The sequence below is a fragment of the Enterococcus sp. DIV0712 genome (assembly GCF_050554855.1).
GTDB lineage: Bacteria > Bacillota > Bacilli > Lactobacillales > Enterococcaceae > Enterococcus > Enterococcus faecalis.
Genome location: NZ_CP187333.1, coordinates 2,441,866 through 2,499,536 on the forward strand (window position 1 = coordinate 2,441,866; position 57,671 = coordinate 2,499,536).

The 57,671-nt window shown below is 38.2% G+C and carries 56 protein-coding genes (1 of these 56 running past the window's edge); 11 read left to right on the forward strand and 45 right to left on the reverse strand.

The window, feature by feature from the left end; translation table 11 throughout:
• The 4 genes from IGL42_RS11690 to gst all read right to left on the reverse strand — a co-directional run.
• Positions 1-1,108, reverse strand: the 5' portion of a protein-coding gene (locus IGL42_RS11690) for a hypothetical protein (protein ID WP_010710902.1). The gene continues 674 nt to the left of window position 1, outside the view; 1,108 of the gene's 1,782 nt are visible here — the first part of the coding sequence; the start codon lies at positions 1,106-1,108; its stop codon lies beyond the left edge, outside the window.
• A 151-nt stretch (positions 1,109-1,259) separates the two neighbouring features.
• Positions 1,260-2,186 (reverse strand): anti-sigma factor, encoded by a 927-nt coding sequence (locus IGL42_RS11695; protein ID WP_010710901.1) that lies wholly within the window; start codon positions 2,184-2,186, stop codon positions 1,260-1,262.
• A gap of 2 nt (positions 2,187-2,188) precedes the next feature.
• On the reverse strand, positions 2,189-2,653 hold the full coding sequence (locus tag IGL42_RS11700) for an RNA polymerase sigma factor (RefSeq protein WP_002355030.1): 465 nt from the start codon (positions 2,651-2,653) through the stop codon (positions 2,189-2,191).
• 139 nt (positions 2,654-2,792) lie between these two features.
• Positions 2,793-3,302: a DinB family glutathione transferase gene (gst, locus tag IGL42_RS11705; protein WP_002361063.1), complete on the reverse strand. Its 510-nt coding sequence runs from the start codon at positions 3,300-3,302 to the stop codon at positions 2,793-2,795.
• Between the two features lie 333 nt (positions 3,303-3,635).
• Between gst and IGL42_RS11710 the strand changes: the two genes are divergently transcribed.
• Positions 3,636-5,039 carry a dicarboxylate/amino acid:cation symporter gene (locus tag IGL42_RS11710; protein ID WP_002387350.1) on the forward strand — a complete coding sequence of 468 codons (1,404 nt, stop codon included), beginning with the start codon at positions 3,636-3,638 and terminating at the stop codon, positions 5,037-5,039.
• A gap of 70 nt (positions 5,040-5,109) precedes the next feature.
• Here the strand turns inward: IGL42_RS11710 and IGL42_RS11715 are convergent, their stop codons facing one another.
• Both IGL42_RS11715 and rlmH read right to left on the reverse strand, forming a co-directional pair.
• Positions 5,110-9,654 (reverse strand): polysaccharide lyase family 8 super-sandwich domain-containing protein, encoded by a 4,545-nt coding sequence (locus IGL42_RS11715; RefSeq protein ID WP_231599782.1) that lies wholly within the window; start codon positions 9,652-9,654, stop codon positions 5,110-5,112.
• A gap of 582 nt (positions 9,655-10,236) precedes the next feature.
• On the reverse strand, positions 10,237-10,716 hold the full coding sequence (rlmH, locus tag IGL42_RS11720; RefSeq protein WP_002355021.1) for a 23S rRNA (pseudouridine(1915)-N(3))-methyltransferase RlmH: 480 nt from the start codon (positions 10,714-10,716) through the stop codon (positions 10,237-10,239).
• 400 nt (positions 10,717-11,116) lie between these two features.
• Between rlmH and IGL42_RS11725 the strand changes: the two genes are divergently transcribed.
• On the forward strand, positions 11,117-12,415 hold the full coding sequence (locus IGL42_RS11725; RefSeq protein WP_002368406.1) for a S1C family serine protease: 1,299 nt from the start codon (positions 11,117-11,119) through the stop codon (positions 12,413-12,415).
• Positions 12,416-12,461: 46 nt separating this feature from the next.
• Here IGL42_RS11725 and ytpR read toward each other — a convergent pair whose 3' ends face one another.
• From ytpR to pepA, 10 genes are all read right to left on the reverse strand, one after another.
• Complete coding sequence (gene ytpR / locus IGL42_RS11730; protein WP_002361057.1) at positions 12,462-13,082, reverse strand: YtpR family tRNA-binding protein; 621 nt, start codon at positions 13,080-13,082, stop codon at positions 12,462-12,464.
• A gap of 103 nt (positions 13,083-13,185) precedes the next feature.
• Positions 13,186-14,010: a PTS system mannose/fructose/sorbose family transporter subunit IID gene (locus tag IGL42_RS11735; RefSeq protein WP_002385250.1), complete on the reverse strand. Its 825-nt coding sequence runs from the start codon at positions 14,008-14,010 to the stop codon at positions 13,186-13,188.
• Positions 13,994-14,764 carry a PTS mannose/fructose/sorbose/N-acetylgalactosamine transporter subunit IIC gene (locus IGL42_RS11740; protein WP_002365320.1) on the reverse strand — a complete coding sequence of 257 codons (771 nt, stop codon included), beginning with the start codon at positions 14,762-14,764 and terminating at the stop codon, positions 13,994-13,996. The genes IGL42_RS11735 and IGL42_RS11740 overlap by 17 nt, the downstream gene beginning before the upstream one ends.
• Positions 14,765-14,785: 21 nt before the next feature.
• The gene (locus IGL42_RS11745) at positions 14,786-15,259 is read right to left on the reverse strand and encodes a PTS sugar transporter subunit IIB (RefSeq protein WP_002359087.1); all 474 of its coding nucleotides are present in this window, start codon (positions 15,257-15,259) and stop codon (positions 14,786-14,788) included.
• A gap of 2 nt (positions 15,260-15,261) precedes the next feature.
• A complete protein-coding gene (locus IGL42_RS11750) occupies positions 15,262-16,005 on the reverse strand; it encodes a BtpA/SgcQ family protein (RefSeq protein ID WP_010710898.1) in 744 nt (247 codons plus the stop codon).
• Between the two features lie 11 nt (positions 16,006-16,016).
• Positions 16,017-16,427 carry a PTS sugar transporter subunit IIA gene (locus tag IGL42_RS11755; RefSeq protein ID WP_002359084.1) on the reverse strand — a complete coding sequence of 137 codons (411 nt, stop codon included), beginning with the start codon at positions 16,425-16,427 and terminating at the stop codon, positions 16,017-16,019.
• Positions 16,428-16,441: 14 nt separating this feature from the next.
• Entirely contained in the window at positions 16,442-17,173 is a 732-nt protein-coding gene (locus IGL42_RS11760; protein WP_002365323.1) for a GntR family transcriptional regulator, read from the reverse strand.
• A gap of 103 nt (positions 17,174-17,276) precedes the next feature.
• On the reverse strand, positions 17,277-17,732 hold the full coding sequence (locus tag IGL42_RS11765) for a universal stress protein (RefSeq protein WP_002385249.1): 456 nt from the start codon (positions 17,730-17,732) through the stop codon (positions 17,277-17,279).
• A gap of 147 nt (positions 17,733-17,879) precedes the next feature.
• Positions 17,880-18,194 (reverse strand): thioredoxin family protein, encoded by a 315-nt coding sequence (locus tag IGL42_RS11770; RefSeq protein ID WP_010710897.1) that lies wholly within the window; start codon positions 18,192-18,194, stop codon positions 17,880-17,882.
• Between the two features lie 11 nt (positions 18,195-18,205).
• Positions 18,206-19,282, reverse strand: a complete 1,077-nt coding sequence (gene pepA, locus IGL42_RS11775; RefSeq protein ID WP_002355013.1) for a glutamyl aminopeptidase — start codon at positions 19,280-19,282, stop codon at positions 18,206-18,208.
• Between the two features lie 306 nt (positions 19,283-19,588).
• Here pepA and IGL42_RS11780 point away from each other — a divergent pair, with 306 nt between their 5' ends.
• Positions 19,589-19,930, forward strand: a complete 342-nt coding sequence (locus tag IGL42_RS11780) for a PepSY domain-containing protein (protein WP_002355012.1) — start codon at positions 19,589-19,591, stop codon at positions 19,928-19,930.
• 318 nt (positions 19,931-20,248) lie between these two features.
• On the forward strand, positions 20,249-21,904 hold the full coding sequence (locus IGL42_RS11785; protein WP_002355011.1) for a peptide ABC transporter substrate-binding protein: 1,656 nt from the start codon (positions 20,249-20,251) through the stop codon (positions 21,902-21,904).
• 66 nt (positions 21,905-21,970) lie between these two features.
• Here the strand turns inward: IGL42_RS11785 and IGL42_RS11790 are convergent, their stop codons facing one another.
• The 8 genes from IGL42_RS11790 to IGL42_RS11825 all read right to left on the reverse strand — a co-directional run bounded on the left by IGL42_RS11790 (position 21,971) and on the right by IGL42_RS11825 (position 27,856).
• Positions 21,971-22,807, reverse strand: a complete 837-nt coding sequence (locus IGL42_RS11790; protein WP_002396861.1) for a PTS system mannose/fructose/sorbose family transporter subunit IID — start codon at positions 22,805-22,807, stop codon at positions 21,971-21,973.
• Positions 22,779-23,552 (reverse strand): PTS N-acetylgalactosamine transporter subunit IIC, encoded by a 774-nt coding sequence (agaW, locus tag IGL42_RS11795; protein ID WP_002365326.1) that lies wholly within the window; start codon positions 23,550-23,552, stop codon positions 22,779-22,781. Before agaW ends, IGL42_RS11790 begins: the two co-directional genes overlap by 29 nt.
• Positions 23,553-23,576: 24 nt before the next feature.
• Positions 23,577-24,728 carry an N-acetylglucosamine-6-phosphate deacetylase gene (gene nagA, locus IGL42_RS11800; RefSeq protein ID WP_002386286.1) on the reverse strand — a complete coding sequence of 384 codons (1,152 nt, stop codon included), beginning with the start codon at positions 24,726-24,728 and terminating at the stop codon, positions 23,577-23,579.
• 45 nt (positions 24,729-24,773) lie between these two features.
• A complete protein-coding gene (gene agaV / locus IGL42_RS11805; RefSeq protein WP_002355007.1) occupies positions 24,774-25,250 on the reverse strand; it encodes a PTS N-acetylgalactosamine transporter subunit IIB in 477 nt (158 codons plus the stop codon).
• Positions 25,251-25,276: 26 nt separating this feature from the next.
• On the reverse strand, positions 25,277-25,483 hold the full coding sequence (locus tag IGL42_RS11810; protein ID WP_243155942.1) for a hypothetical protein: 207 nt from the start codon (positions 25,481-25,483) through the stop codon (positions 25,277-25,279).
• The gene (locus IGL42_RS11815; protein ID WP_243155943.1) at positions 25,480-25,713 is read right to left on the reverse strand and encodes a hypothetical protein; all 234 of its coding nucleotides are present in this window, start codon (positions 25,711-25,713) and stop codon (positions 25,480-25,482) included. The genes IGL42_RS11810 and IGL42_RS11815 overlap by 4 nt, the downstream gene beginning before the upstream one ends.
• Before the next feature lie 146 nt (positions 25,714-25,859).
• Positions 25,860-26,954 (reverse strand): acyltransferase family protein, encoded by a 1,095-nt coding sequence (locus tag IGL42_RS11820; RefSeq protein WP_010710896.1) that lies wholly within the window; start codon positions 26,952-26,954, stop codon positions 25,860-25,862.
• 86 nt (positions 26,955-27,040) lie between these two features.
• Positions 27,041-27,856: a carbohydrate deacetylase gene (locus IGL42_RS11825; RefSeq protein ID WP_002386284.1), complete on the reverse strand. Its 816-nt coding sequence runs from the start codon at positions 27,854-27,856 to the stop codon at positions 27,041-27,043.
• 144 nt (positions 27,857-28,000) lie between these two features.
• Between IGL42_RS11825 and IGL42_RS11830 the strand changes: the two genes are divergently transcribed.
• On the forward strand, positions 28,001-28,753 hold the full coding sequence (locus tag IGL42_RS11830; protein WP_002365331.1) for a MurR/RpiR family transcriptional regulator: 753 nt from the start codon (positions 28,001-28,003) through the stop codon (positions 28,751-28,753).
• 68 nt (positions 28,754-28,821) lie between these two features.
• On the opposite strand, the gene IGL42_RS11835 is transcribed toward IGL42_RS11830, so the two are convergent.
• Both IGL42_RS11835 and IGL42_RS11840 read right to left on the reverse strand, forming a co-directional pair.
• The gene (locus IGL42_RS11835; protein ID WP_010710894.1) at positions 28,822-29,373 is read right to left on the reverse strand and encodes a DNA-3-methyladenine glycosylase I; all 552 of its coding nucleotides are present in this window, start codon (positions 29,371-29,373) and stop codon (positions 28,822-28,824) included.
• 76 nt (positions 29,374-29,449) lie between these two features.
• On the reverse strand, positions 29,450-30,226 hold the full coding sequence (locus IGL42_RS11840) for a peptidase C39 family protein (protein ID WP_002355000.1): 777 nt from the start codon (positions 30,224-30,226) through the stop codon (positions 29,450-29,452).
• A 216-nt stretch (positions 30,227-30,442) separates the two neighbouring features.
• On the opposite strand from IGL42_RS11840, the gene IGL42_RS11845 reads away from it, so the two are divergent.
• Positions 30,443-30,805 (forward strand): hypothetical protein, encoded by a 363-nt coding sequence (locus IGL42_RS11845; RefSeq protein WP_002354999.1) that lies wholly within the window; start codon positions 30,443-30,445, stop codon positions 30,803-30,805.
• 119 nt (positions 30,806-30,924) lie between these two features.
• Here IGL42_RS11845 and thiT read toward each other — a convergent pair whose 3' ends face one another.
• The 3 genes from thiT to IGL42_RS11860 all read right to left on the reverse strand — a co-directional run bounded on the left by thiT (position 30,925) and on the right by IGL42_RS11860 (position 33,178).
• Positions 30,925-31,500 carry an energy-coupled thiamine transporter ThiT gene (gene thiT, locus IGL42_RS11850; protein WP_002354998.1) on the reverse strand — a complete coding sequence of 192 codons (576 nt, stop codon included), beginning with the start codon at positions 31,498-31,500 and terminating at the stop codon, positions 30,925-30,927.
• Positions 31,501-31,662: 162 nt separating this feature from the next.
• Positions 31,663-32,316: a PepSY domain-containing protein gene (locus tag IGL42_RS11855; RefSeq protein ID WP_002385242.1), complete on the reverse strand. Its 654-nt coding sequence runs from the start codon at positions 32,314-32,316 to the stop codon at positions 31,663-31,665.
• A 76-nt stretch (positions 32,317-32,392) separates the two neighbouring features.
• Entirely contained in the window at positions 32,393-33,178 is a 786-nt protein-coding gene (locus IGL42_RS11860; RefSeq protein ID WP_002354996.1) for a hypothetical protein, read from the reverse strand.
• 233 nt (positions 33,179-33,411) lie between these two features.
• On the opposite strand from IGL42_RS11860, the gene IGL42_RS11865 reads away from it, so the two are divergent.
• Positions 33,412-34,146, forward strand: coding sequence for a class A sortase (locus IGL42_RS11865; protein WP_002354994.1), 735 nt, complete (start codon positions 33,412-33,414; stop codon positions 34,144-34,146).
• A gap of 47 nt (positions 34,147-34,193) precedes the next feature.
• Here IGL42_RS11865 and IGL42_RS11870 read toward each other — a convergent pair whose 3' ends face one another.
• From IGL42_RS11870 to rpsO, 8 genes are all read right to left on the reverse strand, one after another.
• Positions 34,194-34,424 carry a hypothetical protein gene (locus IGL42_RS11870; protein ID WP_002383277.1) on the reverse strand — a complete coding sequence of 77 codons (231 nt, stop codon included), beginning with the start codon at positions 34,422-34,424 and terminating at the stop codon, positions 34,194-34,196.
• Between the two features lie 88 nt (positions 34,425-34,512).
• Entirely contained in the window at positions 34,513-34,983 is a 471-nt protein-coding gene (locus IGL42_RS11875) for a low molecular weight protein-tyrosine-phosphatase (RefSeq protein ID WP_002365336.1), read from the reverse strand.
• Positions 34,984-35,023: 40 nt separating this feature from the next.
• Positions 35,024-35,593: a TetR/AcrR family transcriptional regulator gene (locus tag IGL42_RS11880; protein ID WP_002354991.1), complete on the reverse strand. Its 570-nt coding sequence runs from the start codon at positions 35,591-35,593 to the stop codon at positions 35,024-35,026.
• Positions 35,594-35,770: 177 nt separating this feature from the next.
• Complete coding sequence (locus tag IGL42_RS11885; RefSeq protein ID WP_002394023.1) at positions 35,771-37,192, reverse strand: CHAP domain-containing protein; 1,422 nt, start codon at positions 37,190-37,192, stop codon at positions 35,771-35,773.
• A 331-nt stretch (positions 37,193-37,523) separates the two neighbouring features.
• Positions 37,524-38,033 carry a rod shape-determining protein MreD gene (gene mreD, locus IGL42_RS11890; RefSeq protein ID WP_002354987.1) on the reverse strand — a complete coding sequence of 170 codons (510 nt, stop codon included), beginning with the start codon at positions 38,031-38,033 and terminating at the stop codon, positions 37,524-37,526.
• The gene (gene mreC / locus IGL42_RS11895) at positions 38,030-38,890 is read right to left on the reverse strand and encodes a rod shape-determining protein MreC (protein WP_010710893.1); all 861 of its coding nucleotides are present in this window, start codon (positions 38,888-38,890) and stop codon (positions 38,030-38,032) included. The genes mreD and mreC overlap by 4 nt, the downstream gene beginning before the upstream one ends.
• A 181-nt stretch (positions 38,891-39,071) precedes the next feature.
• Positions 39,072-41,186, reverse strand: coding sequence for a polyribonucleotide nucleotidyltransferase (gene pnp, locus IGL42_RS11900; RefSeq protein WP_002354984.1), 2,115 nt, complete (start codon positions 41,184-41,186; stop codon positions 39,072-39,074).
• 186 nt (positions 41,187-41,372) lie between these two features.
• Positions 41,373-41,642, reverse strand: coding sequence for a 30S ribosomal protein S15 (rpsO, locus tag IGL42_RS11905; RefSeq protein WP_002354983.1), 270 nt, complete (start codon positions 41,640-41,642; stop codon positions 41,373-41,375).
• A 279-nt stretch (positions 41,643-41,921) separates the two neighbouring features.
• On the opposite strand from rpsO, the gene def reads away from it, so the two are divergent.
• Positions 41,922-42,485, forward strand: a complete 564-nt coding sequence (gene def / locus IGL42_RS11910; RefSeq protein WP_002354981.1) for a peptide deformylase — start codon at positions 41,922-41,924, stop codon at positions 42,483-42,485.
• Positions 42,486-42,529: 44 nt separating this feature from the next.
• Here the strand turns inward: def and IGL42_RS11915 are convergent, their stop codons facing one another.
• The 3 genes from IGL42_RS11915 to IGL42_RS11925 all read right to left on the reverse strand — a co-directional run bounded on the left by IGL42_RS11915 (position 42,530) and on the right by IGL42_RS11925 (position 44,844).
• The gene (locus IGL42_RS11915) at positions 42,530-43,306 is read right to left on the reverse strand and encodes a Cof-type HAD-IIB family hydrolase (RefSeq protein ID WP_010710892.1); all 777 of its coding nucleotides are present in this window, start codon (positions 43,304-43,306) and stop codon (positions 42,530-42,532) included.
• A 9-nt stretch (positions 43,307-43,315) separates the two neighbouring features.
• A complete protein-coding gene (locus tag IGL42_RS11920) occupies positions 43,316-43,969 on the reverse strand; it encodes a DNA alkylation repair protein (RefSeq protein WP_010710891.1) in 654 nt (217 codons plus the stop codon).
• A 71-nt stretch (positions 43,970-44,040) separates the two neighbouring features.
• Positions 44,041-44,844: a formate/nitrite transporter family protein gene (locus IGL42_RS11925; protein WP_002365340.1), complete on the reverse strand. Its 804-nt coding sequence runs from the start codon at positions 44,842-44,844 to the stop codon at positions 44,041-44,043.
• Between the two features lie 323 nt (positions 44,845-45,167).
• Between IGL42_RS11925 and rpsD the strand changes: the two genes are divergently transcribed.
• From rpsD to lepB, 3 genes are all read left to right on the forward strand, one after another.
• Positions 45,168-45,779, forward strand: coding sequence for a 30S ribosomal protein S4 (rpsD, locus tag IGL42_RS11930; protein WP_002365342.1), 612 nt, complete (start codon positions 45,168-45,170; stop codon positions 45,777-45,779).
• Between the two features lie 159 nt (positions 45,780-45,938).
• Positions 45,939-46,487 carry a biotin transporter BioY gene (locus IGL42_RS11935; protein ID WP_002354975.1) on the forward strand — a complete coding sequence of 183 codons (549 nt, stop codon included), beginning with the start codon at positions 45,939-45,941 and terminating at the stop codon, positions 46,485-46,487.
• A 61-nt stretch (positions 46,488-46,548) separates the two neighbouring features.
• Positions 46,549-47,085, forward strand: a complete 537-nt coding sequence (lepB, locus tag IGL42_RS11940) for a signal peptidase I (RefSeq protein ID WP_002385230.1) — start codon at positions 46,549-46,551, stop codon at positions 47,083-47,085.
• Between the two features lie 54 nt (positions 47,086-47,139).
• Here the strand turns inward: lepB and IGL42_RS11945 are convergent, their stop codons facing one another.
• The 5 genes from IGL42_RS11945 to IGL42_RS11965 all read right to left on the reverse strand — a co-directional run bounded on the left by IGL42_RS11945 (position 47,140) and on the right by IGL42_RS11965 (position 57,660).
• Positions 47,140-50,979, reverse strand: a complete 3,840-nt coding sequence (locus IGL42_RS11945; protein WP_104680766.1) for a WxL domain-containing protein — start codon at positions 50,977-50,979, stop codon at positions 47,140-47,142.
• Between the two features lie 494 nt (positions 50,980-51,473).
• Positions 51,474-55,742 (reverse strand): WxL domain-containing protein, encoded by a 4,269-nt coding sequence (locus IGL42_RS11950; protein WP_010710889.1) that lies wholly within the window; start codon positions 55,740-55,742, stop codon positions 51,474-51,476.
• Complete coding sequence (locus IGL42_RS11955) at positions 55,729-56,091, reverse strand: LPXTG cell wall anchor domain-containing protein (RefSeq protein WP_002354971.1); 363 nt, start codon at positions 56,089-56,091, stop codon at positions 55,729-55,731. The genes IGL42_RS11950 and IGL42_RS11955 overlap by 14 nt, the downstream gene beginning before the upstream one ends.
• A gap of 365 nt (positions 56,092-56,456) precedes the next feature.
• Positions 56,457-57,068 carry a YktB family protein gene (locus tag IGL42_RS11960; RefSeq protein WP_002354970.1) on the reverse strand — a complete coding sequence of 204 codons (612 nt, stop codon included), beginning with the start codon at positions 57,066-57,068 and terminating at the stop codon, positions 56,457-56,459.
• Between the two features lie 34 nt (positions 57,069-57,102).
• Entirely contained in the window at positions 57,103-57,660 is a 558-nt protein-coding gene (locus IGL42_RS11965) for a GNAT family N-acetyltransferase (protein WP_010710888.1), read from the reverse strand.
• Positions 57,661-57,671 lie beyond the last annotated feature (11 nt).

The following is a 57,671-nucleotide window of genomic DNA, read 5'->3' on the forward strand; positions in this document are numbered from 1 at the left end:
TACCATTTTCAGTTGGAATTTTAACATCTTTTTTGGCACCAAACATTGTTTGGTTCCACCAGCCTTGACTGTAACGACCAAAGAATTCATTTAAGCTATTCGCCGCTGAACTAGTAATCGGCGCATCAACGAAACTTGGAGCTTTTTGACTGTCATAAACGTTAACTTCTCCTGTTGTAGCATTTAATACCGCCGTTTTAAATTCATTATAGTGCATGCGACCAGAAACCCCATACTCTTTGTAAAGCGTTTGAATATAGTAAGGATTTCCTTGGTCGTCCAACTCTAAATTGATTGTGCCAGTTGCTGCATAACCTGGATAAGCGGAATAAATTTTTCGTGCGGCATCTTTGCCAAAGTAAGCTGAAGGAGTATAAACAATTGGTTTTTCTACAAATTCTGGCTGTGCGTTGATATCTGTCGCACTAATGATGAAATAGCCAGGTACCTCCCCCAGTTTTAGCCATTTAAAGAAGCCATTAAATTCGACTGTTGCTACATAAACATACTCGCCATTGACAACTTGTGCCGTTATACCATCCAAAGTAAACATATTGGAATTGGGAATGACGGAAAATTTCTGTAACATTTTTCGTTTCGCCGTTTGTGGTGCAATCGCAATGGGTGTTTCTTTCGCCGAAGTTAAAACTTCAGCTTTTTCTTCCGTTTTTAAAGGAATCGTTTGATAAATTTCATCAATAGAAGAGATTCTGGTAATACTACTGACAATAGTCAACAAAATCATTGCCAAAATGGCAACACCCAAAATTTTGCCAGACCAGTCTTTGTTAGCCGTTTTGTTGGTATTCTTCCCTACTTCTTTGCGGCCCTTTTGGATACCAGGAACTTCGACTTTACTAGCTAAGCGTGTACTTAATAACACCCCACTAGCAATCACTGCGCCAATCAGATTAATCCATAACACGGTTGAAAGATTTTTACTTGGCAAAGTCACAAATAAAAAGATACCTAACAAGAGCAATTCCATCGCCATTAATAGAATGGTCCCCTTACTCTTTTTCCCTTTATTCGCTACGATTTTGGCGCCATTCGCAACTAAGATCCCGATACCAAAAAATAACGTTAACCCAATAAAATTAAAAAACATTCACTTGCCCTCCTCATAGATAAGTAAAAAAAGTGCTCCCACGCATTGTAGAAGCACTTCCTGTGATCCATTCTATTATAACGTTTTCTATTTTTACTGACAATATCGTTGAAGCAAAATCAGTCGGAAGGCTTAGAGTTTGGAAGAATGTTTATTTCTCTGGCTGAATATAAGGAACGATAGGTGCCGTTACGCCAATTGAAGCACCACGAACAAAAGGTTCATTTTGTAAGGCTTTGAAATTTTTGGTTTGTCCGGTAAGCATGACTCCCCAAATAGGTAATTTTTCGACTTTTTTATTTTTATTTTGTTGGATAAACTTTTGGCCTTCTTGGTTGTCAGCAAACAAGGGGGATTTTTCTAAGGTTTCAAAAAAGTGTTGCTTGTCGTTTTCAGGATCAAATATTTCGTTGTGATCGTCCATGCTTAATTGAAAACCATAAGGCAGCGTACCAGAAGGACCCCCTTTTTCATTAACCGTTTCGGAGTAAACATAGAGCCAAACTAAGTTGACATTGCTCGGTAACATTTTGCGGACTTCTTCATATGGATAAGGTTTATCAAAAGAAATCGCCACTTCCGCTACTTGGTTTTCCATTTTATCTAATTCACTTAATTCGTTTTTGATGCCACCATAGTAATTGGTAATCGCTGGGTTATAAAAAGATGCTACTTTCTGCTTGGTTTGTCGGTTGTATTCATAAAAATTCTTAGAAGAATAATAGCTACCAGGATAGACTTCATTCCAGTCAATCGAATTTCTGAAAAAGCTATATCTGCTACGTAAATTACTCCACTCCACCGTGTAACCATCAATATTTTTTGAACGATTGGTCACAACTTCGCCCCCAAAAGGCGAACTATTAGCAATTACTTGGGAATCTAATTGAGTGTTTGGTGAAGCAATCATTTCTTGATCATTAATTACTTCTAGTAGGGTATGATAGTTTTTCGTCGAAAGTTTATCCATTCCCACAAAAAAACCGACAAACAATACGGCAAAACTAACAACGGTTATGGCACCAATCACGATAAATTGTTTTCTTTTCGCTTTACGAATACTTTTTTTTAAATCCACTTCTATTCCTCCAGTTCTTTTTTTAATTTTTGACGTGTGCGATACAATTTTTTGCGAACATTTTCAACAGATAATTCTAAAATCAACGCAATCTCGGCATACGATAATTGATAATAATATTTCAAAAGTACTAGTTCTTGTTCCTCATCTTTTAAGGAATCGATCAATAATAATAACTCTTGCCCTTCCATTTTTTCTATTGATTGCACAGGATGGCTGTTTGCCACAAAAGTGCGTTCTCGTTTCTTTTTTCGATACATCGTAATGTAGTAATTAAATGTTACTCGGAAAAACCACGGGCGTAGATTTTCTGATGTAATTTCAGGTAATATTGAAAAAATCGTTGTATACGTTTGCGACACTGCATCTTGTGCATCTTCAAGACTTGCTCCTCGGCGAATCAAGACTTGGATGACTTCTTGCCCCAAAGAAAATAGTACTTCGTCAAAATTTGCCTCCTTTTTCATCTGATTTCTCCTTTCACTTATACAACGTTTCAACTAGGGAAAAAGTGGACAGTCCTTCGTTCATTATTTTTATGTATTTTTTCTTTCAATAAAAAATACTCCTGCTTAGGCAGAAGCATTTTTTGTTTTTGCTTATTTATCATTTTCCAATGACTAATCTTCGTGTATAAACGGCTTGCCCAGAATGCATCACTGCATCATCAATCGCTGAAACTAAACGGACTTGTCTAGTCACCGGCGGGGTCCAATTTTTATCAATCACGTCTGACAATTGTTCTTCTTTGATTTGGTCTAAATAGCTTTTGGTAAGTGCCACACTGGCAGCCAAATAGTCACTAAGCAATTGCTTTTCTGCCACCACGACTTTCGCCGCTTCTTCTGGTGTGTGATGCCAGTCTTCTGTCTCATCTGGCAAATCCAAGGCAAATTTTTCTGTCCAGTGTTGGCTAAGCCATAACGGTTCACTATGATTAAGTGCGGAAATTTGTAGGTCTAATTCTCTGGCTGTGTGCCACATTAGCCAAGTAACAGACTTGATTAATGGTGCGGGCATCGTGTTTGCTTCGGCAACGGTCATTTGCGCAAGTGTTTCTTCAAAACGTTCATGCGCTCGGTCAAGGGTTTCACTAGAAAGTTGAGTGACTTTCATAAAAATACCTCCTTTGTGTTGGTGCCTGTTCTTTCGTTTCTATTTTCTATTATACTGCAAAAGAATCCGTTGTAGTTCTTTTTTGGCTGCGGTATCTGCGGAAAGGGTAAAGATCACTTTCTTTCTTCAAAAATAACACCCCCCTAAGTAAAAAAGAATTGACAATTCTCGTAGTTTCCCTTAGTATGTGGAAAAGTACCTTTAAGATAGTCCGAGAGGCTAACAAGGCAAAGTTCTGTAAAATTCTGTATTTTTGTATAGTGAATGATACGAGATGTCTTGCCCTTTTTTTTGTGTGCAAGGCTTTTTTTGCGCGGTGCTTAATCAATTTATTTGGGAGGCAACAAAGTGGAAAAGAAAAAACGTGAAGTGAAAGGTATCTCATTTACCAAAAAAATGGTGATTTCATTGGTGGGAGGTTTAATCGTTGGGCTCGGCTTTTTATTTTTAAGAGAGCACCTTATTCGCAGCAATCAAGGCGCTGTGTGGCAGACAATCAATCAGATTCTTTTCCAAGATATTTCAGATCCTGAAAAAGGACAATCTGCGATTGGGCTTTTCTATATTATTGGTCAACTATTTATCAACGGCCTACAATTAGTGATTGTGCCGATGGTCTTTACTTCAATTACTTTAGCCATTTGTCATATTACCGATACGCAAAAATTAGGACGAATTTCTTATAAAACAATTTTTGGCTTTTTATCGATGTCACTGATTGCTCTATTAACGGCAGGAATTGTGGGCTATAGCGTATATTTAACTGGCGCTTTTAATGTGTCGTTATCTGAAACGCTAGCTCCTGTCGAAGTAAGTACGAGCGGCAACCCATTAATGGTGATTGTCAATGCTGTCACGAAAAATATCGGTTCTGCATTTAGCGACAATGGTGCGATTTTAGCTGTTGTTGTGTTGGCAGTGATTACTGGTTTATGTATTAATGCATTAGGGGATAAAATTCGTGTTTTCAAAAAATTAATTGAAGAAGTCAATGCGATGGTCACGTTATTTTTAACCTTTGTAATTACTAAATTTGCTCCTATCGCCGTCTTTATGTTGTTAGTTCGGACGTTTGCTTCTTACGGGATTGATTATTTAAAACCAGCGTTAGTCTACGTCGTAACAACGACAGCGACGCTCTTAGCCTTTTTGATGATCGGTTACCCATTATTTATCTTATTTGCGACAAAATTAAATCCTGTTCCTTTTATTAAAAAGATTATGAAAGTTGTGGTCTTTGGATTTTCTACTTCTTCTTCGGCAGCCACTTTACCGTTAAATACAAAAACAACGGTTGAAGAGTTAGGTGTCGACAGCGATGTTGCCGCCTTTGTCTTGCCGTTAGGAATGACTATTAATATGAACGGCACAGCGATTATGCAAGTAATTGCGGCTATTTTTGTGGCGGGCGTAGCTGGTTATGAAGTGACACCAGCTAATATTGCCTTGATTGCCATTTTAGCTTTAATGTCATCTATTGGTACACCGGCGGCACCTGGCGCTGGCGGAATTATCCTTTTCACTATTTTAACTGGTTTAAACTATAACAATGAGATTGCGATTGCGACGTATTCATTGATTTTAGCCATTAATCGTCCAATCGAAATGCTCGTTACTAGCCTAAACGTGGTTGGTGATAGCGCCACTGCGATTTATGTTGCACATTCGGAAGATTTGTTGGATGAAGCCACTTATCTGACTGATGTCGCTGACTTGCAAAATGCGGAAGCGGAGTAATTAATGAAAAAGCAGACTTCTTGTATGGAAGTCTGCTTTTTTATTATGTTTTTAGTGAATCCGTAATTTTTTACTTCTTCGATTTACTTTTACGAAAAACTAAAAGACACCCACTGGCGATAACTAGAAGACCAATAATCACAAGCGCGATCGATTTCTTTTCTCCTGTGCTCGGTAAAAATTGGCTAGCTTTTCTGAAACCACCTTGGCTTGATGGCTTAACTTGTTTCGTACCAGTTTGATCAACTCCTGTACTAGTATTTAAGTGTCCATTATTCCCCCCATTTTTTTGCTCCTTTTTATTTTCCCCACTATTTTTCAATGTTAATTGCTTCACTGCCGAACGTAGTTCTGCTTCTGCTTGGTCTACTTCTGCTTGCGTTGCTGTTGTTTGATCTGCCACAGTTTGTGCTTGCTTCAATGCTTCGCTGTAGGCTTTCCAGCTACTTGCGGTGTAGTCTTTTTCTTGGTGTTTCTCGTTTTCTTTGATGATTTTCAACAAGTTGGTTTTATCTACTTCTTTAGTTGGCACTTTTACCAATTGCTTCACCGCCGAACGTAGTTTTGTTTCTGCTTGGTCTACTTCTGCTTGTGTCGCTGTTGTTTGATCTGCCACAGTTTGTGCTTGTTTCAATGCTTCGCTGTAGACTTTCCAGCTGCTTGCGGTGTAGTCTTTTTCTTGGTGTTCCTCGTTTTCTTTGATGATTTTCAACAAGTTGGTTTTATCTACTTCTTTAGTTGGTACTTTTACCAATTGCTTCACTGCCGAGCGTAGCTCTGTTTCTGCTTGGTCTACTTCTGCTTGTGTCGCTGTTGTTTGATCTGCCACAGTTTGTGCTTGTTTCAGTGCTTCGCTGTAGGCTTTCCAGCTACTTGCGGTGTAGTCTTTTTCTTGGTGTTTCTCGTTTTCTTTGATGATTTTCAACAAGTTGGTTTTATCTACTTCTTTGGTTGGTACTTTTACCAATTGCTTCACTGCCGAGCGTAGTTTTGCTTCTGCTTGGTCTACTTCTGCTTGCGTTGCTGTTGTTTGATCTGCCACAGTTTGCGCTTGCTTCAATGCTTCACTGTAGACTTTCCAACTGCTTGCGGTGTAGTCTTTTTCTTGGTGTTTCTCGTTTTCTTTGATGATTTTCAACAAGTTGGTTTTATCTACTTCTTTGGTTGGTACTTTTGCCAATTGCTCCACCGCCGAACGTAACTCTGTTTCTGCTTGGTCTACTTCTGCTTGTGTCGCTGTTGTTTGATCTGCCACAGTTTGTGCTTGTTTCAATGCTTCGCTGTAGACTTTCCAGCTGCTTGCGGTGTAGTCTTTTTCTTGGTGTTTCTCGTTTTCTTTGATGATTTTCAACAAGTTGGTTTTATCTACTTCTTTAGTTGGCACTTTTACCAATTGCTTCACTGCCGAACGTAACTCTGTTTCTGCTTGGTCTACTTCTGCTTGTGTCGCTGTTGTTTGATCTGCCACAGTTTGCGCTTGTTTCAGTGCTTCGCTGTAGGCTTTCCAGCTACTTGCGGTGTAGTCTTTTTCTTGGTGTTCTTTTTGTTCCTGAATTAATTTTTCTAACGCTTCTTTCGTTACTTCAGGAGTTGTTTTAACTGTGATTGAACGCGAGCTGCCATTTAACCCCGCACTATTTAAAGTGATAATATTTTGGTCAACAGAAATTTCTGGGTCCGCTGCGACTACTTCAAGAATGCCCTTATCAAATTCAATAGAAACGGATGCATTATTTTGTAAAGGATTCGCAAGAGTTAAGCGATAAACACCGTTATCAATTTTTTCTGAAATAACCGACATTGGATCATACGCATACAGTCCTGCAATTTCTTGGTCATTATTCCATGTATTCATCATGACATAATTACCTGCTTCAATGGCTTGTAAGTTTGCTGTATTTTCTAGAACAGTATAGCCTTTATTTTTAGAAAGAGCTGCGATTTCTTCATTCGTTTTCCCAACCACTGTTAAATATTCGTAAGTACCATTTTCAACAGTCTTGCCATAATTTTTACTAATTTTAGCAAATGTATTTGTATAGGTTTTATCATTAACAAAGTATTCGTTAATATCTCCGTAGCGACCAGAGCGTTCTTCTATTTGAACATCAAGCGTATTCATTGAATTAGGAAAAACATAGCCAATGTTATTCAATGGATTCGCTGCGCTTAAACTAATCCAAGAATTATCTTTGTCTGAACCTTGGTTAAGCTTCACTTCCTGTGGATGAATCATCCGATTATCGAGGATTGTTTCAATCGAAGCATCTGTCGTACCAGTAATGCCACTTCCCAAATTAATGATTTGACCATCTAATAAGAACCAAGATTTTTTAGCAACTAAGTTCATTCCTTCATTACTTTTATCTAAAAACATTCCTATAGAGGCAACCTGTCCATTATTTGAGCCACCTACCCATGACTGGGGACTGCGTTTCCCTGTATAAGCACCATTTACCAATTCTCTTGTGTCAACTGTCGTTCCTGGTAATCGATATGGATCGATCGTTGCCCAGTATCCTTCATCAAACTGAGCAAAGTCTTGATTGTATAAATAAAGCATGCCATCTGCTGTATGCCAGCCTTTTTTATTTTCCGTATTCCCAAATTCATAGTTTCCGACACGTTGTGAATACATACTGATACCCACCGCATATTCGTTATTTTTCTGTAGGACTCGATCCATCGAACCATATACATTTAAAGATTGCATTGGTGTCGCTTGGGCAGGTGACGCACTATTCACCACATTTTTCAAGTCAATTAACGCTTCAAAATCTCTTGGTTTTTTAAAGAAATGATAGTATGACCCACTTTGTTGGAGCCACGTTTGGATAGATGTATAAATGTCATTTCTTAAATTTTCTGGTGCAAATTTTGCAATTAAGGTTAAATTAGCTATTGTTTCTTTACCCGATTCAAACTCTGTAGTAAAAGGATTCGTTTCTGGCGCTCTGGAAATACTTCTACCAGAAACCATCGATGGCATTTTCCCATTTACCATCAATTGTAAGTAACCTTTATCAACAACATTAAATAAATTACTAATGTTAGGGTCATTCATCTCCCAGTCGGAACCTTGTAAAATAGTCTGAATTCGTCCAAACCCTTTTAGCAACTCATTCCCGTAACTGCCGTTGTACGGAAAATAACCATGTTGAATCAAGGAACCATCAGGATATAAGCCATCACCAGAGGAAACACTTTTTAAAACGGACGGAACAGCTTCTTGTACTTGTACTAGGCGTTGATTATCTTCTAACAAAAGTCCAGTACCTAAAACGGTGATTGAAATATCTGTTAAGTTAGCTCCTGTTGCACGATAAATTGGCCATTGTATGTTTGGATCTTTTGCATACAGCATCAGCGGAGCAGTAAATTTATTTAATTTTTCTGCATCTGTATTCAATAGGTCATCATGTAATAAAATCAATGTATCTGTTAGCGGCTGCGCGGAACCAATTTGCCAATCCCACCAGTTACCTGTGTAATACGTTCCATTGTATTTTTTTGTATCAATCATAAATTCAATGCCTTTAACAATCGCATCATAAACTTCCGGTTTTTCAAAAAGCTCACTTGATGGTTCATAGTAGCCTAACGCTAATTTTTTAATATTGGTAAATTGAGTCGTGTAATCAGCAGACACTGTATCCGATGGTTTTCGTTCCCACAGATACCCACGATCTGCTGCTTGATTAAGCGTTTGCCACAATGCTAAACTCTCCGTAGCAATCTGGGCACGATACTGTTGCACATCTGCATCGTTATCATACTGCGTTGTACCTAACAATCGCATTTTCCATTTTGCTCGCATTTCCGCATATTGTTTATTTTCTGCTACAACAGTCACAGGAATTGTATCACTAATTTCTGTTCCTTTAATTTTGACTGTTACTTTCGCTTCACCACTCTTAACTGCTGTTAAATTACCCGTTTGGTCAACCGTCACAATGGTAGGATCACTACTTGACCACTCAATCTGATCCTCTGTGATATCTACTCCATCTGGTGACACTTCAAAGGCTAGCTGTTGCTTTCTTTTTTCACTAATAGTCAGGTTCTCTGTTAAAAGTTTAATCGCTTCTGGCAGTCGTTTTTTTTCATATGCTTCAAACGAAATAATACTTGAACTGTAAAATTGCTTATTTGTGTGTTGCCACATTTTCATCTGCTGATATTTTACAAAACGTGCTTGTACATTATTGCCATCAATATATTTTTTAGTAGGTTGGCCACCTTGCCCATTCTCTTCTTTAAAGATAGATTGATAGCTTTCACCATCTGTTGAAACTAAGATTTCATACACAGGACTTTCTGCATGCAACTGTAAAACGAGTTCGCCAATGTTTTTTACTTCACCCAAATCAACAATTAACCATTGTTCATCTTGCTTATCAGCGGACCAGCGTGTTGTTTCATCGCCATCGACAGCTTTTTCGCCAACAAATTGAGGGTATTTCCAATTCTCTCCAATTTTTCCTCCTTCCACACCAGAATATGTCACTTCTTTTTGTAAAAATAAATCAGTTATTTCTTCTGCAGATGCACTCATCGCAGTTAACGAGAAGCCTGTAAGCATGAAAGCAACAACGACTATTATTTTTTTAATCATATTTTTCCCCATATCTTTCTATTTTTAAGCAACCAATCCGACTTTTCCAAACACTTTTTTCTGATAATTTAATCAACTTCCTCCTCTACTAAGTATTCTATATAAAAATTAGGCATGAAAAGACAACCTAAAGTAATTACTTCAGACAGACTTTTCATGCCTAGTTTTCCCTAGTCACATGAAATATTATACATGTTTACGCTTTCACTTTAAGGTAATTTTTGGTTACTGTCAATAGCGTTTTCTTCATTAAAGAGCTTATTCAACTTTTCACGTTAAAAATATTGATTTTTATGATAATCCCTTAATTTTTTCTCATTTTAAAATAATAATTATGGGTGCTGAACCTGTTTCTGAGGCACAACAATCGGACAATTTTTTTGAAAAAACGAGAGGAATGACCATTGTTTTTTGCCATTCCTCTCATTTTTATTTATTGTTTGAACGGTAACGTTGCTCTCAAACCAGTTTGATTGAATTTTTTTATTTTCTATCAGACAAACAGACTAAAGATATTTTACTTCATATATTTTTCAAGCAATGACTTGATTCATAGAAATTACTGAGCAACCAGCCTACTTCCTATTTATGATACGGTTCCCCTTTCATAATCCGAAAACCACGATAAATTTGTTCAACTAATACCAAACGCATTAACTGATGTGGATAAGTTAAGCGGCCAAAAGAAATTTGTTGGTTACTTCGCTGAAGGACTGAATCACTGAGACCTAAGGAGCCACCAATGACAAAGGTTAGATTACTTTTACCACTAATCCCTAATTGTTCAATTTCTTTTGAAAATTCTTCACTAGATAATTGTTTGCCATTAATGGCTAAAACAAAGACGTATTCGTTGTCATTAATTTTCCCCAAAATACGTTGGCCTTCTTTTTCTTTGACTTGAAGCATTTCAGCGTCACTGAGTTTTTCTGGGGCTTTTTCATCTGGTACTTCAATGATTTCCATCTTGGCATAGCTATTTAAACGTTTCAGATATTCATTAATGCCTTGAATCAGGTATTTTTCTTTCAATTTTCCGACTGTTACTAGTTTAATTTTCACCTATTCCACTACTTTCTCGTTTTCTCTTCTTTCTTATTTTAGCACGAAGTTTGGCTACTTTCCACAACGTTTCCACATACTTATACACATATACACAGAGTTATCCACAGAACAAACTAAAAAATTACTTTATTTAACAGCTTTTTCAATACAAACACATATTCGCCACTGATTTGTCCACATTATCCACATTCTGTGGATAACTTTTCTGAAAACTGTACACAGAGTTATTCCCGATTTGTTCACATTTTTCTGTGTATAACTTTTTCATTCGTATTTTTTCTGTAATTTTTCCCTAAGTTGTTCATAAAAAATTCAAAGCTATTCGATAGACTAAAGGAGTAGGAAACAGATATACTTAATATAGAAAATTCAGATGAACTTATTGGGAGGTTATTTTATGCAACGAAAAGATGTTACACCTAATTCAGATAAAAAAAGTTTATTGCAAAAATTTGGGATTGGTTTAGCTGGCGGCTTACTTGGTGGCGCCCTTATTCTAGGAGGCGCTTATTCTGGGATTATTCCCACACCCAACGGCGGAAATAATGCAGCGACGACGACGTCCACTAATCACGGCGACACAAAAGTCAGCAATGTGAGTTACAATGTTTCTAGCGATGTCACAAAAGCCGTGAAAAAAGTTCAAAATTCTGTGGTTTCTGTCATTAATATGCAAAGTGCTAGCAACAATTCTTCGGCAGATGATCCTTTTGGGGGATTGTTCGGTGGGAATGAAGGTACTCAAGACTCTTCCGGCAACAATGGTAACGATTTAGAAGCAGCCAGTGAAGGTAGCGGGGTTATTTATAAGAAAGATGGTAAAACGGCTTATGTCGTGACAAATAACCACGTCGTAGATAAAGCGCAAGGATTGGAAGTTGTTTTGTCTGATGGTACCAAAGTGAAAGGCGAATTAGTCGGAACCGATGCTTACACGGATTTAGCCGTGATTAAAATTTCTTCCGACAAAGTTGATCAAGTCGCTGAATTTGGGAATTCTAGTAAAATCACAGTCGGTGAGCCTGCTATTGCGATTGGTTCCCCGCTAGGCTCTGATTATGCTAACTCTGTCACACAAGGAATCATCTCTTCTGTGAATAGAAATATTACCAATAAAAACGAGTCTGGTGAAACCATCAATATTAATGCCATTCAAACCGATGCTGCCATTAATCCAGGAAACTCTGGTGGTCCACTAATCAATATTGAAGGACAAGTCATTGGAATTAACTCAGTAAAAATTGTGCAATCAACTAGTCAAGTGAGCGTTGAAGGGATGGGCTTTGCCATTCCAAGTAATGACGTAGTCAACATTATCAACCAATTAGAAAAAGATGGTAAAGTGACACGACCAGCTCTTGGGATTACGATGTCTGATTTAACAGGTATCTCTTCACAACAACAAGAACAAATTTTAAAAATTCCAGCTTCTGTAAAAACTGGCGTAGTGGTTCGTGGTGTTGAAGCAGCGACCCCTGCTGAAAAGGCTGGATTGGAAAAATACGATGTTATCACGAAAGTTGACGGCCAAGACGTAAGCTCTACTACAGATTTACAAAGCGCGCTTTACAAGAAAAAAGTTGGCGACAAAATGGAAGTGACTTATTATCGTGGTTCTAAAGAAATGAAAGCAACCATCGATTTAACCATTGATAAATCAGCTTTAACACAACAAAATAATCGCAGCAATCAATAAAAGAAAGAAACGACCTGTTGTCTGAACAACAGGTCGTTTCTTTCTTTTATTCTCCTACCGCAAATGCAGAACCAACTTCTGCATCAAAAGGCAATTCTAAGATTCCTTTTTTAGCAGGTGCATTTGGTAAACGTAATTCTTTTGCTGAACAAATCATTCCAAAACTTTCTTCACCACGTAAAACCCCTGGCCAAATCATTAAACCATCAGGCATCATTGCGCCTGGCTTGGCAACAACTACTTTTTGTCCTGCTTTGATGTTCGGTGCGCCACAAACAATTTGTAAGATTTCGCCGTTGTCTACTTCTGTTTGTGTGATAGATAAATGATCTGAATCTGGGTGTTTTTTACATGATTTGACAAAGCCAACCACAATTTTAGGGGTGTCGTCTTTTTCAAGGGTTTCTGAAAATCCCGCATCTTTAATCGCTGTATTGACTTTTTCGATTTGTTCGTCTGTTAAAGTCACTTGGCCGGTGCCATTAATGTCACCTAGAAGCGCTGAAGCATTGAAAATATTCCAAGCTACCACTGTTTCTGGCGCCTCAACTAAACTTACACGTGCCACATCGCCGACACGTTTTACTTGGTTTTCCGCACCTTGATCGTCCGCAACGATGACAAGTAAGACATCGCCAACGTGTTCTTTGTTATATGCAAAAATCATTTCTGTTCCTCCTAAATTTGAAAGCTATAGGCTGGATAGCTAAATTCTCTCCTGTCCTATAGTAACAAAAAAAGTGGAAAGTTGCACTTACAATTATTGAATTTTAGGCAATCCCTAATGCTGCCAAAAAAATAGATAATAGAATAACCCCAACTAAAAGTGTCGTTGTTTTCACTTTTTTCCCTAATAACCAGTAAATAACTAAGAAGAATAAAGCCGGGAAAAAACCTAACATGATTTGGTCGATATATTCTTGTAATGGCGTGGCGATTTTTCCAGAGCCAACTTTGGCAGTTAACTCAAACACGACATTAGAAGCCGTCATCCCACCAATAACCATTAACCCTAAAATAGAGGCAGCTGTGGTAACTTTTTCGATTACGCCGCTATCTTCAACATCACTAAAAAATTTAGCACCTAATTTAAACCCTTTATCCAAACAGATATACCGTAAAGCAAAATGCGGAATATTGATAATCAGTAAAAAGGCAATCGGACCAAAAATATTTCCTTGTTTAGACAATGAAATAGCTACACCTGTTGCGATAACTTTTAAGGTCCCCCAAAAGAAAGAATCCCCAATCCCAGACATTGGTCCCATTAAACTAGTTTTCACTGCATTAATACTAGCTGAGTTAAATTCATGATTTTTAGCATTTTCTTCTTCCATTGCTCCAGAAATTCCTAATAATAAGGTAGAGATATGCGGGGTGACAGACATAAACTCTAAATGTCGTTCTAAGGCCGCTTTCTTCTCTTCATTATTTTTATACAACCTACGTATAATTGGAGCCATTGCATAAGCATAAGCTAAATTTTGCATCCGCTCATAATTCCATGATGCATCTAACGTTAAAGAGCGAAAAAATACAGACCAAAAATCTTTTTTAGTAATGACAGATTTTGTGTTTTTAGAATTCATTGTCATCGACAACAGCCTCCTTTGTTTGACCATCACTCATATTCATATATAGTAGGACAATCACGATGCCAAACAAAGCAATCCCCACTACTGAAATTTTTAAATAAGCAGCGAATAAAAAGCCTAATAATAGAAATGGAATCATCTTTTTTGTTACCATCATTCTTGCTAACATCGCAAAACCAATTGCTGGAATAATACCTGCCGCAATATCTAATCCATGCGTAATAAAGTCTGGGACATAAGACAATACCTTTTCAATAAACGGCACGCCTAAGTAAAAGCCTAATGCCACAATTAGAGCTAACAAAACTTTATTGCCAATTCCTGCAATTAGTTGAATTCGCTCTACCCCTTGAATATTGCCTCGTTTTGCTTCCTTATCAGCTAAATGGCTAGCGCCTGTAAGTAAAAATGTCATCTGAAGATTATCGATTAAAAGTACTAATGTAGCGATTGGAACAGCTAAAACAACCGCACTAGAAATTGATTGCCCACTCATAATTACATAAGCTGTTGCAATAATCGTTCCTGAAACAAAATCTGGTGGATTACTTGCGCCAACAGGAAATGCACCCATAAATACCAACTCTAATGTTGCGCCAAGCTTAATTCCCGTATCTAAGTCTCCTAAAGCTAACCCTACTAGCGGAGCGACAACAATTGGACGGTTCCACATCGTTGAACCAAACCAGCTATGCATGTAGGCAAAAAAGGCAATTAAAAACATTAATAGAACCTTGATAAATGTCACTTCCATCTATTTGACCCTCCTATTTATTTAATTTAATAACTTGTTTATAGCAACCTTTTGATCGTCAGGGACTAATTGAACGGTTAATTCGATTCCTTCATTAGTTAGTTCTTTAATTTGTGCAATGTCGGTTTCTGATAAATGAACAGCTTTTGAAATTTGTTTGCGCGTTTCCCCATTTTTCATTCCACCTAAATTAACTTCCTTAATTGTTGGCACTTCTTTGACCAATTGATACATATCAGCAACTGATTCACATAAAATAAATAGTTTATATTTATCTGTCACCCCAGAATTTAACGCCTTAATTGAATCATCAATCGTTTTCATAACTAATTTAACACCTGAAGGTTTTGCCATTTTCATAGCGCTCATTCTTAATGGATCCTCAACCAACGTATTACTAGCAATCAAAATACAATCTGCTTCTAAAAATTTTGTCCAAGTAAACCCGACCTGACCATGAATCAACCGATGGTCCACTCTTGTCATTTTAATCATCCTTATTCACCTCTCAGTTCTTTCACAATTTTCATAAACGAATCAACATAAGGAGCATAAATATCTCCCGTATCTTTTCTTGTATCTTTGAAGTTACTCCCTACAATTGCTGCATCGCAAATCGCCAATTGTTCTTTCACATTCTTGTCATTTAACCCCGCTGCGACAATTAACGGAAACTCAGGTAATTGTTTTCTAAACAACTTAATCTTTTCTAGTGATGTCTCTTCACCCGTTGCATTTTCTGTCACTGCAATAGCATCACAACGTTGCTGTGCAATTTTCAAATCTTCTTCGACTGATTTTTCAGACAACATTGGTTGATATTTGAAGCGCACGCCACCAATTAATTTTGCTGTTGTTTTTGCACGATATAAATCAAAAAAAGCTTGTAAGGATGCTTCATCCCGCGGTTTCACATGACCAACCACAGAATCAATCTGTAAAAATTGTAAATGATATTTATTGGCTAAATGAAAACCTAATGGGTCAACATTTAACACATTTACACCAATAGGAATCGGTAAATCTAATGAAGTAACATATTGGAGCGCTTTTTCTAGCTGAACATAATCCCCATAATAGTTCTCCATCAAAATTGCATCTATCCCATGTTCACTGTAAATTTGAATCTCTTTTTTTGCTCGCTCTTGAATCTCTTGATCTGTTTTACCTTTTAAATGAATCACCCCAATAATTGGTTTTTCAACAGCAAACAGCTCTAAAAAATCAGCTTTTTTCTTCATTAATACCCCTCCTAGAAATCATCATTTTCTATCTCTTCGATATGAACGCGTTGAATTCCTTGTCGTGCATTTCGAATAATTACCTGAATCTTTTCATCTGTTAATTTTTCTGAACCTGCTAGCATAAGCTCTAGTGCCAAATTCAAATTAACGCCAGAGAAAACGATTACATTTTCAAGTACAGTTAGCCCCATCATAGCTGTAACCACACTTGCACCAAATAAATCACCCATGAGGATAAATTCATCTTCTGGCGCTTGTTCGGCTTTCTTTTTTAACTCTCCAAAAAAATCAACTGCACTTTCACCTGGATACAGACTATATGTATGAACGGCAGCTGCAGAGTGTCCCGCAATCATTTCTAACGAGTGTTTAATCCCCTTAGAAAAATCACCATGTGAAGCAATGTAAAACCTTCTCATTTCATAAACCTCCTTTATTTATTATATGAACGAATGGCTACTTTGTAGGATTCGCTACGGATATATTGCTCATTAAAATATAAAATTTGATTATCATTATCCACAACTGTTTGATTAATTTTGACCAATGCTTCTTCTTCACTAATCGCTAATGCTTCTGCCAACTTTTCATCGGCCAAGGCAATTTCAATGATATTATCAAAATAGCTAGCAATTACTCCTCTATATTGCCGTAAAATATCTAATAATGAAGTATCTGTTAATTCTAAGTCCAACATAAACTGATCTTCTTTTCTAAAATAATCAATCTCGAAAATTGCAGGCATGTTATCTAACGAACGGAGGCGCTCAATAACAATAACTTCTGTCGCTTTTTCAACACCCAATGCTTCTGCAACATGCCCTGTTGCTTTTTTCAAACAAATTGATATGATCTTAGTTGTTGGTTTACGATTCATTTTTAAACCTGACTCAGTAAAACTCCCACCAGCTGTCATGCTCTCAACATAGGATGGCATTGAAACAAATGTCCCTTTTCCATGCCGTTTAATTAAAATATTTTCATCAACTAATTGTTTAATCGCATTACGAACGGTTACTCGGCTCACTCCGTAAATGGTCATCAATTGTTCTTCTGAAGGGATTTTTTCTCCTACTTGATATTCACCACTTCTAACTTTATTTAAAATAGCATCGTATAATTGTTGATAAAGCGGTGCTTTTTTATTTGATTCTAATTTATCCATTAATCATACACCTCATTTTAATACGTCTTAATACGTCTTAAAAATAGCAAATAAAAAAGAGAATGTCAAGAAAGAGTTTCCTTTCTTGACATTCTCTTTTTACTTATTTTTCTTCAGAGTGAACAATTAAGACATCGCAAGGGGCTTGACGAATAATGTAGCTACTGACGCTTCCCATGACCACACGTTCGACTGCGTTTAATCCTGATTGTCCCACCATAATTAAATCAACATTGTATTTTTCAGGTAATTCATGACTCATGACTTCTTTGGGTGAACCAAACATGGTAACTGTTTCAACATTATGAAAATCAACGCTTTCAGCATACTTTTTACAATCGGCCATTAATTCTTCCGCAGCAGCTGTTTCTTGATCAATTAATTGATCATTTAACGTCGAATACCCCATCATTGTATACACTTGATTTTCTAAAATATTTGCAACAATGACTCGGCTTCCGTTTCGACGAGCAACCTCAATTGCACGTTCATAAGCTAAATTAGCTTGATCACTACCGTCTACGCCGACAAGAATATTTTTATACATTTGTTCTTCCATTTTCGTCACCTTCCCGATGGAGGCTGATCTAAAAGGCTTCTTTGGCTAAGAAACTAGAGTCAAAAATGAATTTAGGACCCTTACGCAGAATGCCCTTTTGTCCAGCTGATTCTCTCTTAATTTAATGGTTCCTCTGGTTCATGAAAATTAGCCTAAGCTAGTTAAAAATGCACTGATTTCTTCTTTTGTTTTTCGGTCTTTGTTTACTAAGCGTCCTAACTCTTGACCGTTTTCAATTACGACAAAACTCGGAATACCAAAAATATTCCACTCGGCAGCCACGTCAATAAACTGATCACGGTCGACTTCGATAAATTGAAACGCTGGAAATGCTTCTTCAATTTCAGGCATGACTGGTTTAATGAAACGACAGTCTCCGCACCAATCAGCAGTAAAGAAGAAAACATTTTCACCTTTTTCAACATAAGTTGCTAGTTCTTCTAATGAATTGGGATAAATCATTTAAACATCCTCTACTTTCCGTAAACAATTGTATTAACTGTTGATTTATCCAAGCCACGTAATGCTTGTAACAACATTTCCCGCGCTGCTTCATAATCCGCAATACTAAACATTGTTTGATGCGTATGGATGTAACGACCACAAACGCCGATGACTGTACTTGGTACACCATTATTAGTTGTGTGCGCTGCCCCAGCATCCGTTCCGCCTTTAGAAACAAAATATTGATACGGAATATTGTGTGTCGCTGCTGTATCTAATAAATATTCACGTAAGCGAGGCAATGTGATCAAACCTGGGTCGAAAATCCGTAATAACGTTCCTTCACCTAAATGACCATACGTCCCTTTTTTCGTGTGAATATCATCTGCCGCTGAACAATCCACCGCAAAGAAGATATCTGGATTAAATTTATGAACAGATGGTTTAGAACCACGTAAACCAACTTCTTCTTGTACGTTTGCTCCAGCAATTAATGTGTGGCCTAATTCTTCATTTTGTAACGTTTCCAATGCATCTAATACCAACGTACAACCATAGCGGTTATCCCATGATTTACTGATAATATTTTTGCCATTGGCTGTTTTAATCGTTTCTGTTTGTGGAACAATGGAATCCCCTGGACGAACACCAAAGCTTTCAGCTTCTTCTTTTGAAGAGAATCCTGCATCAAATAACACATCAGAGACTTCTAATTGTTTTTGACCACTCGTACCACGCAATAAGTGTGGCGGAATAGATGAAGAAATACATGGATAGTTCCCTTTACTTGTTTTTAACGTAAAACGTTGTGCTGAAACAACATAGGGATTCCAGCCACCTAAAGGAACCACTTGGAATAAACCATTATCGTTAATTTGAGTTAACATGAAGCCAACTTCGTCCATGTGAGCTGCTACCATTACGCGTGGCGCTGCTTCCACTTTTGAACGTTTAATCCCAAAAATACCACCTAAACCATCATATTGGACATCGTCCACCAATGGGGTGATATGTTCTTTCATGTACGCGCGAATGTCGTCTTCAAATCCGCTGGTTCCTTGTAATTCAGTTAATTCCTTGATTCGTTGAAATGTTTTTTCTTCCATAGATGTATGTCCTATTGCTTTTGATTTGTTGGAAATTACGCCAACCAAGCGTCACTTTTTCTCTAAAAAGTCACTTTATCCTGTCGATAAAAATAGGTACTCCTTTCATATGATTTCACTCTTATTATAACGCAAATACTAGAAAATGCACATCGCTTTCTCTTTTTAAACGTGACAATGAGAATGCCCTAAAAGAATGATTGAAAAACTTTTTTTATTTCTCAGCGGCCCCTTCTCTATGGTAAAATAAGAGTGATACTGACAAAAGTAATAGTAAGCAGAAACCGACCAAGGGAGGTCATACAAATGAACGAAGAAAATGAGTTGACATACTTTAAAGGCGGCTTAGCGCTAGGCGTTGGTCTTGGTTTAGTAGGCGGCATTGCCTCAACCTTGTTCTACCATAAGAAAAAAACAATCTCCGCTGATCTCGTCTTAGAAAATGTAAAAGCTGCTTTTTTAAAAGAAGGACCGATTGAAGGTTCGTGGATTGAGTTTGAGAAAAAGCCCTTGCGGAAATTCGCCATCCACTCCAAAACATATACTGGAGGAATTTGCCGCATTGAAGACGACGGCATTGTTCAATACGAATTCACTGCAGATGCCTACACAGGAACTGTCATTGACATTCAACGATTAAAAGATTAAAAAGATTGTTACAAAAGCACTTATTTGCTTTTGTAACAATCTTTTTTTCTTCTCATTTGTTTTTTGTAAAAGGGATGTTTATTTTATGTCAAAAAAATCAAATCAATGATGAATAAATACTCAAAAATCGAATGTTTTCTGCATGGAAATCAGCTTAAATCTTTACTTATCAACGTTTGTCCACTTTTTTCATAAAAAAGATTAGACATTTTTTAAAAATTGATAAAAGAATAATCATTTCTAACGATTTTTTAATTTCTCCTTTTCATTTTTACATTATACTGAGAGTATTGCTAAAAATGAAAAGGAGCGTGTCAAATGAAGAAATCTGTTTTATTTACTTCATTACTTGTATTATCAAGCTTAGCTTTAGCGGCCTGCGGCGGTGGCAGTGACGATAAAGGAGCAAGCAACGGCGGCAGCGACAACCAAGTATACACAATGGTTGAATCCCAAGAAATGCCTAGTGCCGATCCGTCCCTTGCGACAGATGAAGTGAGTTTTACCACTTTAAATAATGTCTACGAAGGAATCTATCGTTTAGATAAAGACAACAAACCCGCGCCTGCTGGTGCAGCCGAAAAAGCGACTGTTTCAGAAGACGGTTTAGTTTACAAAGTTAAATTACGTGAAGAATCAAAATGGTCTGATGGCAAACCAGTTACTGCTGCAGATTACGTTTACGGTTGGCAACGAACAGTGGATCCTGCTACTGCTTCAGAATATGCCTACATGTTTGAACCAGTAAAAAATGCTGAAAAAATTTCTAAAGGGGAACTACCTAAAGAAGAATTGGGCATTAAAGCAATCAATGATCATGAATTAGAAATCACTTTAGAAACAGCAACACCATATTTTGACGATTTATTGGCTTTCCCTTCTTTCTTGCCGCAACGTCAAGATATCGTTGAACGTTTTGGTAAAGATTATACAAAGAGTAGCGATAAAGCAGTCTACAATGGTCCGTTTACGCTAACTGAGTTTGATGGTCCCGGAACAGATACTAAATGGTCTCTAACTAAAAATGAAGAATATTGGGACAAAGAGACTGTCAAGTTAGATAAAGTCGCTATCAACGTGGTAAAAGAAGCCCCAACTGCCTTAAATCTTTATGAAACTGGTGAAGTGGATGATACGTATTTATCTGGCGAACTGGCCCAACAAATGCAAAACTCGCCTGACTTGGTCCAATTAAAAGCCGCTTCTTCTTTCTATTTAGAAATGAATCAAGCAGATGAAAAATCACCATTGACCAACGCAAACTTACGTCGTGCTATGTCTTATGCCATCGATCGCGATTCATTAGCTAAAAACATTTTAGCCAATGGCTCTCTTCCTTCACAAGGCTTCGTTCCTGTGGATGTCGCGAAATCACCAAAAACGGGTGAAGACTTTGTTAAAGAAGCCGGCAGCGACAAATTAGTCAAATACGACAAGAAAAAAGCTGTGGAATACTGGAACAAAGCGAAACAAGAACTTGGTGTTTCCAACTTAACGGTTGATTTAATGGTAGACGACTCTGAAGGCGCTAAAAAAATGGGCGAATATCTTCAAGGATCACTATCTGATACTTTGGAAGGCTTAAAAGTAACTGTGACGCCTGTCCCTATGGCTGTTCGCTTAGATCGTACCTTAAAAGGGGATTTCCAAATCGCTGTTCGTGGTTGGAGTGCCGACTATTCAGACCCAATTAACTTCTTAGATTTATTAGAAAGCTCAACTTCTAATAACCGTGGACGTTACAGCAATCCTGAATACGATAAATTCATTGCTGCGTCCAAAACCACAGATGTTAACGATCCTGAAAAACGCTGGGAAGATTTAATCAACGCTGAAAAAACAGTAATTGCTGATATGGGTGTTGTGCCAATTTACCAAAAAGCAGAATCACACTTACGTGCACCAAACGTGAAAGAAATTATTTATCATCCAACAGGTGCTAAATACGACTTCAAGTGGGCGTATAAAGAATAATCACTCGATTAAATTTAGAAAAAGATTTGGAACAATAGCGATTTTGGCTATTGTTCCAAATCTTTTTTATATAATCCCGATTAAAGAACCTAACAACCCAAAAATCACAGTAAAAATAATTAAAGCAATCGGCGTGCGTCCTTTTTTCAACATAATAAAACAAAACAGCGTAAACACTAACGGTAATAAATTGGGCATGATTGTATCAAACAATTGTGTTTGAAGGTCTAACTTAGTATCTTTCAAGCGAAAAACAAAAGTTGTCGTTAATTGTACACTCTTCGGAATCAACGCGCCCACCACGGAAATTCCTACAATTGTTGCTGAACGAGATAATTTTTTAGTACTTTCGCTTAAAACTGAAATTGCTTTGACGCCCATTTTATAACCTAGATTAATTAACCCAATTTTGGCAGCCATATACGGAATATTAAATAACAACAAGAAAACAATTGGTCCTAAGATATTGCCTTCTAATGATAGTTGTGAACCAATCGCTGCTGCAATCGGCAAAACGGTTAAATAAAATAACGCATCCCCAATTCCGCCTAACGGGCCCATCAACGCTGTTTTAATCGCTTGAATGGATTTTGGTGATTCTTTTGACTCTTCCATTGCAATAATCACACCATGCATGAACGTCACCAATTGTGGATTCGTGTTCATAAATTGTAAATGATTTTCCAAAGAAAGAGCTAAGTCTTCTTTATCACGATGAATCTTTTTCAATCCTGGAATTAATGAGTAGGTCCAGCCGCCTGCTTGCATTCTTTCATAATTAAATGAAGATTGTAGCAGATACGAACGGAACATTATTTTTTTTAACTCTTTTTTTGTTATTACTTTTTCGGATATCGTATCATTATATGTTTCTTCAGATGCCATCTTCTTCAAACCCTCCATTATTATTTGATGCAGTGACTGTATTATTTCTTTGTGCGTAAAATTCATATAAAGCAATTGCGACAGCTAAACCTGCAACCGCTAATGTATCTAACCCTAAATAGGCAGCCATAACAAACCCAAAAATAAAGAACGGTACGTAGGATGTTTCCCACATCGTTTTTAATAACATGGCGAAACCTACTGCTGGCATCATACCACCTGCAACGCTCAAGCCATGAATACTCCATTCGGGTAGAATAGAAATGAAACTAGATGCTTTATCAGCACCAAAGAAAATACATAAAAACACTACAAAAAAATAACAAATGAATAAAACGATTGGTAAAAAACTAGACATTCTTTCGATGCCTCTTGTATCTGCTTTTTTTGCATAAGCATCAAATTTATGCATAATTGGTGACATCGCTGTATATAACAAGGTAATTAACGCTTGCGCTGCAACTGCGAAAGGAACAGCCAAACCTACGGTCACTTGTGGGTCAGATTTTGTGATAATTGCTAACGCTGTTCCAATAACTCCCCCAATTACTACGTTGGGTGGTTGCGCACCGCCGATTGCTACTGCACCAATCCAAACTAACTCTAGCGTTGCTCCAGTGATTAACCCTGTGTTGACATCTCCCAATATTAAACCAACAATCAGCCCTGTAACAATCGGACGATGAATATGTGTCTGTAAGACAAGCTTATCAACCCCTGCTATCCCAGCCCAAATTCCTACCAAAATTGCCTGTACTAACATTTTTTTCCTCCTATTAGACTTCGTCTACTTTTTATAAACTGTTTCACCATTTACTAAGGTTTCTAGCACTTCGTATTTCTCATCAATAATTGTAAAATTACCTAAAAGCCCTAGTTTGATTTCTCCCATAGATTCGTTCACATTCAACAAACGAGCTGGATTTTTCGTGACTGAATTAATAGCAATCACTTCTGGAAGTAATGCTTTTTCAACAAGGTTGCGAACCATATTATTTAAATGGTTCGTACTTCCAGCTAACTTGCCATTGGCTAAACGGACCACATTTTGTTCATCAATAACCATTTCGATCCCTTTTTCTGGTTTTGGATAAACGCCTGGTTGACACCCTTTGGCCCAGATAGAATCTGTCACAGCAATTAAATAGTCCTTGCCTTTTAGTTTGGCTAACACACGTACTAATGAATAATCAACATGTACCCCATCAGCAATAATTTCAGCAAACGTTTCCTCACTATCCAAAGCAGCAACTACTGCGGTTGGTTTCCGGTGACTGATATCTTCCATTCCATTAAACGTATGGGTAAAACTTTTTGCACCTGCTTCGACAGCTGCCATTGCTTGTTCATAGGTTGCAGCCGTATGGCCAATTGAAATGACTACATCATGTTCATGACAATATGTAGTCAAGGCATTCTCTACATCATTTTCTGGTGCCAATGTCATTAATTTTATATGCCCTTTTGCCAACTCTTGCCATTTTTTAAATGTCTCAACGGATGGTTTTACTAATAACTCTGGATTATGAGAGCCACGAAATTCTTCAGAAATCATTGGTCCTTCCGCATGAATCCCTAAGATTTGTGCACCGTTGGTTCCTTGGTCTTCCTCAATAAATGAACCAATCACTTCAAATGAATGTTCCAAGTCTTTTGGAAATGTTGTTGACGTTGTTGGTAAAAAAGCTGTAATCCCTTCTTCTGGAAGGTAAGCTTGCCACTCTTTGATAAATTCATGATTGGCATGATTGGCATCCCCACCATGCCAACCATGATCATGAATATCAATAAATCCTGGAAGAATGCGCTTTTCTCCGTATTCTTTATCGACAGCTTTTTCATTGTACGGTAGAATTGCAACAATTCGTTGTTCTGACACTTCAACTTGAGCTGGTTGAAATTGTTCGTTAATCCATACGTTTTTACTTTGAATAATCATTCTTCCCACTTCTTCTCTTCAAAATTATTGTCCAACATAACTTTTTTATGAAAATAATGCATCTAAACTTTCTTCTGGCGTTGACGGTACACGTTGAATCGAAAGTTTAACACCTAATTCTTGTAGCTTTTTAAAGGCGTCTACATCTGTTTTATTAACGGCAACAGCGGTAGCTACTTGTTTTTTGCCTTCTTCCATATGCATATTACCAATGTTTAATTTTTCGATTGGCACACCACCTTCTACCAAGCGCAATGCATCAACAGGATTATCAACTAACAGAAAAATCTTTTGTCTTTCTGAGGCTTTATGAATGACCTCAATCGTTTTCTTAATGGAAAAAAAACGGGTTTGTACTTCTGCAGGGGCCGCCATGTTTAACAATTGTTGGCGCATTGTATCCTCAGAAATTGCATCATTTGCGACTAAAATTAAGTTGGCGCCTAAAGAACCGTTCCATTGTGTTGCGACTTGACCATGAATCAAGCGATTATCAATTCTTGTTAATAAAATATTCGGCATAGTGCTTCCTCCTCTTTTCTAATTGGTTAGATTCCGTCTGCTTCTTCTTGAGTATTTGCTTGTGGTTGTTCTAGTTTTTTATGAACAATCCCATCTCTGGCTGAATCTGTGACCATTGAAACAAAATCTTCTACGTTCGTGCTGATTGTGCGTAATGCAAGCCCTTCAAGAACCATCGGTAAATTTGTTCCTGCTAACACTTCAACATTTTGATAATTACTTGCGACAGTCATTGAAATTCTAAACGGTGTACCCCTAAAAGATCAGTTAAAATGACCACTGCTGGACACGTCTCCAGCATAGAGTCAACGGCTTTACGAATGTTTGACTCTAATACATCAAGCCCTGTATCATTGAAAAAAGGGACCGCCTGAACATTTGCTTGCTCTCCTGCAATCATACTAACTGATTGATGCATTCCAGTTGAAAATACCCCATGTCCCGTTAAAATAAGACCTATCATTTATTCTTTCTCCCCTAACTATTTACTGAGCTTACTATTTAATTGGATAAGCAGAACTTATTCCTCAAAGAGTGTAACAATTCTTGTAACAATTGAGTATGCTTTCCCATGATTTTGGACGATGATTTCTATTTAAGAACATGTCCCTATACAGATACAAGGCGTCCCAACTTAAAGATGCTTTTGAAAAAATGCTCGATTACAACCGTTAACCCAAATGAGCCAACAAATGTACCCATATACAACACAAGAATAACCAAGCTGACTGGTTGATTGGTTAAAAACGGGTGGACCAGTTTCAAGACCACTTGAAAAATAAAAACATTCGCTAAATAACTGCGATACGCATAAGTGGCTATCCATTTAACCATTGGTAAAAGACGAATCTTTTTGGCTATTCCTTGCGTTCCCAAATAAAAAACCAACCCGATAATCAGTAAACTATAGGCACTTTGAAGAAGATCCAAATAAGGTAGATCGTTCGGTGTCATCTGTGTTCCATCAAATAAATTCCCTTGGACTGCCTGCCAAAAAATAAAAAGAAACAACAGAAATAGCACCACTCTCGTCTTTTTCAAGAAAGTAAAAATTCCCCCCTGATACTTCGCTGCGATGACCCCGAAAATACCATAAATGAGATAACTAAGCCCTGAACGATCTATTAAGTACCAAAGAGAAGTTTCTGCATATGGAAAAATCATTTTCTGGTACCAGAAGCACCAAAGGATATGCGCACCGATTGTAAAAAAGACAATTGGTAAAATCACTTTTTTGTTTTTTGTAATTCTGGTTGCCAACCAAATAAAATACGGCATAAATAATTGGAATTGCAACATCATTACGGCATACCATAGATGTGCCGCGCCATCACCACTGAGAACTTTTCCTAGAAATCCTAGGGGCGTTTCATAGGGCATTCGTTGTTGTAAACTAGGAAAAGCGTATAGATAGAGACTGGACCAGACCACATAAGGAAGCACTAATTCATAAAATTTTTCCTTTAAAAATTCAAGATACGATTCAGCTTGACTCTTTAACACCATGTTGTAAATAATTGCAAAAATAAACATGGGTGCCGAATATTTAGACATTCGGTAAAAACTACCGATTGAATTCATTGCTTCCGTTTGCGGAGAATGTGTCAACACATATGATAAAACCGTTTGTAAAATAACTGATGCTACAGCGAAAACTTTTAAAAAATCGCTGATATTCAGATTTATTGGTTGTTCTTTACTCATGTACGTCCTCTTTCTTTCAATAATTTAGCGTGTAAGTAAGCGCTCGGATTAAGAACTTACTCACACGCTATTCACGCTTCTTTGATTTACATTGCTAGCGATTCATAATTGGCTAACAAGATGCCGCGTTCTTCAATCGCTTCTTTGACTTCTTGGGACGTTAATATTTCCACTTCACGAATTCGAGGCATACAATACCCTGATTGCTTTTGTAAAATAGTATCGATAAACGCAGGATGACAATTGATTTCAAAGACCTCTCCTTCACTACAAACAACCATATCAAGCAATTGCAAGATGGTTTCAGTTGAAATCGCCTTGTCATAAAATTGGTACAACATTTCATCTGGCGTGCGAACATCCTGATATAACTCTAAATAGTCTTTTGTTTCAATACTTCTTGAAGCGTTACGTAAAGGTAATTGATATTTGCGAGCAAGTGCCAAAGCCACACCTAATAACTTTTCATTTTTTCCATGAACGTTATGATGAGAATCAATATGATCAGGGCGTCTACCACTTTTCATAAATGAAATAATTTGAGCATCCCATTCGTTATAAACCTCTTCTAAATTGACTTTTTCTTCAAAAATCGATTGATGCCAAAAATAACCAGCTTCATCTACTAAGGAAGGAACCATTTCTCGAGGTAAAATAGGTTTTGCTTGGTTCAATGTCAATGTTAAATGGACACCGATAGCTAAAGTCGGTGCACTGATTCGAGCACTCTCCATGGCCTCTAAAAAATAAGGAGAAGTTGGTAATGCAGTTGTTGAAGTAACCACGCCACGTTTGTGTGCTTCAATGATTCCTTGCGTTACCGCTGGCGTGTAACCAAAATCATCAGCGTTGATAATTAATTTTTTATTGCTCATTTTTCCCCACTCTCTCTTCTGTTTCATGAATTTTTAGTTGTTTCTCTAATTGATTGTAGCTAAGTAGCGCCTTTTTTTATAGCTAGTTTTCTGATTGAGTGCTATAATCTACAAATAAGACCATGTCCCTAAAAAAGGACATTACGTTCACAAATGACAGGAGGGATCAGCATGCTGTTTTTAACCTATGATCCACAATTAAATCCAACAGAATTAGAGATTTACAAGTATATTAGCCACAATATTGAAAAAGTTCCTTATATGACAATTCGAGAATTAGCAGATGAAATTCATTTCAGTAAAACGGCAATCTGGCGTTTTTGTCAAAAATTCGAGTGTGAAGGCTATACAGATTTTAAATTTAAATTGAAGAATTATCTAAGCGAACGAAAAAAAACAGCCCAACCAAAATCTTTAGATGAAACAATGCTGATTCATTTTTTGCAACGCTCATCAGAAGAATTATTAGAAGGACGGATTGTTCAAGCTGCGGAATTACTGGCAAAAAAAGAATTTGTTCTTTTTATTGGCGAAGGAACGTCCAAAGTCCTAGCTGAATTTGGTGAAATTTATTTTTCCAGTATCTACAATTTATCTGCTTCTGTATCCCACCTTTTTTCCCATCCCGTTAGCAAATTATCCGAAGAAACGGCTAAAAAAGTGGGCGTTATCGCCTTATCAGTTTCGGGTGAAACACAAAAAGTTCGGCAAAATATTGATTATTTTATCGAAATGGGGATTGATGTAATTGCTATTACAAATAGTGAAAAAAGCACGATTGCTCAACTTTCAACAGTCACGATCCCCTACTATATAACAACCGAGAAAAGTTCCATTGCAGACGTAACGTCCCAACTACCTGCACTATTCTTAATAGAAAAGTTGGCGAAAACTGTTTCAACGATGTTAAATGAGTGTCCATAATCACTGCAAAAAAAGGAAGGAACTAGCCATTCGTTTTGCTAGTTCCTTCCTTTTTAATTCTTCTATACTTATTTATACTGACACGTTTCTAAATGATCATTCACCAATCCCGCCGCCTGTAAAAAGGAATAGACTGTCGTGGCACCTAAAAATTTAAATCCTCGTTTTTTTAACGCTCGACTAATCTGTTGCGATAATTCCGTGGAGGCTGGAACCTCTTCTGGGTGCTGCCAGTGATTAACGATTGGTTGCTGATCGACAAAGTTCCAGAGGTAGCGATCAAAGGAGCCAAATTCTGCCTGAATTTCTTGAAAAACTTGCGCATTCGTAATGGTCGCTTGAATTTTTAAACGATGACGAATCACACCAGGATTTGCTAGTAAAGCTAAAATTTTTTTCTCATCATATTGCGCAATTTTCCGATAATCAAACGCATCATAAGCTGCTCTGAGCGTTTCTCGTTTATTCAAAATAATCGCCCAGCTTAAGCCCGCTTGCATACTTTCCAAGGTCAATAACTCAAATAACTGTTGCTCTTCATGAACTGGACGTCCCCATTCATCATCATGATAGGCTTGCATCTCTTCAGTTGTATTCGTTGCCCAAGTACATCGCTCCATTGTCCTGCCTCCTTTTATTTGCTAAAAAAGATGCGAACAAAGGGTACTGCCTGTTGTTCCACACCTTTTCTTATTCCTAATAAAATGCCCAGAAGTTTAACGCTTCATTCATCACTTCTTCGGCTGTAAATGTCCGTTTTGAATGGCCCTTTTCTTCTGAATCGTTTGGATCATTAATCCAGAAATCGCCTTTTTCATCCACACCACTCATCACCATAATGTGACCAGTTGTAGTGAAATAGCCCGGTTTTACAGAAATAATGACTGGATGACCTTCCTTCAAGAAAGCTGCCACTGTTTCAATATCCCCAATTTCTTGACAGTTATAGCCTTTCATTTCAGCATATGCACTAAAAATAGACCACGCCGTCCCTTGTCCTTCCATAAAGAAGTCATTTTTTGCCCAAGCTAACACATCCAGAGGGGTAACTTCTTGGTGATCCATGTATGAACCAACCATTGCAAGCGACACAATCGCACAGCCATTAATTTCGATTGTATTCGGCTTATCCACATTGCCAAATCCGTATGCGGTGTCTTTCCATTTAGCATCTGTCTGCAATTCTAACGGCAAATCCAGATGTCCATTATATTGCTTCTTTTCAATTTCTTGATTGACCTGTTGTCCATAGCTTAAAGGTTTGACTTTTTTCTCAATTTTAACTGGTGCTGGTTCTTTTGTTTTACTTGATTCAGCACTAGCTTTGACATATGAATCATCAAACCAACTTGAAAACCCACCTGATTTCATCGGCGAAAACTGCGCTAACAACCCGCCAAAGCCAAACGATACCAACAACACCGTGAGAACTTTTTTTTGGTAACCTGATGGTTTTTTTGACATACTATTCATCCTTTTCTATCTATTGACTACATCCGATAATCTTATGTATTTCTTATATGCTCACACATTATACTACTTTCTTTTTCGAAAAACAGAAACGTTGGTAAATTCTCATAATTATTGAAGGCGAACATATTTTCTTGAATTTTATCACAAAATTAGGTAAAATACAGGTAATTAGTCATTTGAGTTTTATTCTATTTTATTCGTAAAGGAGGCAGAAGAATGGATCAACATAAAGCTACCATCAAGAGCATTTCTAAACTGATTACGCTCTCTTCCCAACATTTCTTTTCGGCATTTTTAGAAGATTCTCAAGATCAAAAGAATAAAGAAAAGGAACGCAGTGCGCTTTTACAAGAGCTCCAAGTCGCTGCCGCCCAAAAATCCTTAGTGGTCTTACAATTGAAAGAAGTCCCTACAGCGCATAAATTCGAAACGGTGATCGGCTGGATTGTCTCAAAAAATATTTCGGACAATATCGTTGTTCGTTTACAAACGGATGAACAACAGTTGCGCATGATTCCTGTTGCTTCTGTCATGAAAGTCAGCACGTTAGCCAATCGTCACCAACGTCAAATTCACTAGAATATTGAAGTCTTTATAAAATAAATGGAAACCACCAACCCTGGCGATTGCAGGTTGGTGGTTTCTTTTATTTATGACTTTAGTCAAAATCCCATGAAACTTCTGACTTAGGACTCAACTTATTTCTTAGGAACAAATAATTGCGGTGCTACTTTTGCCAATAAGCCTAGAACTAGACTTACATACAAACAATTGACGACGGTACTTGTACCGTTTAGAACAAAGGAATAGAGATATGGGCTCATTCCTTCTGGTGCATACATGCCCCAAACCAATACACCCGCCCAAAAATGCCAAAACCAGCGGGCGAAGACTGCGACAACACTTCCTAAAATAATCGTACGAATGGCTGATTTTAAACGATTCGCTTGAAAATACAGTTGAATTTTTCTAGCGAATACGCCACCCATTCCTCCAAACGCAAAAGCAAAGGGATATTCAAAAATAATCTGTGGAACGGACAAGAAATTTTTCATGGCTGTACCGAGAATAATATTTAACATGCCCCAAACAAAGCCTGCTGCAACTCCAGGAAGCAACCCACGACGAAACGAATAAAGAACTAATGGGACCATTCCCAACGATAGGTCCAAGCCACTATTGGCAAATTCAATCGGTAAAAAAGAGAGGGCCATTGCCATTGCTGCGACGACTGTTCCTTCTACCCAAATACGTAAATCCATTTTTCTAGCCAAACAAATTTCCTCCTATGTTCTGACGCTCTCAACCACTAATACATCGTTATTTTACCATAGGGACTTTAGAAAAACACGTTTGTCGAACAAGCAAAAAAATAGCTGATCAGCATTTAAGGGAATCAACTCCTACTCAAACGCATGCCAGCTACTTTTTATCCATTAATCGTCCCGCTCAGTTGTCAAAATTTTACCAGAATGAGCATCAATTTTTACCTCTATTTTTTGTTGGCCCTCTTTCACTTTCACTTCCCAATAGGTGATTCCTAATTCTTTCTCTAACTTCCAATCTGTTGCCTGGCCGACTTTCGCTTCTTTTTCAGCCAAGGTTGTGGCTTGTTCTCTGGAAATGATATTTGTTAAATCAAGTGCCTCTTCTTGCATTTTAACGCCATTTTGTTCATCGGCATCCAAGGTTTCAACTTTTTCTTTTGTGAATTCGCCTGTTTCTGCGTTCACTTCAACTTGATATTCTTTTTGCTGATCCACGCCTTCTATTTCATAAAAATAACGTCCAAAATCTGTATCTAACTGCAGACTTGTTATTTTAGCTTCTGGATATTTTTTCTCAAATGCTGTCGTTACTTTTTCTAAAGAGACAGCTACCGCACTTGTCTTCTCTGATGTCGTCGTTGCTTCTTGTTGTACGGATGAACTTGTTTCAGTAGTTGATATTACTGTTTCTTTTTGTTCATTTGTTGATGAAACAGCTGTGGGTGTTTTGGATGTACAGCCAGCTACCAAAAAGAGTGCCAAGCCAGTCATAGAGCCATAGAGTATTTTTTTCATTAAACAACCTTCTTTCCTTTTTATCATTTTATTATACTTGATTTCTCATCCAAATCATAGCTACAAAAAAAGCCCTACTTTAGTTGATAAAGTTAGAGCTCTCTCAGCCTTCATGGGCCAACATAAAAATTTCACCGAAATCATTCTCTTGTTCAATGTGCCAAATGCGTTTTTCACTATTATAGACAAGCGTTGCCAAAATTTCTTCTTTTTGGTAAGAGGTATTTTTCATCTTGCTAAGTGAATCTTCCACTAAGTAAATAGGAATCCGATATTCTTCTTTATCCACTTCCGTTTGTTGGAAGCAAAAAATAACACCTTCTTGCAAGATACCTTTCATATTTTTAAGTAATTCAGGACTTAATTTTTCGACAGGTGTATTTCGTTTAAAGAAGGCCTTTTTCTGGTTCACTTTCTCTAAAACAACACGTGTAATTTTATCAGCAAAGATTCGATAAAATTCATCAATATAACGATAATAGACACGCGTCATCTGATCTGCAAATTCAAAAAAGACAAAATCATTTTGTAGCTTATAAAAGAAAGGCGAATGCAAACTATTCTTCATGTGTCCAAAATAAAGAAGTTCCGAAATTTCTAATGGCGTTAGCTCTTTTAGCATCGTCACATCGGAAAAGTCAATCCATTTAATCTCTTCAGTCATCCAACGACGTTGTAGCGATTGAAAATAGCGATTGACGCTTTCTTCTCCACGAATAATTTTCAAGCCTGAATGCATATCGTATTCGCCAGCTTCGGCAGAAGGATCTAATAATAGTAAGTTCTGTGGATGATGCACAATTGAACGAACAAAATCGGAATGGGTAATTCCTTTAGATAAAACCGCGTTGCTGGTTACATCTATATGTACATAAATTAAATCAAGCAAATTCCCATCTCCCCTCTACTAGCCTCCTTACCATTTTACAATATTTTCAAAAGAAAAGCTTGTTTCTTTTACTTTAAAATTCCATTACAAAATGAGGATTTTTTTGAAAAATCAATCGGCTCAGTTGTTTTTTATTAAATTAAGGTCCGGCCAGCTTACCTATTCCCCAAAGAAAATAAATAGGTTTTTCAAATAAATTGTGGTAAACTTGATACATTAAAAGGAGGGAGAATATGCGCCCAAAAGAGAAAAAAAGAGGAAAAAATTGGTTAATCAACAGTTTATTAGTTTTACTATTTATCATTGGCTTGGCCTTAATTTTTAACAATCAGATACGCAGTTGGGTGGTTCAACAAAATAGCCGCTCGTACGCCGTTAGCAAGTTGAAACCAGCCGATGTGAAGAAAAATATGGCTCGTGAAACAACGTTTGACTTTGATTCAGTTGAGTCCTTGAGCACAGAAGCGGTGATGAAAGCCCAATTTGAAAACAAAAACTTACCTGTGATTGGTGCCATTGCGATACCAAGTGTCGAAATTAATTTGCCCATTTTTAAAGGATTGTCAAATGTCGCTTTATTAACTGGTGCCGGGACCATGAAAGAAGATCAAGTCATGGGGAAAAACAATTATGCCTTGGCTAGTCATCGAACGGAAGATGGCGTTTCCTTATTTTCACCTTTAGAAAGAACCAAAAAAGACGAACTCATTTATATCACTGATTTATCTACTGTTTATACATACAAAATAACTTCTGTAGAAAAAATCGAACCAACCCGTGTTGAGTTAATTGATGACGTTCCTGGTCAAAATATGATTACCTTAATTACCTGTGGCGATTTACAAGCAACGACGCGAATTGCTGTTCAAGGAACATTAGCAGCAACGACGCCTATTAAAGACGCCAACGACGATATGTTAAAGGCTTTCCAATTGGAGCAAAAAACCTTAGCCGATTGGGTGGCTTAATAAAAAAATCCTTGAAAAGTTTTGACACTTTTCAAGGATTTTTTGCTTTATTTCATCGCTTGACGTTCTTGCTGTTTCAAACGAGCAAAACCATAACGAATACCTGCAAATAATAAAACTAACGGAGATAAGAAAACAGAGATCATTAACCATTCACTTGTATACATACTACTAAAAGATAAATGATACGTGACAGCATACACTAGCGGCAGACTCATTATCAACAATAAATAATACAAACTCAATTCAAAAACATAGGATAAATAACTACTGTTCATCTTACTTCCCTCCTGTCTCTTTTTCCCTGAACAATTTGTTAACACTATTGTACCAAGGGGAAACAGAAAGTACTATCGGACTATAGTCCTAATCTTTCAGCTGTGCTTTTATTTTTTTCAACCATTCTGAGGTACCTGCTTCCACTAAGCGGTAAGTTTCCTCAAAATCACCAGTATAATAAGGATCAGGTACGTCCATGGTTTCTTTACCAACCACAACTTCCATAAATAAATGAATCCGCCGTTGCTCTTCTTGAGGAGCTAATGCTTTTAGATCTGCCACATTATTCGCATCCATCCCAATGATATAGTCATATTTTTTAAAATCACTTGGCTGGATTTGTGTCGCCCGCATTCCTTGATAGGAAATTCCTTGTTGCTCCAAAATTTTTCTGGTTCCCTTATGTGGCTGACTGCCAACTTCCCAGTGACTAGTAGCTGCTGAAAATACTTGAATAGTCGATTCTAAACCAGCTTGTTGGACTTTCTGACGAAAAATCGCTTCTGCCATTGGCGAGCGACAAATATTGCCTAAACAAACAAATAACACAGTTACCACAACGTTTCACTCCTTCATAAAACTTTTTATCCTTCACACATTACTCATTGGCTTCTTGTTCATACAAATGATAAGCCATAAATTCTGTATCTTTCGCTAAACGGAATAATTGCGTCGCCATTTCCAAAGGAGTCTGAGGATATTCCTCAAGAATCCATTTCGTTAAGACGCCGCTACATCCATAGGAAAAGAAATTCGCATAAAATTGTTTGTCTTTATCTGTTAAATGGTTCTCAACATCGACTTGTTCAAATAATGAAATAAATAAGCGATTGGTCGAAGCGGAAAAAACATTAAGAAGAACTTCTGAATCTGAGGTCACCGTTGTATAGTAAAAATGACTCTTCTCTTTAATCGCTTTTAATAACTTCAGGGCTTGTTCCTCCCAGTTTTCCAAACAAATATCTGTTTCTAAGTAAATCAATGCATCGTGACGATAAATCCAACGTAATAAATCATATTTATCTGTAAAGTGATAATAAAATGTTTGGCGATTCAAGCCCACTTTTTTGGTAATATCTTGGACACTTATTTTACGAAAATCCTTTTGTTCACATAATTCTATTAAAGCTGAAGCGATTGCTTGTTTTGTATCGTGCGTTCCGCTCATGCTGATTCCTCCGCTCCTAATATGTATATACCTCTATAATTGCAAAAAAACGGCCAGATTACAATATTTTCAGATACATTTTATGCATATATTTAAAATTAAATGAATAAAAAAAGCGGCAACTAACGATTTTTGTTAGTTACCACTCCTTGTTATCAATTATTAATAGATGACTATTTAGCCTGGAAAACGCCATACAACAGCGCGGAATCCTGCTGGTGGTGCTGGTGACCAGTTAGAGTTAGAAGAAACATAACCAGAACCTCCTGGGTTGTTCGCTTCAACGATTTGGACACTTCCACCACTTACACCTGTAACTAAGACAGTATGCACGCCACCAATCCAGCTATCTGGACTATAGGCACTTTCATATTGAACAACATCGCCTGGTTGCACGTTACTCCAGCTAACTTGTGTTGCGCCAGAAGCAACATAGCCACTGTTTGGACCACCATAACCGAAGTTAATACCGCCTGCCGCTAACCAGCGACGAACAGATACTAAACATTCACCTGGTTGATTCCAACCTGTTGCATAAGAATTACCAACATCTGCTAAAGCTGCATTAATTGCGGCTTGTTTTCCTGAAGTCACGCCACCATTCCCTGGTTTTGCTTCATTACCTTTTTCAGGAGTCGTTGGGTTAGTTACAGGAACTTCTTTTTCTTTTTCAGGTGCTGCTGCCACAGGTGTTGTTACAACACTTTCTGTTTCAGTACTTGAAGTTGTTGTTTCTTGCGTTGTGGTACTTTCAGTAGTTGTTGATGATTCTACTGCTGGTGTTGCGGCTTTTTCTTCAGCGGCTGATGCTGCTGCCTCATTGGCTGCTTTTGTTGCTTGCGCTTGCTCTGCTGCCGCTTTTTGTGCTGCGGCTTGTGCTTGCGCTGCCGCTTGTTCTTCTGCTTTTTTAGCAGCTGCACGTTGGCGTGCTTGTTCTTCTGCTAAACGTTTTTCCGCTTCTTTTTTCTGTTTAATGAAGCCGTCTTTTTTCCCTTGTTCTTCAGAACGTTGCGCTTCTAAATCATTTTTAGCCACTTCTTGTTGAATCTTCAATGTTTTTAATGATTCTGTTTTGTCATTTAGTTCTTTTGTTGCTGCTTCTAATTCAGCAATTTGTTTTTCAACATTCTTTGTTTTCTTTTCAACAGTCGCTTTGTCTTCTTTTTGTTGTTCTAGTAATTCATTGTTGGCGCTCATCATTGTTGAGACCGCTTGAACGCGACCAATTGCATCTGCTACTGAATCTGCATCTAAGACAGCATCAATAATTGAATCACTTTGACCATTCACTTGGACATCGCGTGCTTGTTTTGTCATTTGTACTTCACGTTTTTGAATACGGACATTCAAATCAGAAATTTCACTATATAATTTAGATACTTCTGATGATAGCTTGTTCTTTTTAGCTGTTAATGTATCGATTTGTTTGGCCGTTTCAACCATATCATTTTCAATCGCGGCAACTTTTGCTTCTGCATCTGACATTTGGCTAGTTAACGCATTAATTTTTTGATCTTGTTGTTGAATCTTTGTATCGTATTCATCTGCAAATGCTGCGGATGGTAACGCTACGCTTGTTAAGGTAATGGAACATACCATTAGAGCCGATAATACACTTTTCTTCAATCTGTTGTCCTCCGAAAATCCTTTTTTGTTAAGCTTTTTTATTATTTATTAAAATTTGAATAAATTTCTCTTTTTCAACGATAGAGCAATTGTAGCATAGCTGTATGTCACTGAGATAATATGGATGTTACAGTAATATTTCAATTTTCTTCTTGTAAATGACAAAAAAAAGCTTCCCTTTTTTCACAACTTTCTTCAAGTCTCCAGGGTAAGCTTCTCATCGTTTTGTTATTTAAAGAAAATAAAAAAAGCGAAAAATGCTAACAACTGAGCATTTTTCGCAAACGAACAAAATTTTCAATTTTTATTTTACGGAAAACAGTTTTTTCAGCGGATAAGATAAAATAACATACCACACCATGTTCAATAGCAATGTAGGGCCCAACACACGCGTAATAAATAAAATCGGGCTGACATCCGCTAAATGAAAGGCCACTTGAATCAGTACCGCAATCAGTTCATACAACGTGGTAAAAATAACGATCCCAAAAAAACCAGTTAGTAAATTTGTTTGAATTACTTCTTTAAATGTATACATCAACATAACCGAAAGCGTCAGTGCGACTGTATAAATCCCGATAATGCCAATGTAGTAGCTATCGCAAATAAAGCCTAAAATTAACGAAGTAATTAATAAATAACGTTTAGAAAAATTAGGAACGGCAAACATAAACGCAAGTAATAACAGATGTGAACTGGCGAAGTAAACATTACTTGTCCACGTTTCAAAAGACTTTGTTAAATGAGCATCAATTAACATTAAGAAAAACAAGAGAATAGGCGTGACGTATTTTAAATACTCTTTCCGAATCATTCGCTTTCCCCTGCCGATCTTTTCACGACCGTCACAACGGAGATCCCATAGACATCCGCATAAGGTTTCACATACACTTCACGATCTAAACCAAAACTATCTGGTTTCACTTTAATAACTGTCCCTACCGCTAAATCGGCTGGGGAATTACCACCTAAGCCAGAAGTCTGAACGACATCGCCTTCTTTCAGAGTGGCATCGCCAGTTAATTGTGACACAATTAATGCATTCGTCTTATTGTCGTAATTTTTAAGTAAACCAAATGATTCGCCATTTGCGGAAGTTACTCGCACAGGGAAATGGTTCGAGTTAACATTTTTAGACGTTAGTAGTTCCACTTTTGCAGTCGTTGCATTGACTTCAATAACACGCCCCACTAACCCTTTTTGCGCCATGACCGCCATGCCCGATTCAATGCCGTCATTGGTTCCTTTATCGATAATTAATAAGTCTTGCCAAGTATCAGGCGAACGCGTAATGACATTCGCAGTTACTTTTTCATAGTTGGCCAACGTTTCGTTCAGATTCAATTCTTGTTTTAAACTATCAATTTCGCGTTTATAGTTATTGTTTTGGACAGCTAATTCATTATAGCTATCAATTTTTTCTTTTAGACGTTCGTTTTCTTTAAACGTGTTAATTAAATTGCCCATTGAAGACAAGCCGTTTTCCACCACACGAGCTGGAAAAGAAATCACACGATCCACCATACTAACGCTATTATTGACGCCACCTTGAACGACATTGGTTTTGCCTTTTTCAGAACGTTGCGCAGCAGTTAAACTAATAATGGTTACTAAAATAATGACTAAAATTAAGGTAATGATTATATTTTTATTTGGATTAAATTTTTTCACAAAGACACCCCAGATATTCTTCAGACTGATAGTATTAATTTTACCACTAATTGACTATAAACAAAAGAGTTGGCGATCGTCTTTAGCTTTTTTTATCATTTCTTTTTTAGGGCTTGTTTTCAACGAAAAAACCAACGAAAAGAAAGGAAGCTTCCTTGGTTTTCGTTGGTTTAAAAAGAAATTATTTTTCTTTGTTTTCTTCGTTTAATAATGCTTTTCTTGACACGTTGACACGGCCTTGTTTGTCAATTTCAGTTACTTTGACAAGGACTTCGTCGCCTAATTTCACGACATCTTCAACGTTGTTCACACGTTCGTTTGCTAATTGAGAAATATGGATCAAGCCATCTTTGCCTTTAATTAGGTTAACAAACGCACCAAATTTTTCAATGCGGACAACTTTTGCTAAGTAAACTTGACCGACTTCAACTTCTTTGGTTAATTCTTCAATAATCTTGATGGCTTTTTTAATCATTTCAGCATCTGATGAAGCAATACTTACGTTACCGTCTTGATCGATATCAATCTTAACGCCGGTTTCATCAATAATGCTGTTGATTGTTTCGCCACCTTTACCAATGACATCTTTAATTTTCGCTGGTTTAATTTGAATCATTTCAATTTTCGGTGCATATTGACTTAATTCTTCACGAGGAGCAGCAATCGTTGTTGTTAATTCTTCTAGAATTTCCATCCGTGCTTTCTTCGCTTGGTCTAATGCTTCCGTTAAAATTTGTTCTGTAATTCCTTGGATTTTGATGTCCATTTGTAAAGCAGTGATTCCGTCTTTCGTTCCCGCTACTTTAAAGTCCATATCGCCAAGGTGGTCTTCTAAACCTTGAATATCTGTTAAGATTGTATAGTTTTCGCCATCACTAACAAGACCCATTGCAATACCTGCAACTGGCGCTTTAATTGGCACACCCGCATCCATTAATGCTAATGTTCCCGCGCAAATACTTGCTTGTGAAGAAGAACCATTTGATTCTAACACTTCTGCTACTAAGCGGATTGTGTAAGGGAAGTCTTCTTCTGATGGAATAATTTGTGCTAAGGCACGTTCACCTAACGCACCGTGACCGATTTCACGACGACCTGGTGAGCCCGCGCGTCCTGTTGAACCAACAGAGAATTGTGGGAAGTTATAATGATGGATGAAACGTTTGCTATCTTGGACACCCAACCCATCGATAATTTGATGTTCCCCTAAAGGCGCTAATGTACAAACGGATAAAGCTTGTGTTTGACCCCGAGTAAATAAGCCAGAACCATGCACACGTGGTAAAATACTTACTTCTGATGATAAATGACGAATTTCGTCTAATTTACGGCCATCCGGGCGAATCTTATCGATCGTGATTAACTCACGTACGACATCTTTTTCAAGATCTTCCGCAATTTGTTTCACTTCTTTTAGTAATTGCGCTTCTTCTTCGTGTTCCGCAAATTTTTCAGCGTAAACTTCTTTGACTGTATCTTTTACTTTGTCAATTTCAACTTCACGTGCTAATTTTTCTTCCGTCATTACGGCTGTTTTCATTGTATTGTAGTACGCATCAAAAATTTCTTTTTTAAGATCAGCGTCCACTTGTAATAAGTCCACGTCCATTTTTGGTTTACCTACAGCGGCAACGATTTCTTCTTGGAACGCCACTAGTTCTTTAATGGCATCAAAACCGAAAAGTAAGGCACCTAACATATCTTCTTCTGATACTTCTTTGGCACCACTTTCAACCATATTGATGGCTTCTTTTGTTCCAGCAACAGTTAATTCAATATCTGTTTGTTCCGCTTGTTCTACCGTTGGATTTAAAACATATTCGCCATTAATACGGCCAACGTCAACACCAGCAATTGGTCCATCAAACGGAATATCTGAAATTGCTAACGCTAAGGAAGACCCAAACATTGCAGCCATTTCTGGTGTACAGTCTTGCTCCACACTCATAACGATGTTCGTAATTTGGACTTCGTTACGGAAGCCTTCTGAGAACATTGGACGAATAGGACGGTCGATTAAACGAGCGGTTAATGTCGCACGTTCACTTGGACGACCTTCACGTTTAATGAAGCCGCCAGGAATTTTTCCTACCGCATACATTTTTTCTTCATAGTTTACAGTTAATGGGAAAAAGTCTACATCTTTTGCTTCTTTAGAGGCAACAGCAGCACTTAAAACGACTGTATCGCCGTAGCGTACCAAGACAGCCCCATTGGCTTGTTTGGCTAATTGGCCGATTTCTACTTCTAGTGGGCGGCCGCCCCAAGTTGTTTTAAAGACTTGTTTTTCTGTCATAATTCTTCTCCTTTACTCTTGCTCTTTGGAAAAGTCAGACGGCTACTAAACAAATGAAAAAGTAACAAGTCGTTGCTGCTCTTTCATTTGGTTAGTAGTTCCTAAAAACTTTCCAAAGAGGACCTTCAATAGTGACAATAAGATAAAAAGCGAGATTCTGATTGAACCTCGCTTTATACGTAATGATTAACGACGTAATCCTAAACGTTGGATCAATTCGCGGTAACGTTGGATGTCAGTTTTACGTAAGTAAGCTAACAAGTTACGACGGTGACCGATTTTTTTCATTAAACCACGGTAAGAATGGTGATCTTTTTTGTGTGTACGCGCATGTTCGTTCAATTGGTTAATGTCTTCAGTTAAGACAGCAATTTGTACTTCTGGAGAACCAGTATCTCCTTCATGACGTGCGTATTCTTTAATGATTTCGTTTTTTCTTTCTTGTGAAATTGCCATTTGTTCCACCTCTTTCTCTATTATTCGTCTGATCACTGAGTGAAGCGTTGGTGATTCGCTAAACCAAGTGATAGATGGTGTGTTTCCACACAAGCTTACTTTACAGGAAACACCGCTAAAATGCAAGCTTAATCTCTATTATTCGATAGTTTTTTTAAACAATCTAGCCCCTTTTTTGGTGATTTTGTGATACACTAAATGGTGGTAAACAACTGATTATTTCAGCGCATGAATAAATAAAAGAAGAATTTTTTTATGTTTCAAAGGAGGAACCATTGAATGATTACAATGAAAGATATTATTCGTGAAGGGAATCCCACACTTCGTGCTGTGGCAGAAGAAGTGCCTGTCCCTATCACTGAGGAAGACCGACAATTAGGCGAAGACATGTTGACTTTCTTAAAAAATAGTCAAGATCCAGTCAAAGCTGAAGAATTACAATTACGTGGTGGCGTTGGTTTAGCTGCACCACAATTAGACATTTCTAAACGAATTATTGCTGTCCATGTTCCTAGCAACGACCCAGAAAACGAAACGCCTTCATTAAGTACGGTGATGTACAACCCTAAAATTTTGAGCCATTCTGTGCAAGATGTATGTTTAGGTGAAGGGGAAGGCTGTTTATCTGTCGATCGGGATGTACCTGGGTATGTCGTTCGCCATAACAAAATTACCGTCAGTTATTTTGACATGGCTGGCGAAAAACACAAAGTTCGTTTAAAAAACTACGAAGCGATTGTGGTTCAACATGAAATTGATCATATTAATGGCATTATGTTCTACGATCATATTAACAAAGAAAATCCATTTGCTTTAAAAGAGGGCGTTTTAGTCATCGAATAAAAAAAAACTGGGCCGTTTGTTTTCAGACAAACGGCCCAGTTTTTTTAAATGGCCTTCATTTCTTTTAAGGCTTTCCAAATCCCATCATTATCATTTGTATCTGTGACCATCGTGGCCACTTTTTGAATGGAAGGACTCGCGTTGCCCATTGCGACGCCAATCCCTGCATGGCTTAACATTTCTCGGTCATTTTCGCCGTCCCCAAAGGCAATGATATTTTTTGCATCAATGCCCATACGTTTAGCTAAATACGTTAACGTAGCTGATTTTGAGCCATCTTTAGGCACAACATCTACGCTATGTTGATGCCAGCGAATAAAGCGAAATTCTGGGTATTCTTCTTCAAACGTACACTGATCTTCTGCGTCATAAAAAGCTAGCGCTTGGTAAATATCATTTTGACGATAAAAGTGTTCATCATAAGCAGGTGAATGAAAATGAAAAGAGTTCATCGCAATTTCCATTTTTTCAGCACGGTGCTGGTTGCTCTTCTTAATATCATCTAAGCCCACACAAGCAAATCCTAAGCCGCGTTGATCACTGTCTTGTGCCAAACGTTCCAACGCTTCAGCGTGCAACAAATTTTGATAATATTGCTCATGATCCACAAAAGCCGCGGCGCCATTACATAATACGTAATTGGTAAAATCTAAATCCCAAATCACCTCTTGCGCCATATAACGACTTCTGCCAGTTGCCAGCGTAACTAAGTGTCCTTGCTCCCGCAATTTTGCTAGCGCTTCTCTCGTGCTATCCAATGCTTTCTTCTCCGAATTTAACAACGTCCCATCAATATCAAATGCAAAAAGTTTTCTTTCCATCATTTCTCCTTATTCGCTCGCTTTCGCTAAATATTTACTGCCTTCTCGTTGTGCTAAAGGACTCAACACTAATTCTTTCATCAATTCCTCGACCCATTGCGGATTCGTTTTACTATATTGGCGTAATGACCAGCCAATCGCTTTTTGAATGAAGAACTCCTCTGTAGTTCTATCATAAATAATCGCCTTTTTCAACAGGTCCTGATTGGTCTTTTCTTTCAACATCAACTGTAAATTCAGCGCAACACGCCGATTCCAGAAATTTTCAGCGCCATAAAAAAGGGCAAAAATCGTTGGCAATTCAGTCAGATGCAACGCCACCCACGACCCAAAAAATTTTCGCCAAGCATCCACACTGTCCCACCACGCTTTTTGTGGAACATAGGCTTTAAACGCTACGACCTCTTCTAATGAAAATCTCCGAACATTTTGAAGGGCTAAATCAATAGCGACATACTGATATTCTCGTTCTGTTTTTTGATAATAAGCCTCAATCTCTTGGCATAATTTTTCCTTTGGCCACGTATGACTTTCTTTTAAAAGTTGTTTACTTAACGCTTGACGTTCTGGGGCGGGGATGCCTGCAAAAACAAATTGGTGTTTCATATAAGCAGACATTTTTGCTGCTTTTTCTGGGTTCTTCTGAAATTGAAGTGTGTCCATTCCTTCGCTCCTTATAATAAAAAAACTATACTAAAACAGTGTACCATGTTTTAGTATAGTTGGTTGGTCAATTAATCAAAATACGTTAAGTTTTTGTTGTCTTTATCTAACCAGGCATAGCCGAGACCCATAATTAAGCCACCACCGATAAAGTTACCGATAAAGGCCCAGAACAGATTATGAACAACATTACCAGCTGTGAAAGCTTCAATTGCGCCGTTCGAAGCAAAGTAAGCTAAACTGAAGGCTGGGAAGTTGGCAATCACGTGTTCAAAACCAAGGAACGCAAAGATAAAGATAATGAAAATAATGGCCGCGACTTTGCCGGCGTCATCTTTCATTCGCATACTCACTAATACGGCTGTATTAACTACAATATTGGCGAACATAGCTTCAACTAAAATCTGTAGGGTGGTTTTTTCTAATTTTCCAGCAATCGATGTAAAGAAGAAACTATCTTTTGGTAAATCTTGGAACGGCACCGTAAGTGATACCAAGAAACCAAATAAGACACCACCAATTAAATTGAATAAGATACAGGTAAATAAAATTTTTGCAGCTAAGGAAAAGTTAACTTTTTTACGATAGACCCCAACAGTCATGTACAACATATTCGAGGTACCAAGTTCGGCATTCATATATAAAATCATCACAAGTGACCAACTGAACATGAAGGCGTAAAGCATTTTCCCTAAACCATGAGAAATTCCTTCTCCTTTAATTGCGATCGCAAAAGCAACGGCTGTTCCCAACGTTAAAAATAGACAAGCAAGCATTGCACGAACAGCGTAGCGGGAAAAGCTATTTGAGAATAAATTCACTTTCTTGTCGATGGATTTATCAATTTGTTCAAACAATGGTGAACCAGACTTCATTGTAAACTCCCTTTCATTCCGTTTTCAACTTATATTTTCAAAACATCTCTCCTTATTCTAATGAGGAAAAGTGTTTTTGTCTACCTTTTTTTCATATTTCACTTTAAAACCTTGACGTTTCCTATCCTATTAAGTATACTAGATTTTGTGTAAAATAATTGCAGCAGAAGAATAATAACTCGTCAACAGTTCATTGCCAAACTTGGTTCAACTGCGTAACCGCGGCTGCAAAGGCGAAGGTTGAAGAATGAACTGAACGAATATGAATTTTTCATCTAATTATTTTACTCCAAAAAAACATTTATTTATTGGAGGAATTTTTAATGTCTCGTTATACTGGACCATCATGGAAAGTATCTCGTCGTCTAGGTATCTCTTTATCAGGTACTGGTAAAGAACTAGCTCGTCGCCCTTACAAACCAGGACAACACGGACCTAACAGCCGTGGTAAAGTTTCTGAATACGGAATGCAATTAACTGAAAAACAAAAATTACGTCATATGTATGGCATGAACGAACGTCAATTCCGTACGTTGTTCATTAAAGCAAGCAAAATCAAAGAAGGTAAACACGGTGTTAACTTCATGGTTTTACTAGAACAACGCTTAGATAACGTTGTTTACCGTTTAGGTCTTGCAACTACTCGTCGTCAAGCACGTCAATTAGTTAACCATGGCCACATCACTGTAGACGGCAAACGTGTTGATATTCCATCATACCACGTTGAAGTTGGTCAAGTGATCGGTGTTCGTGAAAAATCTCAAAACATCTCAACAATTAAAGAAGCGGTTGAAGCAACTGTTGGACGTCCAGCATTCGTAAGCTTTGACACTGAAAAATTAGAAGGTAGCTTCACTCGTTTACCAGAACGTGATGAACTTTACCCAGAAATCGACGAAGCACTTGTCGTTGAATACTACAACCAAAAACTTTAAGATTTCAAAAGGTCGAACTGCGGTTCTTACCTTCTTTCAAAACCTTGCCTTTCTTGGCAAGGTTTTTTTCTTTGCCCTCTTTACAAAATTGTTTACTTCCGCTAAACTATTGTTAACCAAACAAAAATAATTGGTTAACAATAGAAAGTGAGGCTTCTTATGAATAAAGCATCGTTACGCTCTTTAATTTTAGCAGCAGAATTCGCTGTGATTATTGCTGTACTTTCACAATTTACAATTCCATTGGGTATTGTCCCCTTGACTGGACAAACGTTCGCCATCGGCTTAACCGCTACCGTTTTGGGCAAACGAACAGGGACCTACGCTATTTTAATTTACTTCTTATTAGGATTAATTGGTTTACCCGTTTATGCGGGGATGTCTAGCGGGTTCGGTGTACTATTTGGACCAACTGGCGGCTATTTAATCGGCTTTATCTTCAACGGCTTATTAACTGGTTATATTTTAGAAAAAACAACCTTTAACTATACTTGGGCCATTATCGCAAATATTGCCGGCGCCTTAGTTACCTTAGTTTTCGGCATGATTTGGTTGAAATATTCCGCAAATCTGCCGTGGCCAAACGCTTTCGCTGGCGGGTTTGCTCCGTTTATTATTCCTGGTATCATCAAGGCTGTCGCAGCTGCTTATGTTGGTATTTTAATTCGCCAACGCTTTATGAAACGTTTTTTAGCACACCTTTCTTAAGGGGAAAACTTTTTTCTTTTCCTTGTCTGTAGTACACTAAAAGGACAAAGGAGTGAAGTCCATGTCCTCATTATTAAAACGATTGGTTCAGTTGGTTTTGTTAGTCGTCGCTGTCTTGCTAATTCGACACTATGTTTTCTCCCCTGCTGCGGTGAACGGCTCTTCAATGGAACCAACACTTCATAACAACGACCGTTTATGGGTGACCTCGATTAAAAAGCCTCAGCGCTTTGATATTATCGCTTTCCCTAGTCCTCGCAACGGCCAACGAGTAGCCAAACGTTTAATTGGTTTACCTGGCGAAACAGTCGAGTATCGCGATGATACCCTTTATATTAATGGTGTATCACTCAGTGAAGATTACTTAGCAAGTGCTAAACGAAATGTCTCTAAAAATGAAAATTATACCCAAGATTTTACGCTAGAGACCTTAGAAGCCACCCAATCCCTGACCGTTCCAGAAGGCATGTATTTTGTCTTGGGGGATAATCGCCCGCGCTCAGATGACAGTCGTTACTTTGGCTTTGTTAAACAAGCGAGCGTGGAAGGTGTTTTGACTTTTCGTTATTATCCATTAGATAAAATTGGCTTTCCATAAAATAGTAAACCGCCCCCAAAAAGTTAGACTTTTTGAGGGCGGTTTACTATTTTTTTAAGGTCCAGTGACTAAGTTCCACGTCACCGTTCCTTGATATTTCTCATTTATTTTCCCTTGATTGGCAGGGACTTCTAATTTCACATTGGCAAAATCAAAATCTAATTGATAGACATCATTACCTGTAAATTGGTTATTAAGAATTACTGGTGTAGATGTACCGTCACTCGTCAAAGTTAAGGCTTTCGTAACCCCAACTTTATTTGTTAACTCTGTGACTTGATTATAGTTTTCGATTGCTATAACATCCGCACTTCCTAATAATAAACGCGTACTAGTTGGCAAACTATCAGCTGACGCTGTTAACTGTGACAATTGTGCTGTTAACTGCCAATTAGGTTGGCCTGTCTTTATTCGTAGATATGGATTACGTGTGCCGTTGCCATAGTAATCAGCTGCTTTTTTCAGTCCGTACTGCTTAGTGCTACTGTTAATCGTAATTTTCCCAAAATCAAACGTTGGTGTACTAATGAAACCTTCTTCTACTGGTGTTGGCGTAATCGTTTGATCTTCTCCTTGAATACGTACAAAGTTACTAGCTGTCACTGCAGAAAAGTTTCCACTAGCTGTCATTTCTGCGGTTAAAAGTTGTCTTGGTTCTCCCGTAATTTTCGCTGTGTTCACTGTCACTAAGGCTTCGCCGTTCACAGGAATCTCTATATCTAAGTTAACTCCTGCTTGCCATTGTTCTGCCGTCACTGGAATAATTTTATTTGGTGTATTACCAATGCGAACAGCTAATTGTGTTGGTGGTGAAATACCTGCCGCCCATTTGGCCGTTGGAGCTAGTTTAACGTTGGTCAATGGAACTTCACTGGTATTTTTTAGTTTAACTATCCACATCATAGAAGCTTCATTTGGGATCACTTCTAGTAACCGACTAACCGTCATTTCTGCTGTTGGTTGGACTTCCTCATAGACCGCTGTCATGTCATCTTTATCGTCGTAAGTCACGGCGTAACTTGGTGTTTTAGTCGTTGTCAAGGTGCCTGGTTTGGTTTTACCTTTGTACCAGCCTTTGAACTTATAGGATTTATCTCCTGTTGTATAAGTGTCTGGTAAGGCTTTCGTACTAGCGTAAGTGAAATTATCACTGTCAATCACCGTTTGTTTTCCTTGCGTGAAGCCTGTTGGCGGTGTAATTTTAGCGCCGCTTGGATCCACAAAGTTTTCAGTGACACGACGGTTTTCTAAATAATAGTAGATTGTTCCCTCTGGAGAAGCTAAGTTATAGTTTTTTCCGACTGTCCCTGAATAAATTCCCATAGCATACAACGTGTTATTCGGGTCCCATGTCCAAAAAGCTCGTCTGGTTCTAAAAAAAGTTCCAGCGTTAGTTAATTTGAAGGCTTCTGCTCCGTCAGCTTGAGAAACAACCGTATATGGCGCTTCTATATTTTTCCGGATCTCTTTGGTCATAGGATACTTTGTTTTATCTCCCGTATAAGTAGCTAGCGGTGTAATCGACATTGTCTTATATTGTTTAGGAATTGTATGATTAACAGACCTTGCACCGTATGTCTTAAGCTTATCTATCGGGAAATCATATGACTTGCCAGGAATCGATAATTTTTTTAATTTACTCATCACTTCATCAGTTCCTTGGATTTTCCCTAATACTGTTGATTCAGTTTCGTCACTTTCACCTAATTCGGCTTCTACAGAAAAGCCTGCTGTATTCAATAGGTTACCTGCCTCATCAACATAACCAAAGTACACATCTTTGGCTGGTAAATTATACGTTTTCATCACGACTTCTTCATAGACTACCGTCAAATCATCATCATCATTATAAGTGACTGGATAACTGGGAGCTTTAGTCGTCGTCAAGGTGTCTGGTTTGTTTTTACCTTTGTACCAGCCTTTGAACTGATAGGTTTTCGTGCCGACTTTATAGGTATCTGGCAAATCTCCGCTTTGCTTAAAGGTGTACGAATCACTAGTAATTACTGTTTTTTTCCCTTGGGTGAAACCTGACGGTGCGGTGATTTTAGTACCATTGGTATCTACGAAGTTTTCCGTAACACGACGATTTTCTAGGTAAAGATACATACGTGCATTTTCATCTAGTGTATAGACACTCGGTTCTACTCCTTTACCAGTAATAGTCGCACTTAATAGTGTTGCAAGTCTAACATTTGTAGGCATTGATGACCAGTATATACCGCTCATCGTAAACTTTTGTGGATCTGTTGTCGGGTCAAGACCAATTCGCCATCCAGTTGTATCGATGTCACTTTTGACACCACTTCTTAAACTAAGACGATACGTTTCTGGAATAGAGTAGGCTGTACCTGTATAATTTGGGCCAGGTTGATACGTTACGGTTTTATACATTTTGGGCAACGTAAAGGTTGCATTGCGAACTCCATATTGCAACGGCGTAGGTCTTTCTGTATCGAAAACCCGACCTGGTATAGTGATTTCTTTTACTGCGCTATTATTGTTAGTCGGGACTGGGCCAATTGGCGTCACTTTGCCATCCGCAACCTCAACTAATTCTCCAGTAAAGCCATAACGATCAGCAAATGTCAGCCCCCCTGTTTCATTGATAAATAGGACACGATACATGCGATCAGGCAAAGTCACTGGATTCTGAATCGCCTTATTCATCACCTGAACAGATGACATTCCTTTTCCTTCTTGAATCGCCTCATACACCACCGTCAAATCGTCATTCCCATCATAGGTCACCGCATAGCTTGGCGCTTTGGTGGTGGTCAAGGTATTTGGCTTGGTTTTGCCTTTGTACCAGCCTTTGAATTTGTAGGTTTTGCCGTCTGCTTGATAGGTGTCTGGCAAAGTACTAGCTTGTTTGAAGGTGAAGTCATTGCTGGTCATTGGTGTTTTCTTGTTTTGGGTAAAACCTGTTGGCGGCGTGATAGCTACGCCGTTAGCATCTACGAACTTCTCGGTGACTTGTTTCCGAGTGACTACGTAATTAAGTGTTTCTCGGTACGTTGCAGTGCCATCAAATCCGTATAATACTGGTTCTACTGGAGTGCCAATGGGGGCGACACTCAGGATTCTTAAAAATTCATTACCATCCGTGTTTAGAGAGAAAACATTTTCACTGCTTTTAGAAAACACGCTATCTCTTGTGCGTAATACAAAAGGAGTCATATGATTTCCAAACTGCGGTAACTCAGTTGTTTGTTGTGCACTATATCTGGTCATCCTCAGTGTAGAATTGGGCACAGCAACAATACTGTCGACATACTTTAGCGTGTTATCAATCTTTAATTGTTCAACCGCGTATATATTCATCCTATAATTTGCTGGTAAATCTGTGAAAAAATCGTATGGTAAAGGAACCGTTGCATTGACAGCTACTCGATATTGACCGCCTTCTGCATTAGAAGAAGTAATTGGATAATTAACCGCATACGATCGCCATAAACTAGTTGCATTTTCATATCCAAATTTAGTATACGTCCCTGATAACGTTAAGTTTTCATCAGTAAAAGCTTGCCCTGATTCATTAGTGAAAGCCAAGGTTATTCTCGGATAAATCACTTGATTATTCGGCACCCAACGTGGCGAAATACTCTTTTGTCGGTCATTTTCACTACTATTTTCTGGTACCGATTCTGTTGTTTCAGTTTTCACCTCTGGTATTTCTGCTTGTTTCGCTGTTTCCTGTGTTCCTTCTTCCCGACTCGTTTCAGTCGTTTCTTGACTGCTTTCCGTACTTTCTTGCGTTGCGCTACTTGCTACTGTCGGACTACTTTCACTCGTGACTGTTTCCGCAACTGCGGTCACGCCAGAAAAGGCGTTAATCACTAAAGAACTACACAAGCCAATGGTTGCTAAGCGTTGCCAGTTAATTCTCTTCATGTCGTCCCTTCTTTCTATGTACCATTCCCGCCAAGCCGATGAAGGCTAAGCTGGGAATGCTAAAATTTGCTTGCCCCTTGTCCCTTCGTACAGGGCGCAAGGGTCAGTCGTGATAGCTTGTGCTGAACCACCTCTTAGGTGAGTTCCTTGTTGGAAGTAACTTTTGCCATTTTTGATTCATGCTATTCTCCTTTTTATGTATTGATTTATTGTTCATTGGTATATGTACACCTTTTAATTTTCTCCATTATTCTATCAAAAAAAAGGTGGCCCTGAAATTTTAAATTTTGCTACAGCTAAGCTACTTTTCTGATGATTCCTATTATACCAAGGCGGAAGAGCACTTTTTCACTAGAAAAACACTCGAAAATTAAGAGAATCTGCCATTTTGCTACTGATTTTCAGCCAAACACCTTAATCTTTATAAGAAAAAGCTCAAAATGTTAGTATCAAACACTAACATTTTGAGCTTTCCTCGTGATAACTTAACTATTTTAAGGACCTGTAACTAGGTTCCACGTAACTGCGGCTTGGTATTGTTGCCCCTTGACCCCTTGGTTGGCTGGCACTTCAAGTTTGACATTGTTGAAGGTGAAGTCCAACTGATAAATATTACTCCCAGTGAATTGCTGGTTGGCAATAATCCTAGTGGCCGTGTTGTTGGCATTCAAACTAATGGTACTCGTAGTACCGACCGCATTTTTCAACTCGGTAGGTTGGTTGTAATTTGAGAAACTCGAAACAGGAGCCGCCCCTAATAATAAGCGGGTCGCTGTCGGCAAGCTGTCTGTGGCTGATTTTGGTTGTGACAGTTGCGCCGTTAAGCTCCAATTCGGTTGGGTTTTCTTGATCCGCAGATAGGGATTGCGTGTGCCGTTGCCATAGTAATCAGCGGCTTTTTTCAGGCCATGCTGTTGCGTGCTTCCCGCTACCCCAACTTGACCAAAATTGAAGGTTGGAACACTGATGAAGCCTTCAGCCGTTGGTGTTACAATTGCTTGATCATTGTCTTTCACACGTACGGTGGCCGAAGTAGAAACACCACTGTAATTCCCACTGGTGGTAATCCCAGCGCGCAAGACTTGCCCCGCTGTCCCCGTCGCTTTCGTAGTGAACTGAACCGTGGCAGATTTTCCTACGGGAATGTCAGTGCCTAAGCTAACACCATTGGTCCACGTAGTCGCTGTGACGGGAACTGTTTTTGCGGTTCCGCCAGCTGGCGTGACAATCATGGCGGTTGGTGCTGCTAAGCCAGTTGTCCAAGCGGTTGATTTCTTGATGGTCGCCGTGGTTAGTGGCGCTTGGCTTGTATTGGTAATTGTGGCACGCCAGGTGACATTGCCGCCGCTAGTCACGGTTTCAGCGGTAATGCGAGTTAAAGCGACACTTGCTTTCGGCACTTCTTCCTTATACATCGCCGTCATGTCGTCATTGCCATCAAAAGTTGTATTGTATGTTGGCGTAGTGCTGGTTGTTAAAGTATTAGGCTTGGTTTTACCTTTGTACCAGCCTTGGAAAATGTAAGTTTTACCGCCTGTTGTATAACTAGCTGGTAAGGCTTTTGCGCTCGTATACTTGAAGGTGTTGCTCGTCATGGGAATCTGGTTCCCTTGCGTAAAGCCTGTTGGTGGCGTGATTTTAGTGCCGTTGGTGTCTACGAAATTTTCGGTGACTTTACGATTGGTTAGATAGTAATAGACTGGTTTATCAATTGTAAGATAGGTTGCTACCCCCGATCCCAAATTAGGATTGTGGACAACCTTTCGCAAATAACTGGGTACCTGAATATCTATCGGAGCAGCCGTGGTTGTTCGATTAAAGATAAACGATTGACTCCCGTTATTCTTTAACTCAAAGTTTCTAGAAAGTAGCTTATTCTCACCTTCGACAAATGGCTCTGAATAATTATTACCTTGAATATTAGGAAACGGGTAAGCTATATCAAAAGTACCACTCTTGTTATAAACACTTATTTTTTCATAGTAATTGGGTAGTGTAAAGGTTAAATTAGCCGCACTATGTTGTGTACTTCGATCACTCAGTATTTCAAGTGATTGCGCAGGATAAGCAATTTCCTTCAAATTGTTTTTGGTTGGTGCAACTTGACCTTTTTCAAGACTGACTGTTTTCCAGTAATCAGGTTTATTTGAATCAGCTGAATTGGTTGCTAATCCTTCTCCATGCCAATTGTCATAGGTTAGTTTAATCGTTGAAGCATCTACTCGTTTGCCAGACTCGTCTACGAACCCGAATTGATAGGTCAGCGCTGGAAAATCAAAAGCTTCAATCTCCTCATACACCACATTCAAATCATCATTATCATCATAAGTCACCGCATAGCTTGGCGCTTTGGTGGTGGTCAAGGTATTTGGCTTGGTTTTGCCTTTGTACCAGCCTTTGAACTTGTAGGTCTTACCGCCTGTTGTATAAGTGTCTGGCAAGGTGCCACTTTGTTTAAAGGTGTATGGGTCACTGTTAATTACTGTTTGTTTTCCTTGCGTAAAGCCTGTTGGTGGCGTGATTTTAGTGCCGTTGGCGTCCACGAAGTTTTCGGTGACACGGCGGTTGGTTAGATAGTAATAGATTGGACCTTGAATCGTATAGTACATTGCTTTCCCCGTAAGAAAACTCGATACATATCTTAAATAAAATGGAAGCTGAACATTTTCGGGAGCGGCGGCTGTTGTTCTATTGAACACAAACTCCTGTCCTCCATTATTCTTTAATTCAAAATATTGAGGAGTATTATTTATTTCCGCACCTGATGGGTTTAGTATACTTGGATAAGGATATGCGGCATCAAAACCACCTTGTTGATTTTGTATACTGATGGATTTATAAATTCTTGGAAGCTGATATCTTAAGTTTACTGCACTAAATTGAAATGAATCATTACTATTCGTTTCAAGATATTGAACTGGGTATATGATTTCTTTAAGATTATTTTTTGTATTTGCCTTAATCCCTGTTTCTATTTTAGTAGTTGCCCATGCTGATGGGATATTGTTGGGTGGCTCAGTACCAATACCGTACCAATTATCATATGTCAAATCAATCGTGGAGGCATCTACTCGCTTACCTGATTCATCAACAAACCCAAATTGATATGTACGACTAGGAAATTCCAAAACCTTAATCTCCTCATACACCACATTCAAATCATCATTATCATCATAAGTCACCGCATAGCTTGGTGCTTTAGTCGCGGTCAAGGTGTTTGGCTTGGTTTTGCCTTTGTACCAGCCTTTGAATTTGTAGGTTTTGCCGCCTGCTTGATAGGTGTCTGGCAAGGTGCCACTTTGTTTAAAAGTGTACGCTTCACTATTAATAACCGTTCGCTTTCCTTGTGTGAATCCTGATGGTGGTGTAATTTTTTGTCCGTTACTATTAACAAAATTCTCATAAAGCTTTTTGTAATAAATATAATAATTAATAGTAGCACCAGAATTCCCTTTATTGAACTGTCCTGTTGTTCCTACAAGATTGTCACTAAACATAATATTGGTGCTTACTCCGCTATTAGAACTACGATTCGTTATACGCCATGTCTTACCAGTCGCTTTAGTAAAGTTATATGTTGAAATATCATAGTTACTTCTCGTATAAGTTGTTGATGTGTACGCTCTGGAAGTCATCACACCTGTTCGGCTGTCTGGAAGTGTTGCTTTAGGTGGTGCTAACACAATTTTATCAATTCTATTGGTGGTAGCTGTAGCAAAATTAATCACAATATCGTTACTAAAGAAAAACCACGAACCCCCGTTACTAGTACCTATATTTTTTAGTCCTGTATCAAACCTATAAAGCCCACTACCAGCATTTGTCATAGTTAAAGGATATCTTAACAGCGTCCCTTCTACTCTCGAATTGGTTGATTTAAATAATACTGGGTTTATGGAAAGACTCATTTGTTCCTTACTAGCCACTCCATCCTCATCGTAAAATTTTAAATTCCCTTTCAAACCTAAGTTACCAGAAAATCTATCCACATACGTCATTTCATTTCGTCTATTCACTGCGCCAAATCCATTAAATCGAATCGTGGAATCGATATATTTTTTTTCGTTGTGTGTACCCGAAGTAATTCTTGTCTGAAAATACAATGTTTTGATATACCCAGTATTTCCAGAAGTTCGCCCGTGTAGACGATTGATAAATGCAGTGACCGTCCTAGTCGACTCTGTCCAAACAAAATATTCGCCACCACTATTGGCATTATGAGAGCCTTCTCCTATAACTACATTTTGTTCCTCGGGGCCAACTTTGATAATAACTGACGTTGGTCTAGTCATTCCAGCTGCCAATTTTGATTCAATTCGAATCGGACCAACAATATCTGAATTTGTATCATCTGTTGTAATATTTTCCAGTTTCATTCGATAATCAACTACATCGTTAAGACGAACCGTGGTTCTATTCGTGGTTCCTGTAGCTGCCCAGACAAATGCTCTAGGCATAATTTTCGCTTGAATACCAGATGGTTCCAGCAGATTTTCTTCTTGAGCTATTTCCGTTGTATCTTCTTGTTCCACTGTTTCCTGTGTCACTTCTTCCCGACTCGTTTCAGTCGTTTCTTGACTGCTTTCCGTACTTTCTGGCGTTGCGCTACTTGCTGATGTTGCTTCCTTAGCGCTACTTGCTACTGTCGGACTACTTTCAATCGTGATTGTTTCCGCAACTGCGGTCACGCCAGAAAAAGCGTTAATCACTAAAGAACTACACAAGCCAATGGTTGCTAATCGTTGCCACTTAGTTTGCTTCATGTCGTCCCTTCTTTCTCTGGACCATTCCGACAAGACCAATCAAGACAAGACCAAGAATGCTAAGATTTGCCTGACTCTTGCTCCCTGTACGAGGGAGCTGCGAGCCAGTTGTGGTGGTCTGTGTCGAACCACCACTTCGTTGATCTCCTTGCGGAGGACCATCTGGTTCCTTGGGATCAGCAGCTGGCGCATCTGTTTTCGGTGGGGCATCTTTAGGAGCGGGTGTTCTCGGATTTTGGTAAAATTCAATCCCCACCGAACTAGAACCACCCTCAGATGCTTCAACATTTATAAAAAAACTAGGGGAAAATAGTAAACACGCAATTATTAAATAACGCTTTTTTTTCATTTAAAAACCTCCTTTTAACTCATTCACATTCTTCTATACAAAGAATGCGTAAACAACCTTTATCATACCTTTATAATAGCAAAGAACTCTTTGTTCAAAACATCATTTTTTTTCATTTGACAACATCTATTCGCGAAAATCCCTTATTAAGCAAGGGTTGCTACTCTTGTTATTTAAGCAAAAAAGGCTATCAAAACGTACTTTTCCATAGAAATCAGCCAGTCATCCCTTAATTTTTTTCAAAAAAACTAAAGAAAAGCTCACAATGTTAGTAATTAAAACTAACATTGTGAGCTTTTCTCATTTTTGACGATTGGATAATTCGATAAAATAACACTAAAACAAAAAATAACTGTCTGTTTCTCTTATTGGGCAACAGCTAATTGATACAATGGCAGGAGTTGTTGATAGGTTGCCAACATATAAGCGCGTGCTTTTTCAGGGTTTTGCCACAAGTCACTATCTTTGGGAATGATGCGCCCAATTTCAAACTCACCTTTTTTTACATCTCTAAAACGAGTTAAGGCTTTTTCTAAATCCGTTTCCATCAGCGGAGTAATTTGAGGAACCGTATGATCCAAGGAAACATACGTATCTTCTGGTAATGCTTGGAATAATTGCTGATTCTCTAAAAAGGCTTGCGCAATCTGCTTTTCATTTTTAGGATTATCAATGAATGACAACCACATAAACACATAGTCGCCCCAAATGCCTAATTGAAAATGCGGCTGCATTTTATACCCGCGCTTATTCGGACTAAGTGCTGACCAAGTATTTTCTGGTGGATACACGGTGCGACGGCGATGTTGCGCAATATGGACAAACAACTCCGTTCCTAGTTCAGGCGCTAGTTGTTCGGCAAAATACGTGTCTAATTCTTGAAAAATAGGTTGAATTTGCGCACGGATAACCGCCATTCGTTCATCTAATCCAGCAACTTCAAAGGCTGCGAATTCTTTTTCTGTAAACATCAACATTTCTCTAATTCCTCTCTTAACTTGTCTTCCGCTTCTATTTTTGTCGATTTTGCCATGTTTCCAGTGTCATCCCACGATAAACATCTGTGACAATTTTCCCTTTACTAATTCGAGCATTGGGTAGTGTTCCTTCGTAGGTAAAACCAATTTTCTCCATGACACGACCAGAAGCTGGATTGTCTTGATCATGTAAAGCAAAGATTCTCATGAGTTTCATTTTTGCAAAACCCAGTTCAACTAACGCCGTCGCGGCTTCAGGCATGTAGCCATTGCCCCAAAAGGCACGGTTCAAGACATAGCCTAATTCTCCAATATTATTGGTTTCATTGACCCGCAAATCAATCGTGCCAATCATTTTGCCCGTTTCTTTCACTTCAATCCCATATTTTCCTAAAGGTTCCCCCATAAAATATTTAGCAATGTTTTGTCGTGTTTCAGCGATTGTTTGGTTTTTCAAGAACACATAGCGGACCGTTTCCTCATCTGAAGCATATTCGTACATATCTTCTGCATCGGCTAATGTGACGGGCCTTAAAATCAAGCGTTCGGTTTCGATTCGTTGGTTTTCTGCAAAAATCAATGGATAATTCATGAGCAAAACTC

Excerpts from the sequence above, each read along its gene's own strand:
- lepB (WP_002385230.1), top strand. The coding sequence starts at position 46,549 with ATGTCCTCATTATTAAAACGATTGGTTCAGTTGGTTTTGTTAGTCGTC.
- agaW (WP_002365326.1), bottom strand. The coding sequence starts at position 23,552 with ATGTTAGTACAGGCAATTTTGGTAGGAATTTGGGCTGGGATAGCAGGG.
- IGL42_RS11715 (WP_231599782.1), bottom strand. The coding sequence starts at position 9,654 with ATGATTAAAAAAATAATAGTCGTTGTTGCTTTCATGCTTACAGGCTTC.
- IGL42_RS11840 (WP_002355000.1), bottom strand. The coding sequence starts at position 30,226 with ATGAATAGTATGTCAAAAAAACCATCAGGTTACCAAAAAAAAGTTCTC.
- IGL42_RS11965 (WP_010710888.1), bottom strand. The coding sequence starts at position 57,660 with ATGAATTATCCATTGATTTTTGCAGAAAACCAACGAATCGAAACCGAA.
- IGL42_RS11950 (WP_010710889.1), bottom strand. The coding sequence starts at position 55,742 with ATGAAGCAAACTAAGTGGCAACGATTAGCAACCATTGGCTTGTGTAGT.
- pepA (WP_002355013.1), bottom strand. The coding sequence starts at position 19,282 with ATGGAAGAAAAAACATTTCAACGAATCAAGGAATTAACTGAATTACAA.
- IGL42_RS11935 (WP_002354975.1), top strand. The coding sequence starts at position 45,939 with ATGAATAAAGCATCGTTACGCTCTTTAATTTTAGCAGCAGAATTCGCT.
- IGL42_RS11855 (WP_002385242.1), bottom strand. The coding sequence starts at position 32,316 with ATGATAAAAAGGAAAGAAGGTTGTTTAATGAAAAAAATACTCTATGGC.
- IGL42_RS11960 (WP_002354970.1), bottom strand. The coding sequence starts at position 57,068 with ATGTTGATGTTTACAGAAAAAGAATTCGCAGCCTTTGAAGTTGCTGGA.
- IGL42_RS11750 (WP_010710898.1), bottom strand. The coding sequence starts at position 16,005 with ATGAAGAAAAAAGCTGATTTTTTAGAGCTGTTTGCTGTTGAAAAACCA.
- IGL42_RS11765 (WP_002385249.1), bottom strand. The coding sequence starts at position 17,732 with ATGGAAGAACAAATGTATAAAAATATTCTTGTCGGCGTAGACGGTAGT.
- IGL42_RS11865 (WP_002354994.1), top strand. The coding sequence starts at position 33,412 with ATGCGCCCAAAAGAGAAAAAAAGAGGAAAAAATTGGTTAATCAACAGT.
- IGL42_RS11725 (WP_002368406.1), top strand. The coding sequence starts at position 11,117 with ATGCAACGAAAAGATGTTACACCTAATTCAGATAAAAAAAGTTTATTG.
- def (WP_002354981.1), top strand. The coding sequence starts at position 41,922 with ATGATTACAATGAAAGATATTATTCGTGAAGGGAATCCCACACTTCGT.
- nagA (WP_002386286.1), bottom strand. The coding sequence starts at position 24,728 with ATGATTATTCAAAGTAAAAACGTATGGATTAACGAACAATTTCAACCA.
- IGL42_RS11880 (WP_002354991.1), bottom strand. The coding sequence starts at position 35,593 with ATGAGCGGAACGCACGATACAAAACAAGCAATCGCTTCAGCTTTAATA.
- rpsD (WP_002365342.1), top strand. The coding sequence starts at position 45,168 with ATGTCTCGTTATACTGGACCATCATGGAAAGTATCTCGTCGTCTAGGT.
- IGL42_RS11740 (WP_002365320.1), bottom strand. The coding sequence starts at position 14,764 with ATGGAAGTGACATTTATCAAGGTTCTATTAATGTTTTTAATTGCCTTT.
- gst (WP_002361063.1), bottom strand. The coding sequence starts at position 3,302 with ATGAAAGTCACTCAACTTTCTAGTGAAACCCTTGACCGAGCGCATGAA.
- ytpR (WP_002361057.1), bottom strand. The coding sequence starts at position 13,082 with ATGATTTTTGCATATAACAAAGAACACGTTGGCGATGTCTTACTTGTC.
- IGL42_RS11920 (WP_010710891.1), bottom strand. The coding sequence starts at position 43,969 with ATGGACACACTTCAATTTCAGAAGAACCCAGAAAAAGCAGCAAAAATG.
- IGL42_RS11760 (WP_002365323.1), bottom strand. The coding sequence starts at position 17,173 with ATGGATAAATTAGAATCAAATAAAAAAGCACCGCTTTATCAACAATTA.
- IGL42_RS11870 (WP_002383277.1), bottom strand. The coding sequence starts at position 34,424 with ATGAACAGTAGTTATTTATCCTATGTTTTTGAATTGAGTTTGTATTAT.
- IGL42_RS11745 (WP_002359087.1), bottom strand. The coding sequence starts at position 15,259 with ATGATTAAAATGACAAGAGTGGACCATCGGTTGATTCATGGTCAGGTC.
- IGL42_RS11785 (WP_002355011.1), top strand. The coding sequence starts at position 20,249 with ATGAAGAAATCTGTTTTATTTACTTCATTACTTGTATTATCAAGCTTA.
- IGL42_RS11700 (WP_002355030.1), bottom strand. The coding sequence starts at position 2,653 with ATGAAAAAGGAGGCAAATTTTGACGAAGTACTATTTTCTTTGGGGCAA.
- agaV (WP_002355007.1), bottom strand. The coding sequence starts at position 25,250 with ATGCCGAATATTTTATTAACAAGAATTGATAATCGCTTGATTCATGGT.
- IGL42_RS11735 (WP_002385250.1), bottom strand. The coding sequence starts at position 14,010 with ATGACAATGAATTCTAAAAACACAAAATCTGTCATTACTAAAAAAGAT.
- pnp (WP_002354984.1), bottom strand. The coding sequence starts at position 41,186 with ATGACAGAAAAACAAGTCTTTAAAACAACTTGGGGCGGCCGCCCACTA.
- IGL42_RS11885 (WP_002394023.1), bottom strand. The coding sequence starts at position 37,192 with ATGGTATGTTCCATTACCTTAACAAGCGTAGCGTTACCATCCGCAGCA.
- IGL42_RS11810 (WP_243155942.1), bottom strand. The coding sequence starts at position 25,483 with ATGACTGTCGCAAGTAATTATCAAAATGTTGAAGTGTTAGCAGGAACA.
- IGL42_RS11820 (WP_010710896.1), bottom strand. The coding sequence starts at position 26,954 with ATGAGTAAAGAACAACCAATAAATCTGAATATCAGCGATTTTTTAAAA.
- IGL42_RS11915 (WP_010710892.1), bottom strand. The coding sequence starts at position 43,306 with ATGGAAAGAAAACTTTTTGCATTTGATATTGATGGGACGTTGTTAAAT.
- rpsO (WP_002354983.1), bottom strand. The coding sequence starts at position 41,642 with ATGGCAATTTCACAAGAAAGAAAAAACGAAATCATTAAAGAATACGCA.
- IGL42_RS11925 (WP_002365340.1), bottom strand. The coding sequence starts at position 44,844 with ATGAAGTCTGGTTCACCATTGTTTGAACAAATTGATAAATCCATCGAC.
- IGL42_RS11825 (WP_002386284.1), bottom strand. The coding sequence starts at position 27,856 with ATGAAACAGAAGAGAGAGTGGGGAAAAATGAGCAATAAAAAATTAATT.
- IGL42_RS11755 (WP_002359084.1), bottom strand. The coding sequence starts at position 16,427 with ATGAGAAGGTTTTACATTGCTTCACATGGTGATTTTTCTAAGGGGATT.
- mreD (WP_002354987.1), bottom strand. The coding sequence starts at position 38,033 with ATGATTCGGAAAGAGTATTTAAAATACGTCACGCCTATTCTCTTGTTT.
- IGL42_RS11790 (WP_002396861.1), bottom strand. The coding sequence starts at position 22,807 with ATGGAGGGTTTGAAGAAGATGGCATCTGAAGAAACATATAATGATACG.
- IGL42_RS11770 (WP_010710897.1), bottom strand. The coding sequence starts at position 18,194 with ATGATTTATCCCAATTCATTAGAAGAACTAGCAACTTATGTTGAAAAA.
- IGL42_RS11955 (WP_002354971.1), bottom strand. The coding sequence starts at position 56,091 with ATGAAAAAAAAGCGTTATTTAATAATTGCGTGTTTACTATTTTCCCCT.
- IGL42_RS11835 (WP_010710894.1), bottom strand. The coding sequence starts at position 29,373 with ATGGAGCGATGTACTTGGGCAACGAATACAACTGAAGAGATGCAAGCC.
- IGL42_RS11845 (WP_002354999.1), top strand. The coding sequence starts at position 30,443 with ATGGATCAACATAAAGCTACCATCAAGAGCATTTCTAAACTGATTACG.
- IGL42_RS11830 (WP_002365331.1), top strand. The coding sequence starts at position 28,001 with ATGCTGTTTTTAACCTATGATCCACAATTAAATCCAACAGAATTAGAG.
- IGL42_RS11945 (WP_104680766.1), bottom strand. The coding sequence starts at position 50,979 with ATGAAGAGAATTAACTGGCAACGCTTAGCAACCATTGGCTTGTGTAGT.
- IGL42_RS11780 (WP_002355012.1), top strand. The coding sequence starts at position 19,589 with ATGAACGAAGAAAATGAGTTGACATACTTTAAAGGCGGCTTAGCGCTA.
- IGL42_RS11815 (WP_243155943.1), bottom strand. The coding sequence starts at position 25,713 with ATGATAGGTCTTATTTTAACGGGACATGGGGTATTTTCAACTGGAATG.